Annotated in this window: 48 protein-coding genes (2 of these 48 cut by a window edge); 25 read left to right on the top strand and 23 right to left on the bottom strand. The window is 71.2% G+C overall.

Annotated elements, in window-relative coordinates:
* Positions 1–1,399, bottom strand: partial view of a hypothetical protein gene (locus GXP76_RS00485; RefSeq protein ID WP_242569354.1) — the 5' portion only. The gene continues 1,274 nt to the left of window position 1, outside the view; the window shows 1,399 of its 2,673 coding nt (coding positions 1–1,399); it begins with the start codon at positions 1,397–1,399; its stop codon lies off the left edge, out of view.
* A 532-nt stretch (positions 1,400–1,931) separates the two neighbouring features.
* Between GXP76_RS00485 and GXP76_RS00480 the strand changes: the two genes are divergently transcribed.
* Together GXP76_RS00480 and GXP76_RS00475 are read left to right on the top strand one after the other, a co-directional pair.
* Complete coding sequence (locus GXP76_RS00480) at positions 1,932–3,290, top strand: MFS transporter (protein WP_242569353.1); 1,359 nt, start codon at positions 1,932–1,934, stop codon at positions 3,288–3,290.
* A 117-nt stretch (positions 3,291–3,407) separates the two neighbouring features.
* A complete protein-coding gene (locus tag GXP76_RS00475) occupies positions 3,408–3,824 on the top strand; it encodes an SRPBCC domain-containing protein (protein ID WP_242569352.1) in 417 nt (138 codons plus the stop codon).
* A 45-nt stretch (positions 3,825–3,869) separates the two neighbouring features.
* On the opposite strand, the gene GXP76_RS00470 is transcribed toward GXP76_RS00475, so the two are convergent.
* On the bottom strand, positions 3,870–4,406 hold the full coding sequence (locus GXP76_RS00470; protein ID WP_242569351.1) for an EF-hand domain-containing protein: 537 nt from the start codon (positions 4,404–4,406) through the stop codon (positions 3,870–3,872).
* Between the two features lie 284 nt (positions 4,407–4,690).
* Between GXP76_RS00470 and htpX the strand changes: the two genes are divergently transcribed.
* The 3 genes from htpX (at position 4,691) to GXP76_RS00455 (ending at position 8,470) form a co-directional block, all read left to right on the top strand.
* Positions 4,691–5,596 carry a zinc metalloprotease HtpX gene (gene htpX / locus GXP76_RS00465; RefSeq protein ID WP_242569350.1) on the top strand — a complete coding sequence of 302 codons (906 nt, stop codon included), beginning with the start codon at positions 4,691–4,693 and terminating at the stop codon, positions 5,594–5,596.
* A gap of 46 nt (positions 5,597–5,642) precedes the next feature.
* Entirely contained in the window at positions 5,643–6,227 is a 585-nt protein-coding gene (locus GXP76_RS00460) for a hypothetical protein (RefSeq protein WP_242569349.1), read from the top strand.
* Positions 6,228–6,376: 149 nt separating this feature from the next.
* A complete protein-coding gene (locus tag GXP76_RS00455; protein ID WP_242569376.1) occupies positions 6,377–8,470 on the top strand; it encodes an NAD-binding lipoprotein in 2,094 nt (697 codons plus the stop codon).
* A 1-nt stretch (position 8,471) separates the two neighbouring features.
* Here GXP76_RS00455 and GXP76_RS00450 read toward each other — a convergent pair whose 3' ends face one another.
* From GXP76_RS00450 to manD, 4 genes are read right to left on the bottom strand one after another with little or no spacing between them, the layout of a single operon-like run.
* Positions 8,472–9,509: an L-idonate 5-dehydrogenase gene (locus GXP76_RS00450; protein ID WP_242569348.1), complete on the bottom strand. Its 1,038-nt coding sequence runs from the start codon at positions 9,507–9,509 to the stop codon at positions 8,472–8,474.
* Entirely contained in the window at positions 9,506–10,903 is a 1,398-nt protein-coding gene (locus tag GXP76_RS00445; protein WP_242569347.1) for an MFS transporter, read from the bottom strand. Before GXP76_RS00445 ends, GXP76_RS00450 begins: the two co-directional genes overlap by 4 nt.
* A 56-nt stretch (positions 10,904–10,959) precedes the next feature.
* Positions 10,960–12,444, bottom strand: a complete 1,485-nt coding sequence (locus GXP76_RS00440) for a mannitol dehydrogenase family protein (RefSeq protein ID WP_242569346.1) — start codon at positions 12,442–12,444, stop codon at positions 10,960–10,962.
* Positions 12,445–12,449: 5 nt separating this feature from the next.
* On the bottom strand, positions 12,450–13,658 hold the full coding sequence (manD, locus tag GXP76_RS00435; RefSeq protein WP_242569345.1) for a D-mannonate dehydratase ManD: 1,209 nt from the start codon (positions 13,656–13,658) through the stop codon (positions 12,450–12,452).
* A gap of 230 nt (positions 13,659–13,888) precedes the next feature.
* Between manD and GXP76_RS00430 the strand changes: the two genes are divergently transcribed.
* Positions 13,889–14,602 (top strand): GntR family transcriptional regulator, encoded by a 714-nt coding sequence (locus tag GXP76_RS00430; RefSeq protein WP_242569344.1) that lies wholly within the window; start codon positions 13,889–13,891, stop codon positions 14,600–14,602.
* Positions 14,603–14,677: 75 nt separating this feature from the next.
* On the opposite strand, the gene GXP76_RS00425 is transcribed toward GXP76_RS00430, so the two are convergent.
* Both GXP76_RS00425 and GXP76_RS00420 read right to left on the bottom strand, forming a co-directional pair.
* Positions 14,678–15,037 carry a hypothetical protein gene (locus GXP76_RS00425; RefSeq protein WP_242569343.1) on the bottom strand — a complete coding sequence of 120 codons (360 nt, stop codon included), beginning with the start codon at positions 15,035–15,037 and terminating at the stop codon, positions 14,678–14,680.
* A gap of 137 nt (positions 15,038–15,174) precedes the next feature.
* Positions 15,175–16,098 (bottom strand): NmrA family NAD(P)-binding protein, encoded by a 924-nt coding sequence (locus GXP76_RS00420; protein WP_242569342.1) that lies wholly within the window; start codon positions 16,096–16,098, stop codon positions 15,175–15,177.
* Between the two features lie 109 nt (positions 16,099–16,207).
* Between GXP76_RS00420 and GXP76_RS00415 the strand changes: the two genes are divergently transcribed.
* Positions 16,208–16,774, top strand: a complete 567-nt coding sequence (locus GXP76_RS00415) for a TetR/AcrR family transcriptional regulator (RefSeq protein WP_242569341.1) — start codon at positions 16,208–16,210, stop codon at positions 16,772–16,774.
* Between the two features lie 271 nt (positions 16,775–17,045).
* Here the strand turns inward: GXP76_RS00415 and GXP76_RS00410 are convergent, their stop codons facing one another.
* Both GXP76_RS00410 and GXP76_RS00405 read right to left on the bottom strand, forming a co-directional pair.
* Positions 17,046–20,036 (bottom strand): FAD-binding and (Fe-S)-binding domain-containing protein, encoded by a 2,991-nt coding sequence (locus GXP76_RS00410; protein ID WP_242569340.1) that lies wholly within the window; start codon positions 20,034–20,036, stop codon positions 17,046–17,048.
* Positions 20,037–20,064: 28 nt separating this feature from the next.
* Positions 20,065–21,231 (bottom strand): aminotransferase class V-fold PLP-dependent enzyme, encoded by a 1,167-nt coding sequence (locus GXP76_RS00405; protein WP_242569339.1) that lies wholly within the window; start codon positions 21,229–21,231, stop codon positions 20,065–20,067.
* 96 nt (positions 21,232–21,327) lie between these two features.
* Here GXP76_RS00405 and GXP76_RS00400 point away from each other — a divergent pair, with 96 nt between their 5' ends.
* Together GXP76_RS00400 and GXP76_RS00395 are read left to right on the top strand one after the other, a co-directional pair.
* A complete protein-coding gene (locus tag GXP76_RS00400) occupies positions 21,328–22,080 on the top strand; it encodes an IclR family transcriptional regulator (RefSeq protein ID WP_242569338.1) in 753 nt (250 codons plus the stop codon).
* A 375-nt stretch (positions 22,081–22,455) separates the two neighbouring features.
* Positions 22,456–23,760, top strand: coding sequence for an SLC13 family permease (locus tag GXP76_RS00395; RefSeq protein ID WP_242569337.1), 1,305 nt, complete (start codon positions 22,456–22,458; stop codon positions 23,758–23,760).
* Between the two features lie 94 nt (positions 23,761–23,854).
* Here the strand turns inward: GXP76_RS00395 and GXP76_RS00390 are convergent, their stop codons facing one another.
* Positions 23,855–24,043: a hypothetical protein gene (locus GXP76_RS00390; protein WP_242569336.1), complete on the bottom strand. Its 189-nt coding sequence runs from the start codon at positions 24,041–24,043 to the stop codon at positions 23,855–23,857.
* 256 nt (positions 24,044–24,299) lie between these two features.
* Here GXP76_RS00390 and GXP76_RS00385 point away from each other — a divergent pair, with 256 nt between their 5' ends.
* The 3 genes from GXP76_RS00385 to GXP76_RS00375 all read left to right on the top strand — a co-directional run bounded on the left by GXP76_RS00385 (position 24,300) and on the right by GXP76_RS00375 (position 25,890).
* Positions 24,300–24,947 carry a TetR/AcrR family transcriptional regulator gene (locus GXP76_RS00385; protein WP_242569335.1) on the top strand — a complete coding sequence of 216 codons (648 nt, stop codon included), beginning with the start codon at positions 24,300–24,302 and terminating at the stop codon, positions 24,945–24,947.
* An 89-nt stretch (positions 24,948–25,036) separates the two neighbouring features.
* On the top strand, positions 25,037–25,270 hold the full coding sequence (locus GXP76_RS00380) for a hypothetical protein (protein ID WP_242569334.1): 234 nt from the start codon (positions 25,037–25,039) through the stop codon (positions 25,268–25,270).
* Positions 25,271–25,452: 182 nt separating this feature from the next.
* The gene (locus GXP76_RS00375) at positions 25,453–25,890 is read left to right on the top strand and encodes a hypothetical protein (protein ID WP_242569333.1); all 438 of its coding nucleotides are present in this window, start codon (positions 25,453–25,455) and stop codon (positions 25,888–25,890) included.
* A gap of 58 nt (positions 25,891–25,948) precedes the next feature.
* Here the strand turns inward: GXP76_RS00375 and GXP76_RS00370 are convergent, their stop codons facing one another.
* Positions 25,949–26,353 carry a DUF5997 family protein gene (locus GXP76_RS00370; protein ID WP_242569332.1) on the bottom strand — a complete coding sequence of 135 codons (405 nt, stop codon included), beginning with the start codon at positions 26,351–26,353 and terminating at the stop codon, positions 25,949–25,951.
* 58 nt (positions 26,354–26,411) lie between these two features.
* On the opposite strand from GXP76_RS00370, the gene GXP76_RS00365 reads away from it, so the two are divergent.
* Complete coding sequence (locus GXP76_RS00365; protein ID WP_242569331.1) at positions 26,412–27,206, top strand: LysR family substrate-binding domain-containing protein; 795 nt, start codon at positions 26,412–26,414, stop codon at positions 27,204–27,206.
* Between the two features lie 378 nt (positions 27,207–27,584).
* Here GXP76_RS00365 and GXP76_RS00360 read toward each other — a convergent pair whose 3' ends face one another.
* The 5 genes from GXP76_RS00360 to GXP76_RS00340 form a co-directional block, all read right to left on the bottom strand.
* Entirely contained in the window at positions 27,585–28,061 is a 477-nt protein-coding gene (locus tag GXP76_RS00360; protein WP_242569330.1) for an SRPBCC domain-containing protein, read from the bottom strand.
* Between the two features lie 21 nt (positions 28,062–28,082).
* Positions 28,083–28,883, bottom strand: a complete 801-nt coding sequence (locus GXP76_RS00355; RefSeq protein WP_242569329.1) for a PrsW family intramembrane metalloprotease — start codon at positions 28,881–28,883, stop codon at positions 28,083–28,085.
* Positions 28,884–29,011: 128 nt separating this feature from the next.
* On the bottom strand, positions 29,012–29,797 hold the full coding sequence (locus GXP76_RS00350) for an SAM-dependent methyltransferase (RefSeq protein WP_242569328.1): 786 nt from the start codon (positions 29,795–29,797) through the stop codon (positions 29,012–29,014).
* Between the two features lie 95 nt (positions 29,798–29,892).
* Entirely contained in the window at positions 29,893–30,963 is a 1,071-nt protein-coding gene (locus tag GXP76_RS00345; RefSeq protein WP_242569327.1) for a hypothetical protein, read from the bottom strand.
* 89 nt (positions 30,964–31,052) lie between these two features.
* The gene (locus tag GXP76_RS00340; protein ID WP_242569326.1) at positions 31,053–31,880 is read right to left on the bottom strand and encodes an aldo/keto reductase; all 828 of its coding nucleotides are present in this window, start codon (positions 31,878–31,880) and stop codon (positions 31,053–31,055) included.
* Positions 31,881–32,108: 228 nt separating this feature from the next.
* Here GXP76_RS00340 and GXP76_RS00335 point away from each other — a divergent pair, with 228 nt between their 5' ends.
* Both GXP76_RS00335 and GXP76_RS00330 read left to right on the top strand, forming a co-directional pair.
* Complete coding sequence (locus tag GXP76_RS00335) at positions 32,109–33,365, top strand: glycosyltransferase family 4 protein (protein WP_242569325.1); 1,257 nt, start codon at positions 32,109–32,111, stop codon at positions 33,363–33,365.
* The gene (locus tag GXP76_RS00330) at positions 33,362–34,237 is read left to right on the top strand and encodes a hypothetical protein (RefSeq protein WP_374359520.1); all 876 of its coding nucleotides are present in this window, start codon (positions 33,362–33,364) and stop codon (positions 34,235–34,237) included. Before GXP76_RS00335 ends, GXP76_RS00330 begins: the two co-directional genes overlap by 4 nt.
* A gap of 445 nt (positions 34,238–34,682) precedes the next feature.
* Here GXP76_RS00330 and pgm read toward each other — a convergent pair whose 3' ends face one another.
* On the bottom strand, positions 34,683–36,329 hold the full coding sequence (pgm, locus tag GXP76_RS00325) for a phosphoglucomutase (alpha-D-glucose-1,6-bisphosphate-dependent) (protein WP_242569324.1): 1,647 nt from the start codon (positions 36,327–36,329) through the stop codon (positions 34,683–34,685).
* A gap of 34 nt (positions 36,330–36,363) precedes the next feature.
* The gene (locus GXP76_RS00320; protein WP_242569323.1) at positions 36,364–36,978 is read right to left on the bottom strand and encodes a TetR/AcrR family transcriptional regulator; all 615 of its coding nucleotides are present in this window, start codon (positions 36,976–36,978) and stop codon (positions 36,364–36,366) included.
* Positions 36,979–37,089: 111 nt separating this feature from the next.
* Between GXP76_RS00320 and GXP76_RS00315 the strand changes: the two genes are divergently transcribed.
* The 9 genes from GXP76_RS00315 to clpB all read left to right on the top strand — a co-directional run bounded on the left by GXP76_RS00315 (position 37,090) and on the right by clpB (position 49,032).
* On the top strand, positions 37,090–37,584 hold the full coding sequence (locus GXP76_RS00315) for an FBP domain-containing protein (protein ID WP_242569322.1): 495 nt from the start codon (positions 37,090–37,092) through the stop codon (positions 37,582–37,584).
* A gap of 108 nt (positions 37,585–37,692) precedes the next feature.
* Positions 37,693–39,033 carry a PP2C family protein-serine/threonine phosphatase gene (locus GXP76_RS00310; RefSeq protein ID WP_242569321.1) on the top strand — a complete coding sequence of 447 codons (1,341 nt, stop codon included), beginning with the start codon at positions 37,693–37,695 and terminating at the stop codon, positions 39,031–39,033.
* A gap of 205 nt (positions 39,034–39,238) precedes the next feature.
* The gene (locus GXP76_RS00305) at positions 39,239–39,988 is read left to right on the top strand and encodes an HAD family phosphatase (protein ID WP_242569320.1); all 750 of its coding nucleotides are present in this window, start codon (positions 39,239–39,241) and stop codon (positions 39,986–39,988) included.
* A complete protein-coding gene (locus GXP76_RS00300) occupies positions 39,985–42,339 on the top strand; it encodes a glycoside hydrolase family 65 protein (RefSeq protein WP_242569319.1) in 2,355 nt (784 codons plus the stop codon). The genes GXP76_RS00305 and GXP76_RS00300 overlap by 4 nt, the downstream gene beginning before the upstream one ends.
* A gap of 231 nt (positions 42,340–42,570) precedes the next feature.
* Positions 42,571–44,484, top strand: coding sequence for a molecular chaperone DnaK (gene dnaK, locus GXP76_RS00295; RefSeq protein WP_242569318.1), 1,914 nt, complete (start codon positions 42,571–42,573; stop codon positions 44,482–44,484).
* 10 nt (positions 44,485–44,494) lie between these two features.
* Positions 44,495–45,091 carry a nucleotide exchange factor GrpE gene (locus tag GXP76_RS00290; RefSeq protein WP_242569317.1) on the top strand — a complete coding sequence of 199 codons (597 nt, stop codon included), beginning with the start codon at positions 44,495–44,497 and terminating at the stop codon, positions 45,089–45,091.
* Between the two features lie 7 nt (positions 45,092–45,098).
* On the top strand, positions 45,099–46,076 hold the full coding sequence (locus GXP76_RS00285; RefSeq protein WP_242569316.1) for a DnaJ C-terminal domain-containing protein: 978 nt from the start codon (positions 45,099–45,101) through the stop codon (positions 46,074–46,076).
* Positions 46,073–46,402, top strand: a complete 330-nt coding sequence (locus GXP76_RS00280; RefSeq protein WP_242569315.1) for a chaperone modulator CbpM — start codon at positions 46,073–46,075, stop codon at positions 46,400–46,402. Before GXP76_RS00285 ends, GXP76_RS00280 begins: the two co-directional genes overlap by 4 nt.
* Complete coding sequence (gene clpB / locus GXP76_RS00275) at positions 46,393–49,032, top strand: ATP-dependent chaperone ClpB (protein ID WP_242569314.1); 2,640 nt, start codon at positions 46,393–46,395, stop codon at positions 49,030–49,032. The genes GXP76_RS00280 and clpB overlap by 10 nt, the downstream gene beginning before the upstream one ends.
* A 93-nt stretch (positions 49,033–49,125) precedes the next feature.
* Here the strand turns inward: clpB and GXP76_RS00270 are convergent, their stop codons facing one another.
* Complete coding sequence (locus GXP76_RS00270) at positions 49,126–49,815, bottom strand: SGNH/GDSL hydrolase family protein (RefSeq protein ID WP_242569313.1); 690 nt, start codon at positions 49,813–49,815, stop codon at positions 49,126–49,128.
* A 230-nt stretch (positions 49,816–50,045) separates the two neighbouring features.
* Between GXP76_RS00270 and GXP76_RS00265 the strand changes: the two genes are divergently transcribed.
* Complete coding sequence (locus tag GXP76_RS00265; protein WP_242569312.1) at positions 50,046–51,002, top strand: right-handed parallel beta-helix repeat-containing protein; 957 nt, start codon at positions 50,046–50,048, stop codon at positions 51,000–51,002.
* 78 nt (positions 51,003–51,080) lie between these two features.
* Here GXP76_RS00265 and GXP76_RS00260 read toward each other — a convergent pair whose 3' ends face one another.
* The 3 genes in view from GXP76_RS00260 to GXP76_RS00250 are tightly spaced (each overlapping or abutting the next) and all read right to left on the bottom strand, a layout consistent with a single transcriptional unit that may run on beyond the window.
* Positions 51,081–52,379 (bottom strand): hypothetical protein, encoded by a 1,299-nt coding sequence (locus tag GXP76_RS00260; protein WP_242569311.1) that lies wholly within the window; start codon positions 52,377–52,379, stop codon positions 51,081–51,083.
* The gene (locus GXP76_RS00255) at positions 52,376–53,509 is read right to left on the bottom strand and encodes a hypothetical protein (RefSeq protein WP_242569310.1); all 1,134 of its coding nucleotides are present in this window, start codon (positions 53,507–53,509) and stop codon (positions 52,376–52,378) included. Before GXP76_RS00255 ends, GXP76_RS00260 begins: the two co-directional genes overlap by 4 nt.
* A protein-coding gene (locus tag GXP76_RS00250) for a tetratricopeptide repeat protein (RefSeq protein ID WP_242569309.1) crosses the window boundary here: on the bottom strand, positions 53,509–57,405 show its 3' portion. The gene runs 6 nt beyond the window's last position; 3,897 of the gene's 3,903 nt are visible here — the last part of the coding sequence; the start codon falls outside the window, past its right edge; its stop codon occupies positions 53,509–53,511. The genes GXP76_RS00255 and GXP76_RS00250 overlap by 1 nt, the downstream gene beginning before the upstream one ends.

Raw genomic sequence — 57,405 nt, 5'->3', positions numbered from 1 at the left:
TCACGGCGGTTTCCCGAGCTCCGTTGGGTGTGCAGTTCTGCTTGATCCCCGCGGCGTCGGACGGGTTCGTCGGCAGCGGGTCGTAGGTGCAGCCGAGCAGGAGCGCGGTGGAGGCGATGTCGGTGAACTCGTTGCCCTGGATGAGGGTGTTGGCCGCCCCGTACATCACGCCCAGTCCGGCTCCGCCGAGTCCGGTGAACCGGTTGCCGGTGAGTGTGACGTTCTCGGAGGCGGTGAACGAGACGTTCGCCAGGGGCTGGGTCAGCGCTCCCCAGGGGCAGCTTCCCGGGGGATTGGAGAACCCGCACATGCCCTGGTTGTTGGCTCCGGTCATCCGCAGATTGCTCTGCACGTCGGCGAATCCGGCGCCGGTCGAGGGGGCGTTCCAGGTCGCGTACGAGAACTGCAGACCGCTGAAGGTGATGTCGTGGAGGGGCGCGGCGAGCGTACCGGCGCCCTGGACCAGGGTTTCGAGGCGCGGCAGTTCCACCTTGAGGGCGGACATCTGCTGGCCCGCGGAAGGCCGGTAGTACAGCGTGCCGCCGGGGCCGTCCAGGAACCACTGCCCGGAGCCGAGCAGCGCCTGCGCGTTCTCGATGCCCGCGGGCATCGTGCCGGGCGACATGGACGGCAGGCCACCGCTGGCCTGCGCGTAGGCCGCGCGGGCGGTCACATTGGTCCAGCACGGCTGGCTCATCCGCAGCGTTCCGGCCGCCGCCGAGAAGCTCGCCACGCGGCATCTCGACTCGGTCCACGGCCCGTTGCCACCGGGGTAGCGGAACTCGACCCCCGCCACCTGGCTCGCGCTCAGCGAGCCGAACCACGCCATCGCCGCCTGGTCGCCGGAGATCGTGTAGCCCGTCGACGTCCCGGTCCACGCGCCCCGGAATCCCAGGCTCGCCGGGGTCGCCTGCGCTATCGGGACCATACGGCCGTCGATGTAGAGCTGGCGGCTGTTACTGGTGACGGGTACCGGGGCGGACCACACCCCGCTCGACCCGCGCTGCGTCCATCCGGTGACCGGCGAGGCCCCCGAGATCACCGGGCGTGCCCCCGGCGCGGCCCTCCACACAACAGGGTGACCTTGCGTGCCCGAGTCCGCGGGGCCGAGGGACCAGGTGTCCGACAGGCGGTACACACCGTCGGTCAGCAGGACGGTGACGTCCGCGGAACCGTCCCCGGCGAGATGGGTGCGAACCGCCTGCTGGGCACCGGACAGCGAGCACGGGGCGGAGGAGGAACAGGACGAACCCGTCCCGGACGGCGACGCGTAGAGCGTCACGGAGGCCGCGGCGGTGGCGGATTGGACGACGGGTGTCGTCAGGATCAGACCGAGGGCCGCTGCGATCGGGCCGACGCGGCGCAGCAGCCTCCGGGTGATCGAACCTTGTGATGACACGGGCGGGTCCTTCCCATGTACGGAGACGGGGCGGTCATGAGTGACCGAGGGGTGGCGAGGAGGGCCGGGCGGCGCGGAGCTTCGTCAAGGGCGTTCCAGCGCCGGCGACTCCGGCCCGGGTGGTGAAGGACGAACGGGTACTGCGTCCGCTGGACGACTCGCGTGCGTCCGTGAAGGTGCCTCCGGCGAGCTGAGGGCCAGGACCGCACACTTACATCCTATGTTTGCTGAATGGTCGAGGCGCCCGTCCCTCGTGTCAAGGGTCTGCGCAAACGTGCTGTATCAACGGTTCTTCAGCAGAGGGTGCGGCTTTCACCGTATGCTGACAGGGTCATCTGAATGGGCCTCAGGCGGCGGATTCGTCGGGTGTCTGGCTCATGGGTCGAAACCGTGACGCGCACCTGGACAGCCTTCACCGCGGCGGTATGTTGTCCCGTTGACGGTCGGTGGAGACGGTGGCACACCCGGGCACGACCGAGAACACCACGCACGGACGTCCCGCGACCGCTCACCGCCGCTCCGGAAAAGAGACATGACCAGCACCGCGCCCACCGGCAGGACGGCCTCCATACCCGACCCCGCCCGGGTCCAGGTCCAGGCCCAGACCCGGATCCTGCGTGTCCTGGTCGCCTCCCAGATTTTCAGCGGAGCGGGCCTCGCCGCCGGCGTCACCGTCGGCGCCCTCCTGGCCCGGGACATGCTCGGCTCCACCGGCCTCGCCGGACTGCCCAGCGCCCTGTTCACCGCCGGCTCCGCGCTCGCCGCCATCGGTGTCGGCCGGATCTCCCAGGCCCGCGGACGCCGCCCCGGCCTCGCGAGCGGCTACCTCACCGGAGCCATCGGCTCGGCCGGCGTCATCACCGCCGCCGTCCTCGACAACCCCGTCCTGCTGTTCACCGCCCTGTTCGTCTACGGCGCCGGCAGCGCGACCAACCTCCAGGCCCGCTACGCCGGAGCCGACCTCGCCGCGCCCGGCCACCGCGCCCGCTCCGTCTCCACCGTCCTGGTCGCCACCACCCTCGGCGGCGTAGCCGGGCCCAACCTCGCCGTCCCCACCGGCAACCTCGCCGAAAGCCTCGGCATCCCCCATCTCGCCGGCCTCTTCCTGCTCTCCGGCCTCGCTTACGCCCTGGCCGCGCTCGTCCTCGCTCTCTGGCTGCGCCCCGACCCGCTGCTCCTGGCCCGCACTCTCGCCGAGACGGAAAAGGCCGAAGCCACCGTCGGCACGACCACCACCGGCACCACCGGCACCACCGGCACCACCGGCACCACCGGCACCACCGGCACCGCCGACACCGCCGACACCGCCGACACCGCCGACACCGCCGACACCGCCGAGCATCGCGGGGGAGTGGTCCTCGGCGCGCTCGTCATGGTCCTCACCCAGGTGGTCATGGTCGCGATCATGACGATGACGCCGGTCCACATGCACGACCACGGCCACGGCACCGCCGCCTCCGGCCTCGTCATCGCCATCCACGTCGGCGCCATGTACCTGCCCTCACCGCTCACCGGCCGGCTCGTCGACCGCTACGGCGGCATGAAGATCGCCGCGGCCTCCGGCGCCACCCTCCTGGCGGCCGGCGTCCTCGCGGCGGCGGCACCCGGCGACTCCGTCCCGCTCCTCGCCCTCGCCCTGGCCCTGCTCGGCCTCGGCTGGAACTTCGGCCTCGTGGCCGGCACCGCGATCATCACCGACACCGTCCCGCTGGCCACCCGCGCCAGGACCCAGGGGCTGGTCGACGTCTCCATCGCCATCGCCGGTGCCACGGGCGGTATCACCTCCGGCGTCATGGTCGCCGCCACCAGCTACCCAGCCCTCGCCCTCACCGGCGGCGTCCTCTCCCTCGCCCTCCTGCCCGCCGTCGCCGCCACCGCCTACCGACGATGAGCCCCCGGCCGAAAGAAATCTCGCGGGCGCTGTAGAGAAGGTGTCATCGGCTCCGACGTTCTCTGTGACAGGGAATCGCGGCCCCGCACCCGCAGGGCCGAACAGAAGGAGACGGACATGACCACCGCCGGTTTCGACTACACCATCACCCGCACCCTGGAGGCTCCGGTCGAGCAGGTCTGGGCCGCCTGGACCCGCGCCGACCAGTACGCGCAGTGGGCCGGCGCCGAGGATGTCGTCCTCGATGTCCGGCCCGGCGGCGCCTGGAGCTCAGTCATGGTCATCCCCGGCGGCACGCGCGTCCCGCTGTCCGGCCGCTACACCGAGGTCGTGGAGAACAAGCGACTGGTGGTCGGCATGAGCGTCCCGGGCCGCGAGGAGCTCGCCCTGATGACCGTCGACCTGGCCGCCGACGGCGACCGCACCCGCATCACCGTGTCCCAGACCCTCGGGAGCACCGAGGAGCGCGACCAGTCCGAGTTCGGCAGCAATATGCTCCTGGACGGCCTCACCGCCTTCCTGTCAGCGGTCTGAGCAGCCGTCCTCCGCAGGCGTTGACCCGGTGCCGCGCCGCACGGGTCAACGCACCGGGCCCGGGGTCAGGTGGTCGCCGGGGATGCCCGCCTTCTCGGGGCGGTAGTAGTCCCTGATCCCCTCCGCCCAGGTGGCGACCGGAATCCGGTCGCCGTCCACGGGACCGAAGGCGTCGAACAGCGCCTCGATACGCGGCCGTTCGAAGCCGATGGCGATCATCAGGGCCACGAAGGCGGGCCGGGTGACGAGGCCGTCGCCCTCGGGGGCGCCCAGCGCGGCGAGCGCTTCGGCGAACTCGTCGATCGTCGCCTCGAACCGCTCCGGGGTCAGGACGCAGGCGGTGAACTCCTGCAGGCTGATCAGCCCGTCGCCGTTCGCGTCCAGCTCGGTGACCAGCGTCCGCCAGTACCGGCGCGACGCTTCGACCATCGCGCTTCTCGCGGCGTCATCGGCCCACGGCGCCACCTCGACCACCCGGCTCCCCAGCAGCTCGAAGTCCTCGGCGTCCAGAACGCCGTTCCCGTTGCTGTCCAGCAGGGAGAACACGAGCTCGACACGGTCGGTCGCCTCGACGGTACGCATGGCGGTCACTCCTTCTTTCCGGCCTTCCTGCGGTCGCCCCGACGGGGGACCGGGCCAGATCCACTATCCGGCCGGCGCGCAGGCCGCGGCGCGGAAAGAGGGCCGGGTGCACACGAAGGAGGGCATTCCGGCGGCCGGCGCATGAACCATCGCGATCGGGAAATCGAAGGCACCGCCCGCCCAGGGGTGTCTTCCGCCCAGGACCGGGCCTCCTACATTCCATTTACGACGTTTTGCCGAGATAAGGAGGAAAATAACAGGAGTAGAGCTCATGGAGGCGAGTGATGACACGAACCCGCTACACACAGGACCGCGGCCTGACCACACGCATGGTGACCACCATGTTCCTGATCGGTCTGCTGTACGTGGTCCTGGTCGGTGTGCTGCTGGCCGTACTGGGAAAGTTCTGGCCGATCATCCTGATCCTCGTCGTGGGGATGTTCGTCGCGCAGTTCTGGTTCAGCGACAAGATCGCGGCCTTCGGCATGGGCGCGCGCGAGGTCACCCCCGAGCAGGCACCCGAACTGCACGGCGCCGTCGACCGCATCTGCGCACTGGCCGACATGCCCAAACCCAAGGTGGCCATCTCGAACAGCGACATACCCAACGCCTTCGCCACCGGCCGGAGCGAACGCAGCGCACTGGTCTGTGCCACCACCGGGCTGCTGCGCAGGCTGGAACCGGAGGAGTTGGAGGGCGTACTCGCCCACGAGATGTCGCACGTCGCGCACCGCGACGTCGCCGTGATGACCATCGCCTCCTTCCTGGGCGTGCTCGCGGGTCTGCTGACCCGCATCGCGCTCTACAGCGGGCTGTCGAGAAGCGCCAGGGACTCCGGACCGGCCGGTCTGGTGATCCTGCTGATTCCCCTGGTCAGCGCGGTGGTCTACGCGATCGGCTTCCTGCTGACCCGGCTGCTGTCCCGCTACCGCGAACTCTCCGCGGACCGGACCGCCGCGCTGCTCACCGGACGGCCCTCGGCGCTCGCGTCGGCGCTGACCAAGGTGGACGGCCAGATGGCGCGGATCCCCACGGAGGACCTGCGGAAGGCGGAGCCGTACAACGCCTTCTTCTTCGTTCCCGCCTTCGCCTCCAAGGGAAGCCTCGGCCGGCTGCTCGCCTCCCACCCCACCCTCGAACAGCGCCTGGACCAGCTGGCCCGGATGTCCGCCGAACTCGGCCGCCCGTGACCCCGGCACCGACCCCGTCCGACCGTCAACGTGAGGAGCTGGTCCCGTGGGCCTTCTCGACACCATCCTCGGCAGGAGCAAACCGGTCCGCCCCGACCTCGACCAGCTGTTCGCCCTCCCGTCCGCCGCGCTCACCCTCCAGGCCGGGGCCGGATACACCCCCACCGGCCTCGGCTCGGTCTGTTTCGCCGGCGTCGAGGGCGGTGGCTTCGCCCGCGTCAGACAGGACGTACAGGAACTGCTCGACGCGGACACCGGACACGACGGCCACCCCGTGGAGTTCAGCCAGGACTCGTACGGGTACACCTGGCTGCTCTCGCGACAGGCGCCCGACGACACGGCCACGCTGGTCAACGACCTGCACGCGGTCAACACACTGCTCCAGGACGGCGGCTTCGGCCCGCAGCTCCTCTGCTCACTGATGAGTTTCCGCGACGCCGAACAGCGCCCACTCGCCCTCGTCTACCTCTACAAGCGCGGCACCTTCTACCCCTTCGCGCCCCGGCCCGGCGACGCAGAGAAACGCGACAACCAGCGGGAACTCCAGGTCAGAGCCGTTCTGGAGGACGATCTGCGGATCGAGAAGGATCTCGCCCGCTGGTTTCCCGTCTGGGGCGCGCCCGGACTCTGACCGGCCCCGTTCCCGGCCCGGTTCCGGGCCGCCCGCCCGAAAGGGTGAATCGGTCCGCGAACACGGCGTGTTCCGCCACCCGACGCAGCACTGTGCGGGTACGGGCTGACCAGCGCCGTCGAAGGAGAGAGCGGGTGGGAGTGGCACGAATGACGGGGCGCCGGCCGGATTCGCCGCGGGACCGGGCGCGTTACCTGTTCGACCGTACGCTGGCCCGCAGCACCGGCACCCTGATGGGCTGGCTGGTGATCACCTGCCTGGCCGTCGTCGTCCCGGTGAGCGCGGTGCTGGTGTGGACGGACCCCGGCTCGCCGCCGTCGCTCTCGGGCCGGCTCACCGCGGCGTGGCGGACCAGCGCGGAGACGCTGCGCCTGGGCGCGCTCACCGGTACGCCGCTGCGCATGGTGCTCTCCGCGGTGCTCGGGCTGGTCGCCCTGCTGTGCGTCTCGACACTCATCGGAGTGATCACGACGAGTCTGGCCGAGCGGATGGCCGAGTTGAGCCGTGGACGGTCCACGGTCCTGGAGCGGGGCCATGTCGTGGTGCTCGGCTGGTCGGACCAGGTCTCGGCAGTGGTCGGTGAGCTGGTCGCCGCCCACGCCGGGCACCGGCCGCGGGCGATCGTCCTGCTCGCCGACCGGGACAAGACCGAGATGGAGCGTGCGCTGGCCGCTCGGATCGGCCCGGCCGGGCGCACCCGGCTCATCTGCCGCAGCGGTCCCGCGAGCGACCCCGCCGTACTCGCGCTGGTCAGCCCTCGCGAGGCGAGCACCGTGCTGGTGCTGCCGTCCGTGGAGCCGGCGGGTGACGCCGAGATCCTCCGGATCCTGCTGGCGCTGCGGGCGGTCGTCGGCGAGGGAACGGGCGGACCGCCCGTGCTGGCCGCGGTGCACGACGACCGTTACCGCGCGCCGGCCAGGCTGGCCGCAGGTCCGCGCGGCACGGTCCTGGAGACCGACACGGTCACAGCACGGCTGATCGCGCAGTGCGTCGGCCGCCCCGGTCTCTCCCTCGTACTGCGCGATCTGCTCGACTTCGCGGGAGACGAGTTCCACCTCGCCGACGCGACCGCGTTCCACGGCGGCCCCTTCGGCGCGACACTCCTGGGACACGCCGACTCGTGCGTGGTGGGACTGCTCAGCCCCCTGGGCCGTGCGTCGCTGAACCCGCCCGCCGACACCGTCGTCGCGTCGGGAAGCCGGCTGATCGTCCTCGCCCGCGACGACGGCACGACACGGCCGTCGGACTGCCGGCACCTCGTCGACCGGTCGGTGATCGCCGTCGGTCCGCCGCCGGCGGATGCCGCCGTACGTCTGCTGGTGCTCGGCTGGAACCGGCGGGCGCCCCTCGTCCTGGAGCACTTGCGGCGCACGGCCCCACCGGGTTCCGCGCTGGATGTGATCACGGACAGGGCCGTACCCGGTCCGAGGGAGCCCGAGCCCGACCACACCCCGCAGTCCGACCACACCCGGCAGCCCGACCGCACCCCGGAGCCCGACGCCGCCCGGCCCGTCGTACGGTTCAGGACCGCCGCCCTGTCACGGCCCGAGACGCTGCTCGGGCTCGACCTCACCCCGTACGACGGACTGGTCGTCCTCGGCCCCGATCCGGCGGACGGCCCCGACCACCCCGACGACTGGACACTGGTCGCCCTGCTGGCCCTGCGGCTGCTGGAGGAGCGGACCGGACGGGAGCTTCGTGTCGTCGGCGAACTCACCGACGACCGCAACCGGCCCCTGGCCGCCGTCAACCCCGGCTCGGACGTCGTCGTCAGCGGAGAGCTGACCGGACTGCTCATGGCACAGATCGCGCAGAACCGTCATCTGGCCGCCGTGTTCGACGAGTTGTTCTCCGCCGGGGGCAGCACGGTCTGCCTTCGTCCGGCCGGGACGTACGTCCGCCCGGGCAGCGACGCCACCTTCGCCACGGTCGTGGCCGCGGCGCGCGACCGCGGCGAGTGCGCCATCGGCTACCGCCGACACGACCTGCGGACGGTGCCGCCGGACCACGGGGTCCGGCTCAACCCCCACAAGGGCGAGCGGCGCGCGTGGAGCGCGGAGGACCAGGTGGTCGTGGTCGCGACGGACCCGGTCCACCCGACCGAAGCGGCCGGACAACCTGCCGAAGAGACCGAAGCCGCCGGACCGCCCGACCCGGGTGGGAAGCACCGGCCGCAGCGGCGACCGGGACGCACGGACACCGAACCCGACGACACGGCGGGCTCACCCCTGGCGCACCCGTGACTCACCCGCCCGCCGTCGCCCCGCCCAGCCGCAGCATCACCTTGCTGCTCCCGCTCGCCGCCGCGACGCCCAGGGCCTCGTCCGCCCGCTCCAGGTCGAAGCGGTGACTGATGACGGGGGACACGTCGAGCCCGTCCCGCATCGCGAGCAGCGCGTCGTCGATCTCCCCGACGAAGCGGTACGAGCCGACCCAGGTGATCTCCCTGGTCACGAGGTCTCCGAGCACCGCGGGTACGGCCGTGCCGGGGAGGTTCCCGACCTGGACGAGGGTGCCGCCGCGCGCCGTCGCCCGCAGGACCGGCCCCAGCGCGGCCGGGGCGCCCGAGGCGTCGAAGGACAGCTCGACGTCCTCGGGCAGCCCGGCTCCCGTGGAGACGTCGACCGTCCGGTCCGCGCCCATGGCGCGGGCGACGGCGAGCGACGACTCGGAGATGTCCGAGGCGATCACGGAGGCGGCCCCGCGATGCTTCGCCGCCGCCACGACCAGCGCTCCGATCGGGCCCGCGCCATTGACCAGAACGGTCTTCCCTCGCAGGTCCCCGGCGCGGTGCACGGCGTGCAGGGCCACGGCGAGAGGTTCGGCGAGGGCGCCGTGCTCGGTGGTGACCCCCTCGGGCAGCGGTCGTATCTGCGCCGCGCGGACCACCCGGTACTCACTGAACCCGCCGTCGGTGTGCGGGTCGAAGGCGGCCGACCCGAAGTACCGGACGCGCCGGTGGAGATTGGTGCGACCGGCGATCCGGTCGGGCAGCCGCTCGTCGCCGACCGGCTCCGCCGGATGGACCGTCACCGGCCGGCCCTCCGTCAGACCGGCGACACCCGGGCCGGTTCCGGCGATCCGCCCGGCCATCTCATGGCCGAGTACCAGCGGATGGGCGAGCGAGGCGGTCCCGGAGGCACCGTGCTTCCAGTACGCGACGTCGGAGCCGCAGATCCCGCCCCACTCCATGGCGACAAGGACTTCCCCGGGACCGGGGACCGGCCGCGGGCGCTCGTCGATCCGCAGATCGCGTGCCCCGTGGACGACGACCGCCCTCATGCCGCGTCCTCCAGCCGTACCAGATCCCGCCCGCGCGTCTCGGGTGCGAGCAGGGCGGACGTCAGGGTGATGAGCGAGTAGACGACGAGCATCGCGGCGATCGGCCACCAACTGCCGGTGACCGCGGTGAGTGACGCGGCGATGACCGGGCCGATGGCGGTGGCGAGGATGCCGCCGATCTCCTTGGACAGGGCGAGCTGGGTGAACCGGGTGCGGGAGCCGAACAGTTCGGCCATCGTCACGCTCTCCAGCGAGAACAGCCCGAGGACACCGATGTTGAGTGCCAGGACCATCCCCAGCATCAGGGCGGCGGTGTTGCCGGAGGTGATCATGAGCATCATCGGGAAGGCGAGGACCATGGTCAGCAGCGTGAGCGCGACGTACATCGGCCGGCGGCCGAAGCGGTCGCCGAGCAGACCCACCACGGGCACGGTGACGAAGCCCAGCAGCGAGCCGTAGAGGATCGCGTCGGTGGGGACCGCCCGGCCGGCGTCCAGGTTGGTGGCGATGTAGCCGACGAGGAACGTCTGGATGAGGCCCGAGTTGCCCGCCTGGCCGAACCGCAGCCCGAGGGAGAGGAAGAACGCCTTGCCCTTGCGCTGCCGGATCCCGGCCTCCAGCACGCCCTCGCGCTTCTCCTCCAAAGAGGCGTTGTCGAGGGCCGATTCGACCTCTTCACGTGACATGGCGACGCCGTCCACGACGTCCGCCCGCTCCTCGAAGACCGGGCTCTCCTTGAGGTTGCCGCGCAGCCAGACCGCGAAGATCATCAGGGCGAAGCTCAGCAGGAACGGCAACCGCCAGCCCCACGACAGCAGTTGTTCCTCGCTGAGCACGGCGAGCAGGATCGCCCACAGGCCCGAGGCCGCCAGCGTGCCGGAGTTGGTGCCGAGCGACACCAGCGACGAGATGAGCCCCCGGCGCTTGGCGGGGGCGTACTCGGCGAGCATGACGGTGGCCCCGGCGATCTCGGCGCCCGCTCCGAAGCCCTGGACGAGCCGCAGAACGACCAGCAGGATGGGCGCGAGGATGCCGATGGTCGCGTACGTGGGCAGTGCGCCGATCAGTGTGGTCGACGCACCCATCAGCAGGATGGTCAGGTACAGCACCTTCTTGCGGCCGATCCGGTCGCCCATGCGCCCGAAGTAGACGGCTCCGGCGAGCCTGGCCACGTATCCGACGCCGTAGGTCGCCATCGCGGCGATCAGGCCGATGGCGGGGCTGACGTCGGGGAAGAAGATCTTGTTGAAGACGATGGCGGCTGCCAGCGAGTAGAGCTGGAAGTCCATGAACTCCATCGCCGTGCCGAGCCAGCCGGATACGGCGGCTCTGGTGAGATCGCGTGTGGTGCGCTTCGCGGAGCCTGCGGGCTCGGCCCGCGTGGTGTCCGTCATGGTGAACTCCGTTGTTCAGGGCTGTGCTTGTACGGCGTGGCCTTGGGCGGATGGGGTCAGAAATCGATGTGGCCGGCGTGCAGTGCGGGGATCCGGGCGGCGATGTTGGAGACGAGGGCGTCGTCCTCGGCCAGGTCCACCGCTCCGACGGCGCGTAGCAGCCGTCGGACCGTGTCGGGGAGATTTGTCGTGCCGTGCCAGCAGCCGGCCAGGGTCGCCGAGGCGGGGTCCGTCGTACCGAACAGCTGGCCGCCGCCCTCGGCGGCGCGGGTGGCGTTCACCCACGCGGCCAGGGCGAGTTCGAGGACCGGGGCGGGCGACGGGGACGCGCGAAGGACCCGCAGGGCGTCGAACCACCGCTCGGGAATCTTCAACGACCCGTCGGATCCGATCTGCTGGAGCAGATGCCGGACAGCGGGGTTCCGGAACCGCTCGACGAGATCGTCCGCGTAGCCCAGGGGATCGGGGCCGCCGGCCGGCAGTGTCGGCCCGGCCTCCGCGCAGAAGGCCCGGACGAACCGCTCGCCCCAGCCGGTCGCCAGGGCGTCGGCGACCGTCACGCATCCCGCCGCCGCGCCGAGATACGCGAGGGCGGAGTGCGCCCCGTTGAGCAGCCGCAACTTCGTGAGCTGGTACGGGACGACATCGGGGACGAACAGCGCGCCGTCCAGCTCCCACGGCGGTCGCGGTCCGGCGAAGGAGTCCTCCAGGACCCACTGCCGGTAGGGCTCGCCGACGACGGGCACGGCGTCGCGCACGCCCAGTGCCGAGTCGGCGGTCCGCCGGTCCTGGTCCGTCGTCGCGGGCACGATGCGGTCGACGACCGTCGCGGGAAAGGCGACCGAGGCCGCCATCCAGTCGAGTACGGCGCGGCGGTCGGGCCAGGACGACGCTTCGACGAAGCCCCGGACGACCGTGGCGAGCGCGGAGCCGTTCCCGGCCATGTTGTCGCAGGACAGGAGGGTGACCGGGGCTCCGCCGGAGCGCATCCGCAGGGTGAGTCCGGCGGCGATCCGCCCGACGACCGTGGTGAGGTCACCGGTGTCCCGCGCCGCCAGATCCGCGGCGATCTCCGGTGCCAGGGTGTCGAGTTCGCCGCTGCCCGGCCGCCGGTGGTGGCCCTTCTCGGTGATGGTCGACGTCAGCACGGTGACCTCCGGGGAGGCGAGCAGGGCGTCGACGCGTCCGGCGTCCGGACGCATGCCGAGCGCGTCGGTGACCGATCCGATCACCCGGGCGGCGGGTCCCTCGGGGCGGAGTTCGGTCAGCGAGTAGAGACAGTCCTGCGCGCGCATCGCCGCCACCACGGGCAGCGACCGAGGGGCGACTGCGACGATCCCCCACGGTTCACCGGAGAGGGCCGAGGCACGCTCGGTGTAGAGGGCCTGATGCGCCCGGTGGAAGGCCCCGAGTCCGAAGTGGACGATTCTCGGGCGCAGTTCACGGGGATCGACGGCCGGGCGCCGTCCGGGCGCGATCCGGCCGAGCGTGGCACGTCCCAGCGGCGGCGGGTCCGTGCCCGCGGGCGGGGTCGGGGTCATGGCGTTCACCAGTCGTGCACCGACCCGTCGAGACGCCGCGCGACCGGCAGATAGCGTGCCTGGTACGGGAAACGCTCCGCCGCCTTCTCGTCGTACGTGACCCCGAGCCCGGGCTCCTGCGACGGGTGCAGCATCCCGTCCGCGAAGGTCACGCCGCTGTGGAAGACCTCGGCGGCCTCGTCGGGGTGCCCCATGTACTCCTGGATGCCGAAGTTCGGTACGGCGATGTCGACGTGCACCGCGGCGGCCATGGAGACGGGGGAGAGGTCCGTCGCCCCGTGGGAGCCGGTGCGCACCTGGTAGAGGGCGGCCAGGTCGAAGATTCGGCGCAGATGGGTGATGCCGCCGGCGTGCACGACGGTGGTGCGTACGTAGTCGATGAGCTGCTCGGTGATCAGGTGCTGTACGTCCCAGATCGAGTTCAGCACCTCTCCCACCGCGATCGGCGTGGTCGTGTGTCGGCGGATGAGCCGGAACGCCTCCTGGTTCTCGGCGGGCGTCGGATCCTCCATCCAGTACAACTGGCTGTCCTCGACGCTCTTGCCGAAGCGGGCCGCCTCGATGGGGGTGAGCCGGTGGTGCACGTCGTGGAGCAGATGGAAGCCGAAGCCGAAACGCTCCCGGACGGCCTCCAGCGCGGTCGGCGCGAATCGCAGGTACGCCTCGGTGTCCCAGGGCTGCTCGTCGGGCAGCGAGGTCGCGGCGGGTTCGTACACCTTGCCCTTGCGGACTCCGTAGCTGCCGCCGACACCGGGTACGGCGGCCTGCGCGCGCACCGCTCTGTAGCCGAGGTCGAGGAACCGGTCGACATCGTCGAGCAGGGACGGGATGTCCGTACCGCTGGCGTGCGAGTAGACCGTGACGCCGTCGCGTGAGCGTCCGCCGAGCAGCTGGTAGACGGGCAGACCGGCGGTCTTGCCCTTGATGTCCCACAGGGCGGTGTCGACGGCGGCGATCGCGGTCATGGTGACCGGGCCGCGCCGCCAGTACGCGCCCCGGTACAGGTACTGCCACATGTCCTCGATACGGGCGGGGTCCTTGCCGATGAGCAGGGGGACGAGGTGGTCCCGCAGATAGCTCGCGACGGCCAGTTCACGGCCGTTCAGCGTGGCGTCCCCGAGGCCGGTGACCCCGTCCGACGTGGTGATGCGCAGGGTGACGAAGGTCCGCCCGGGGGAGGCGACGAACACCTCCACGCGTTCGATCTTGCTCACAGGTCCACTCCGGTCCACCAGGTCCACTTCGGTTGCCTCGGTTCACTTCTTCGGACGATCCGTACGGTGCCTGACAGAGCGGAAGCGAACCCTCCACTGGTCGACACGACTGGTATACAAGCATCGGTCGCGAAGGGATGCAATACTTGTGCGGTGTCGACTCCGGTGAGGTCGGCGCAGCCGTCGAACGGGAGGCATCGATGGGCACGGCGCCCCGATACGATGAGCGCATGGCTCAATCGAACCGGCAGCGGACCAGTCGCCGTTCCGTCTACGCGACGCTGCGTCGCAAGGTTCTGACGCTTGAGTTTCCCCCGGGCGCCGCGCTGTCGGAGAACGAACTCGCCGCCTCCCTCGGGGTGAGCCGCACGCCGATCCGGGAGAGTCTGATCCTGCTGTCCGAGGAGGGCCTCGTGCAGGTCTTCCCGCAGGTGGGGTCCTTCGTCTCGCGCGTCGACCCGGCCAAGGTGGCGGACGCCCAATTCCTCCGAGAGGCCGTGGAGTTGGCCTCCCTCGAAGACCTGCCCGCCGAGCCGGACCCCGATCTGGTCGACGAGCTGCGCCGCAATCTGGAGGAGCAGCGCCGGCCGGGTCTCGGCCTGGAGGACTTCTTCGAGCTGGACGAGGCGTTCCATCAGGGACTTCTGCGGCTGAGCGGCCACGGCAACGCCTGGGCGACCGTCGTCTCGGCCAAGGGCCATCTCGACCGCGCGCGGCGGCTCGGCCTCTACGACACCGCGTCGTCGTCCGGCTTCGCCGACCAGCACGTCGACATCCTCGACGCGGTCCTCGCGGGCGACGTCTCCCTGGCCCGCTCCGCCATGCGCGCCCATCTGCGGGCGGTGTTCGACGACGTCGAGCGCATCAGGGAGCGCTCACCGGAGCTGTTCGCCTCGGACTCCGGAGCGGTCCCGGTGCGGCGCAACATCGTCGTCTGGGAGTGAGCGCCGTGGGGCCCGGAGCGCCCCACCGACGGTGTCCGTGCCGGTGGGGCGACCTGGTGCCGCGGGGATCGGGCGTCAGTTCAGCGGGGCGGGCGGCGGGGTGCCGTAGAACGTGACGGGGGGCCAGCCGCGCGCCTCGGCGAGTTCCGAGAGCGCTTCAGCGACCTCCAGGGCGGTGATCCTGTTGGCCGCGGGCGCCTCGTCGATCCGGAGGCTGAACGTCAGCGTCATGGAAGCGTCCACGGGACCGATGCTGGTCCTGCCGGTGAATTCGGTGCCGTTGTCGAACGCGACCGCCGCGGCGCCGGTTTCCGCCGCCTGAGCCGACGCGGCGTCGCTGCCCGCGGCCTGGGCCGTCGCGGACGAGGCGAGTACCGCCCCCGCCGCGGCCGTACCCGAGTACCCCAGCAGCGAGCGTCTGGAAATCTTGGACATCGTCCCCTCCTTGTCGTTCCGGCCTCCCCCCGGAGACCGAGGTCGAGAGTATGGGGCGATTCGCTCGATCGGGGCTGAACGGGATCTTCCGGAACGGGCCGGGCCGGCCGACGGGCCGGACGTGGTCCGGAAGCGGATCAGGCCGTGGTGCGCAGGTGCGCCCGCGCCCATTCCTCGAAGCGGGTGAGCGGGATACCGAGATCCCTCGCGAACTCGGGACGGGCCGGCTGCCCGACCACGTTCATCCACTCGTGCGTGGCGCCCATCGGCGGCATTCCGGCGGCGAGGGCCTCCTCCTCCGTCATGTCCGGCGCCGCCAGGTGTGTGCCCAGGGCGCGGGACAGGACCCCGGCGATCTCCGTCATCGACAGGTGGTCGCCCGCCAGCTCCAGTTCGACGCGGTCGAACCGCTCCGGCGCGTCGACGGCCGCGGCCGCCGCCCTGCCGATGTCGTCCACCGCCACCAGGGACAGCCGGGTCTCCGGCTTCAGGACGCTCACCAGGCCGCCCTCGACACCGCGAGGGAGCAGGAACTTCATGGACGGGAGGAAGTTCTCCATGAACGTGCCCGGCTTGAGCAGTGTCCAGCGGGGGAAGCCGGCCTCGCGGACCCGGTCCTGGATCGCGCTCTTGGCGCCCAGGGTGGGCTCCATCGAGGCCCAGCGGCCTTCGGCCCAGCCGGGCGCCCGTGTGTGCTGCCCGGCGCCGGTGACCGAGGTGTGCACGAACTGCCGTACTCCGGCCGCCTTCGCGCCCTCGACGAGGTTGACGCCCTGGGCCACCTCCCCCTCGAAGTCGAAGCCGTCCCCGGTCATGGCCGGCATCTGTACGGAGAAGACGGCGCGAGCGCCTTTGGCGGCCCGCACCACGGAGTCGCGGTCGTGCAGATCGCCGGTGACCAGTTCGGCGCCGAGCGCTTCGACGGCCCTGGCCCGTTCGGTGGCCCGGTCGCGCACCAGGGCGCGGACGGGGACCCCCGCCGAGATCAGGGCCCGGGCGGTGGCGCCGCCCTGCCTGCCGGTGGCGCCTGTGACCAGGACGGGTGCGGAATCTGTGGACATGCTGATCCTCCGGGGGACGCCGGGAAACGAAACGGCGGGGCCCGCCGTTTCCATTCCGGTACGATACGGCGGGGCCCGCCGTTTAACAAAGCCTGAGGTGACGCCAGTCATGCCCGACCATCAGCGCGCCGACGCCCGGCGCAACTACACGCGCATCCTCGCCGTGGCCGAGGAGGAGGTCGCCACCCACGGGGCGGACGCGTCCCTGGAACAGATCGCCCGCACCGCGGGGGTCGGCTCTGCCACCGTGCGCCGGCACTTTCCCACCCGCCGCGCCCTGCTGGAGGCGGTGTCACGGAAACGGATCGAGGCCCTGAGCGACCGCGCCCGCGATCTGACCGGGGCGGACGACAGCAGGGCCGCGCTGCTGGAGTGGCTGGGCGACGTCGTCGCCTACTGCGCGTCCGCCCGCGGGCTGGCGGCCACGCTCGCCTACGACGGGCCCCCGCCGGACCCCGTGCACGACAACGCCTGCTCGGCGGCGCTGGAGGAGGCGGGTGTCCCCCTGCTGCGACGCGCCGCGCGGGACGGCGCGGTGGCGGCGGACGTCACCGTCGCCGACCTGATCACACTCGCCGTCGGCATCGCGCTGGCCACCGAACACCACCCCGACCCGGCGGCCCGTGCGGACCGGCTCTTCCGGCTGACCGTGGCGGGACTCAGTCCGCAGAGGTGACCGGGCGCCGGCCGGGCGGCCGGCGCCATGTGCCGGTACGAGGCCGACCACCGGCTCGGGCCGGGCGCCGATCCCGTCGGCTTCGGGCCGGGCCCTCATCGCCGATCCCGATAGGGGCCGAGCGGCTGCGGGGCGGACCGCCGGTCGCCCCGGTCGACGAGGCGGCCTTCCACCAGGGCGGTGACCAGGGCTGTCCGACCCACTCACCCCACGCGTACGCGTCCCGACACCGGGCCGGCCGCCGGACGGGGCACCGGCCGGCCCGGCAGACTCAGCCGGACGTGACCGCCTCCCACAGCAGCTGGACCGGGTGCCACGCGTCGCGCGCCGTACCGTGGAAGATCTGCTGACGGCACGACACCCCGGTGGCGACCACGACCGTCTCCGGCGGCTCGGCCTCGATCGCCGGGAAGAGCCGGTCCCCGCCGACCGTCATCGACACGTCGTAGTGCTCCGACTCGAAGCCGAACGACCCCGCCATCCCGCAGCAACCGGCGTCGAGTTCGACCACCGAGACACCCGGGATACGGCTCAGCAGCGCGACCGTCGCGCCCGTGCCCACCTCCGCCTTCTGGTGGCAGTGGCCGTGGTAGACGAGCGTGCGCCCGGCGAGCCAGGAGTCCTCACGCGGTCGCAGCCGCCCGTCGTCGATCGCCTCGACGAGCAGCTCCTCGACCTGGCGCACCCTCCCGGCGATGTCCTTGACCGCGGGATCGTCCGGCAGCAGGGACAGATGCTCGTCGCGCAGTGTCATCAGACACGAGGGCTCGCAGCCCACGACCGGCGAACCGGCCTCGGTCGACGTGCTCAGCGTGTCCGCGAGACGGCGGGCCTTGTCCTTCGCGTCGTCCACCAGGCCCTTGGAGAGGCTGGACCGGCCGCAGCAGACGCCGCTCTCCAGCCGTACATCCCAACCCGCCTGCTCCAGAAGGCGGATGGCGGCCCGGCCGATGTCCGGCTCGGTGAACGTGGTGAAGGAGTCGGCGAGATAGGTGACGGTGCCCTGGGTGACCGCGTGGCCGGCGGCGGGCCTGCGGCGCCGGAACCAGCGCGACAGGTTGTGGCGTACGAAGACCGGCAGCGGCCGCGCAGGGGCGATGCCCACCGTACGGTCCATCAGCCGGCGCAGCAGCGCGCTGCGCCCCGGCAGGTTGGACAGCGGCGCGGTCGCGGAGCCCAGCCGGTTCAGCAGCCGGATCGAACCGAAGAGGCGGGAGCGCAGCGGCACTCCGTGGCGGTCGTGGTGGTGCGAGAGCGCCTCGCTCTTGAGGGTGGCCATGTCGACACCGAGCGGGCATTCGCTCTTGCACGCCTTGCACATCAGACACAGGTCGAGGACCTCGTGCAGGCGCTCGTCGCCCAGCGCGGCGCGCGGGTCGGGTTCGGACAGCGCCTTGACGAGGGCGGCGGCCCGGCCGCGGGTGGAATCCTCCTCCTTGCGAGTGGCCATGTACGAGGGGCACATGGTGCCGCTGCCGGACTTGCGGCACAGCCCGATGTTCATGCACCGGTCCGCCGCCGCGCGCATCGCGCCGGTGCCGTCGGCGGAGGCCGGGCCCGATCCCGCGCCCTTGCCGATGACCTCGAAGGAGAGCCGGGTCCGCAGGGGTCCGGCGGGCGGCAGCGCCGCGTCCCGAAGGTTCTCCGTCATCGGCTGCGCGTCCACGATCTTGCCGGGGTTGAGCACGTTGCCGGGGTCGAACAGCTTCTTGACCTGGCGCATCGCCTCGTACAGCCGGTCACCGAAGATCTCCCGGTTGAACTCGCTGCGTGCCAGCCCGTCGCCGTGTTCGCTGGAGTTCACCCCGCCGTACTCGGCGACCAGATCCTTGATCTCGACGGCGACGCCGCGCATCTTCACCACGTCCGCCGGGTCGGCCAGGTCGAGGAACGGCCGGATGTGCAGACAGCCGACCGAGCAGTGGCCGTAGAAGCCGGCCGTCATCCCGTGCCGGTCGAGGACTTCCTTGAACCTCCGTGTGTAGTCGCCGAGATGGACGGGGTCGACCGCGGTGTCCTCGACGAACGCCAGCGGGCGCCGGGTGCCCTCGCTGGCCGCCATCAGCAGACCGAGACCTGCCTTGCGGACCTTCAGCAGGGACGACTGCTGGGCCGGGGTGACCGCGCGCAGGGTGTGGTAGCCGTGCCCGTGCCGGGACCACAGCGTGGTGAGCCGCTTCAACCGTGCCAGCAGGTCGTCCTCGTCGTCACCGCTGAAGGAGACGAAGAGCAGCGCCTCGGGCTCTCCGTTCAGCAGGTCGCCGAGCGCCGCGTACTCGATCTTGCGGCGGGACAGGTCGAGGATCGTCCGGTCCATCAGCTCCACGGCCGCCGGATCGCAGGCCAGCGCGTCCTGTGTCGCGTCGATCGCTCCGGCCACGGAGGTGAAGTGGCCGACGGCGATGACCGTACGGCTCGGCCTGGGCACCAGATCGACCAGCGCGCTGGTGGCGACGGCCAGCGTCCCCTCCGAGCCGACGACGAACTTGGCCAGGTCGAAGAAGCTGTCCTCGCGCGCCAGCCGGTCGAGCCGGTAGCCGCAGGCCCGGCGCCAGTGGGCGGGGAAGCCCTCCGCGATGGCGGTCGCGTTGGCCCGTACGATCTCCGGCAGTTCGCGGTGGAGCGCGCCCTCCAGCGTGGGCCGGGTGGCCCGGCGCGCGCGTTCGGCCTCGTCGACGCGGTCCAGCCGGATCCGGCTCGCGTCGGAGAGCACCACGTCGAGTTCGCGCACGTGGTCGATGGTCATGCCGTGACGCACCGATCCGCTGCCGGCCGAGTTGTTGCCGATCATCCCGCCGATGGTGGCCCGGTTGCTGGTTGAGGTGTCCGGGCCGAACATCAGCCCCCACGGGCTCGCGGCACGGTTGAGCTGGTCCTGTACGACTCCGGGCTCGACCAGCGCCGTACCGCTGCCGGCGTCCAGCTCCACGATGCGGTTCATGTGCCGGGACAGATCCAGGACCAGGCCGGGGCCCACCGTCTGGCCGGCCAGACTCGTCCCGGCGCCGCGCGGTACCACGGACACCCCGTGGGCAGCGGCGGCGGCGACCGCTGCGGCGACGTCGTCGGCGTGCCGGGGGAAGACGACCCCGAGCGGGGTGATGGCGTACATGCTCGCGTCCCGGGCGAACAACTGCCGTGTGTAGTCGTCGAACTGAACCTCCCCGTCGAGATCCTTCGCCAGGTCCCGCTGGAGACCGCGGGCCAGCTCCTGGCTCCGCGCGCTGTCGTGGGTGGGGCGCCCGGCCCCGGTGACGGTCATGCTCGGCAACCTCCTCGGTGATCCGTGTTCACTCCGCGCCCAGGACGTCCAGCGCCGCTGTCAGTCCGCCGGGATCCACCCGTACGCCCGCCAGCCGAAGGCCCATCTGCACCCCGGCGAGGGTGCCCGCGAGCGTCAGGTCGTTGAAGTGCCCGAGGTGGCCGATCCGGAAGATCCGTCCCGCGAGCCTGCCGAGCCCGGCGCCCAGGGACATGTCGAACCGGTCGAGGATGATCCGCCGGACCTTGTCGGCGTCGACACCCTCGGGTACGAGGACCGCCGTCAGCGCGGACGAATGCTCCCGTTCGTCGACGCACAGCACCTCAAGTCCCCAGCCGCGCACGGCCGTTCGGGTGGCGGCGGCATGCCGGTCGTGCCGCGCGAACACCGCGGGCAGTCCCTCGTCCGCGAGCATCCGCAGTGCCTCGTCGAGCCCGTAGAGGAGATTGGTGGCGGGGGTGTACGGGAAGAAGCCACGGCTGTTGGCCTCGATGACCGGCCCCCAGTCCCAGTACGAGGTGCGCAGCCGCGAGGTGCGGGAGGCGGCGAGGGCCTTCGCGCTGACCGCGTTGAAGCTCAGGCCCGGTGGCAGCATCAGCCCCTTCTGGGAGCCGGCCACCGTGACGTCGACGCCCCATTCGTCGTGCCGGTAGTCGATCGAGCCGAGCGAGGAGATGGTGTCGACGAGGAGCAGCGCCGGGTGTCCCGTCGCGTCCATCGCCCGCCTGATCTCGGCGACCCGGCTGGTGACACCGGTCGATGTCTCGTTGTGCACGACACAGACGGCCTTGACCGTATGGGCGGTGTCGGCCGCCAGGTGTCCGGCGACGGCCTCCGGGTCGGCGCCGTGCCGCCAGTCGCCCGGCAGGAAGTCGACGTGGAGACCGAGTTCGGTGGCCATGCGCTGCCAGAGCGTGGCGAAGTGGCCGGTCTCCACGTGCAGGACCCGGTCACCGGCGCTGAGGGTGTTGACGAGTGCGGCCTCCCAGGCGCCGGTGCCGGAGCCGGGGAAGACCACGACGGGTCCGGTGGTGCCGAAGACCGGTCCGAGGCGGGTGAGCAAGTCCGTGGTGAACGCGGCGAATTCGGGGCCCCGATGGTCCATCGTCGGCGCCGACATGGCGCGGAGCACCTGGTCGGGGACGTTGGTCGGGCCCGGGATCTGCAAGAAGTGCCGCCCGGTGCGAGTGGTCACAAGGGTCAACCCCCTTGGAATCTGTGCCACAATGTGGCACGATGTGTCGTCTGATGGCACACGGACTATAGGAGCCGACCACTCGGGAGTCAACGGATGCAGAGCGTTCTCAACGCGCTTCGGGTGCTGGAAGAGGTCGCCGCACGTCAGCCGGTGGGTGTCGCCGACCTCGCCCGCGCCCTCGACCTGCCCAAGAGTTCCGCGCAGCGGGCACTGCGCACGCTGCACACCGCGGGCTGGATCCGCCCGGCCGCGGGTGAGGTCACCCGCTGGGTCCTGACCATCAAGGCCCTCCAGGTCGGCCGGCGCGCCACCGGTGAGCTGAGCCTGCGCGACGTGGCCGTGCCGCTCATGGAGGACCTGCGCAGACGCACCGACGAGACGGTCCATCTGACCGTCCCGGACGGTGACAATGTGGTGCTGATTGAGCGGCTGGAGACCTCGAAGGCGGTACGGATCATCCTGCCCCTGGGCATCCATCTGCCCATCCACGCCTCGGCGAACGGCAAGGCCGTGCTCGCCGCCAGCCCGCCGGAGGTGATTGAGCGTCAACTCGCCGGTGGGCTGGAGGAGTTCACCGACGCCACCGTCACCGACCGGGAGGTGCTGCGCGCCGAACTGGCGCGGATCCGGGAGCGCGGGTACGCCACCAACACCGGCGAATGGCGCTCCGACGTCTCCGCCGTCGCGGCCCCGGTCCTCGGCGAGTCGGGCACGCCGGTCGCGAGCATCAGCGTCAACATGCCGACCAGCCGGATGACCCCGGAGTCGACCGCCGTGCACGGCGCGCTCGTGAGCGAGACGGCGCGGCAGGTCAGCGCGGCGCTGGGCCACTCACGCGAGAGGTGAACGGGCCCGTCCGGCAGCGGACTTGGCCGACCCGAGACGGTCCGTGCGACGAGGGCCGGACCGTCCGTGCCGCGCCGTACAGCGAGAGGGTCCGGCCGCCTCGCCGCCGCATTGTCCGTCCGGAGGGATTCCGGCAGGACCCTTGACGCCGCCGGAAAACCCCTTCAATACTCCCCACTGCGGAAATCGATTTCCGTCTGGCGGAATGATTCACCCATTCCTGGGCTTCTCCGGGACCCGGTCCGGGACCTGGGCGGACCGTTCGCGCGCCGCCTCGCACTCCGGCATCTCCGGTGCCGCGCGCACCTCCCGTGCCGCGCCGACGCGCCCTGATGCAACGCGACATGCCCTTCGGCCGACGGCAAGGGAGCCCTCGTGTCAGATCAAGTCATCTCCATCATCGCCCTGGTACTGATCTTCGCCCTCGCGACCTTCTCCTCGGTCCACCTCGGCGTGCTCGCCATCGTGGCGGCGTTCATCGTCGGCTCCACGGTGGTGGACGAGTCCACGGACGACATCTTCTCCGGCTTCCCCGGCGACCTCTTCGTCGTGCTGGTCGGCGTGACCCTGCTGTTCGGGATCGCGAAGAGCAACGGCACGGTCGACTGGCTCGTCAACGCGGCCGTGAAGGCGGTACGCGGCCGGATCGCCCTCATCCCCTGGGTCATGTTCCTGGTCACCGCGGTCCTCACGGCGGTCGGCGCGGTCACGCCGGCGGCGGTCGGGATCGTGGCGCCGATCGGGCTCGGCTTCGCCGCGTCGCACGGCATAAGCCCCGTGCTCATGGGGCTGTTCATCGCCAACGGGGCCAGTGCCGGGGGCTTCTCGCCGATCGGCGTGTTCGGCGGCATCACCAACAACGTGGTCGAACGCAACGACCTCCCCGGCAACCCCGCGCTGCTGTTCACGGCGTCGTTCCTCTTCAATGTCGGCCTATGCGTCATCATCTTCCTGATCTTCGGCGGCCGGCAGTTGCTCGGGCGAATCGCGACGACGGACGGGGACGGCGCCGGCGACGGTGTGGCTGAGCGGGGCGGCGGCACGGAAGCGAGCGGCGGGACCCCCTCGCCGGAGCCCCCGGGCCTCGACCTTCCGCGCGCGCTGACCCTACTCGGGATCCTCGGCCTGGTCGCCGGAGCGCTCTTCTTCGACCTGGACGTGGGCCTGATGGCGCTCACCGTCGCGGTCGTCCTGTCCCTGGTCGCCCCGCAGTCGGCCAAGGGCGCCGTGGACCGCTGCGCGTGGTCCACCGTGCTGCTGGTCTGCGGCATCGTCACCTACGTCAGCCAGATGGAGCGCATGGGCACCATCGACTACCTCGGCGAACGGGTGGCGGACATCCAGGCCCCGCTCCTCGGCGCCCTGCTGATCTGCCTCATCGGCGCCGTGGTGTCGGCCTTCGCCTCGACCACCGGCATGCTCGGGGCCCTGATCCCCCTGGCCGTGCCGTTCCTGCTCACCGGCCAGGTGGGAGCCGTGGGTCTCATCACCGCGCTGGCCATATCCGCGTCGGTGGTGGACGCGTCGCCCTTCTCCACCAGCGGCGCGCTGATCACCGCGAACACCCCGACCGATCAGCGGGACTTGGTCTTCCGCCGGCTCATGACCTGGGGTCTCGGGATCGCCGTGGTGGGCCCCCTGGTCACCTGGTGCCTGTTCGTCGTCCCCGGCTCGCTCTGAGACCGGCCGGGGGAGAGGGCCGGTGGCCGGTCCCCACGGACGTCCACCGGCCCCTCGCGGATCACCACGAGAGGCCGGCTACATACGAGAAGTCTTAGAACTGGTTGCCGAAGACGATGATGGTGTTGAAGCTGTCCTCGATCCAGGTGTTGACGATCTCGCTGTTCACGATGTTGGTGCCGTCGTGCTCCTCGCCCCGCTCGCCGGCTGAGGCGGCACTCGCGCTGCCCAGAAGGGTGAGAGCGGCGAGCGCGGTGGCGGCGACTGTCGTACGGAGACGCATGGGTCTTCCCTTTCTGCAGGGGTACTTCGGACTCTGCGTCTATACACATCGGGTGCCCCTCGATAACGGGACGGCGGGAGAGACCACTCCGTTAGCCGGGCGATGAACTGCCGAATACGCCGTTCGCGTCCGCGTCGAGGTTAAGTCAGTCGCTTGCATGAGAAGACGGGGCGCGGTTCACTGATCACGTACGCCGGAGCCGGCCATCAGGAGGCGCGATGGATCCCCCTCCCGCGCGAAGTGCCGGCTCGTGCCCGTGACGGGGAAGACCGGCCGCGGCGAACGGGCCGACGCGACGCGCGAGTTGATCCTCGTCACAGCGGAGCGGCTGTTCGCCGAGCACGGAGTGTTCGCGGTTTCCAACCGCCAGGTCAGTGAAGCGGCAGGCCAGGGAAACAACGCGGCGGTCGGCTACCACTTCGGTACGAAGACGGACCTCGTACGGGCCATCGTCCGCAAGCACGCGCTGCCGGTCGAGCAGCTCCGGCTGCGGATGGTGATCGAGGCCGGGGACTCCTCCGACGTACGGGACTGGGTGGCCTGTCTGGTGCGCCCGATCACCGATCACCTCGCGGAGCTCGGGAGCCCCACGTGGTACGCGCGGTTCGCCGCGCAGGCCATGACCGACCCGGGCCTGCGCGCGGTCGTGGTCACCGATACGCTCGACTCGACCTCGCTGCACCGGATCATCCAGGGACTCGACGAGTGCCTGCCCTACTTGTCCTCCGAAGTACAGGCGGAGCGCGGTGACATGGCCCGTCAGCTGATGGTCCACATGTGCGCCGAGCGGGAACGGGCGCTCGCGCTCGGCGCCGCCACTCCCCGGTCGAGCTGGCGCGACGCCGGGACCGGCCTGATCGACGCCATCGTCGGGCTGTGGCTGGCACCCGTCACCCGTCCCTGATCACGACTTCCACCTGACCCGCACCCCCGCCTGATCACCACGCACCCCTGGGCCTGGACGTCACCGTCGTGGGGCCCCAGCACGCCCTCATGGCGAACCAACTGGGCCACCGCGCAGCCGAGTTGCTGACCGAGCTGCACATCGGGCGCGGAGTCCGCCTGGTCCGCGACTCCCGTTGCCGGGCGGCCGAGGGCGTGTACGCCGTGGGTAGTGGCGCGGTGGCACCACCAACAGCTCGGCGCTCCAATGCAGTTGGAGAACCGCACCACCCCCGCCACGCCGCCTCCGTCTGTCCGGCGCTCACCATCCACATCCAGGAGTGACTCTCCGTGAGAGTCCGGAAGCGTGTCGTGACAGCGGGTCCGTGCCGTCGCGCCGTCCCGGTCCGTGACCGTTCACCCGAACGGACCAGTCCGGGTGGTCGTGGGGGCGCGGGCGGCGGATTGTCGGCCCCATGCCGGTGTGGTCCGGAGAGCGGGCCACGCACTCGGCCGAGGAGGCTCTGATGGCACAGACCGCGTCCCCTTCGGGGGCACATCACACACGGTCCGGAAAGGGACACAGTACGTGGGCGACCGGCGGCGCGATGTTCGCCGGAGTGCTGCTGTTCGTGGACGGCGTCCTGGCCGTTCTGAACGGTGTCGTCAGCATCGCGCGCGACAACGTGTACACGCTCAACGGCAGCTACACGTACCAGTTCACCCTGACCTCGTGGGGCTGGATCCATCTGGTGGTGGGCGTGCTCCTGGTCCTCACCGGGCTGGGCATCATGAGCGGCGCGTCGTGGGCGCGGGTGCTCGGAGTGGGCATGGCGGCCGTGAGCATCGTCGCGAACTTCATGTGGCTGCCCTACCAGCCCGTGTGGGCGGTGATCGCCATCGCGATCGGTGTCTTCGTGATCTGGTCCCTGCTGACGGACCGCACCAGGCCGGTCGCCCGGTAGGCCCCCGTGCCGGGCGGCCGGGTCCGCCCGCCCGGCCGTGCCGCCGTCCCGCCGCCGGTCAGGCGCGCGGGCGGCGGGCCTGGTCGGCGCGCTCGGCGTTCTTCTCCTTGATGCGTGCCGCTTCCTTGCGGACCTCGGCCTGCGTGGCGCGCTCACGCCGCAGCCACGCGGGAAGCTCCGCCTTGAGCGCCTCGATCTGCTCCGTCGTGAGGGCCTCGGTCACACCGCCGCGGGCGAGACCCGCGATGGAGACACCCAGCTTGGCCGCGACCACCGGCCGGGGATGCGGGCCCTCGCGCCGCAGCTCCACCAGCCACTCGGGCGGATCGCTCTGCAGCGCGTTCAACTCGCCGCGCGAGACGACGCCTTCCTGGAATTCGGCGGGGGTGGCCTCGAGGTACACACCCAGTTTCTTCGCCGCCGTGGCGGGCTTCATGGTCTGGGTGGTCTGGTGCGACGTCATGGTGCCAAGAGTATCGAGCCGATACGGGGCTCCCGACCACGGCCGGTAGCCTTGCGGCGTGACAGGCTCGGAGGTACCCCTCGCGTCCCCCATGTTCCGCCTCGCGTACGTCCCGGGAGTGATCCCCGGCAAGTGGGTGCGGATCTGGAACGAGCGGCTGCCCGACATCCCGCTGACCCTCACCCCGGTGGCGGCGGGGGAAGCGGCCGACACGCTGCGCGCGGGCGGCGCGGACGCGGGATTCCTGCGCCTGCCGGTCGACCGGACCGATCTCAGCGCGATCCCGCTCTACACCGAGACGACCGTGGTCGTCGTCCCGAAGGACCACCTGGTGGCCGCGGCCGACGAGGTGTCCGTCGCGGATCTCGCCGACGACATCGTGCTGCACCCGCTCGACGACACCCTCGACTGGGAGGGGCGGCTGCCCGGACGGCCCGCGAACGAGCGCCCCGCCACGACGGCGGACGCCGTCGAACTGGTCGCGGCGGGCATCGGCCTCCTCGTCGTCCCGCAGTCGCTCGCCCGGCTGCACCACCGCAAGGACCTCACCTACCGGCCGGTCTCCGGCGCCCCCGAGTCGCGTGTCGCCCTGTCGTGGCCGGAGGAGCGGACCACCGACCTGGTCGAGGAGTTCATCGGGATCGTCCGGGGGCGCACCGTCAACAGCTCACGGGGCCGCCGCCCGGCCCCGGCGCAGGAGCAGCAGGCGTCGAAGGCGAAGTCAGGGCGTTCCGACGCGGGCGGCGCGCGGCGCAAGCCCGCGGCCGGCAAGCCGACGGGGAAGAACTCCCGCGGTGGCGGTACGGGCGGGGCGAAGAGCGGCAGGCGCGGCAAACCCGGCCGCCGCTCGTAGCGTGTGGCCGCCACCGTGAGCCGTTCGCGTACCGCCGCGGTTCAACCGGGCCGGCCGCTAGGGCCTGTCTTTCGGATCTTGCCGGGCTCGCGGTCCCTGGCACGCACGCTCGCCGCGATGTCGTCGGTCGGCATGGCTCCGCCATGCCTCCCTCCTCCGCCTTGCGATCGCACGCACCAGACCCCGCTCCCTGATCCGGCCTGATCCAAAAGACAGGCCCTAGGTCCTGTCTTCAAAGTCCCGCCTGGCCCGCGACGCCTGGCACGGCACCTCGCCGCGTTGTCGGACGCGGCCGAGTACGGCCCGGTACGAGGCCGGTCCTCCGCCTTGCGATGCACCGCACCAGACGCCCAGGCCCCGCCCTACGGGCGGACGGCGCTACTCTGAAGACAGGCCCTGGCCCCCTTCGACGAGCCGGGCGAGATTGTCCAGTGCCATGCGCTGACCGGTCTCGTTGTCCGCGGTCGGCACGGTGTCCGGGACCCCCTCGTGCAGCAGGACCACCTCCGTACCGCCGTCCACGTCGTTGAGCGTGGTCGTGATCATCATGCTGCCGCGCATCGCGGGATCGGGAGTCTCGAACTCAAGGACCTCCACGACCCGTTCGTCCGGTACGAGGCGTTCGAAGTGCCCGTGGTACGTGTCGGTGTTCGGCGCCGACTTCCCGGTGCCCGTCGGCGCGTCGTAGGTGAGCGAGACACGGAACCGCCCGCCCTCCCGGCCGTCGAACTCATGCACCTGACTGCTCATACCGGCGGGCACGCGCCATTTTGCGACCGCGTCGCCGTCCAGCAGGGCTCGGTAGACAACCGCTCGCGGGGCCCGTACACGCCGGGAGACCTGGGTGGAGTACATGGGTGCCAACCTAGCGCGCCCTCACGGGCGTCGTACGCTTCCGGACGGGCTGTCCCAGGTCAGGGTGTTGCTCCGGTGGAGTTCGACGAGGAGCCAGCCGAGCGAGACCGCGGCCAGGAGGAAGTACGCGGCGCGCCCGGTGACACCGTCCCACAGCGCGTGCAGGGCGACCGCGAACACAAAGGTGATCACGAGTCGTACGGTGGCGGCGAGCGACCACCGCGCCGCCACGGCCGCCCACAGCGCTCCGCAGATGAGCCCGGTCCACGCCATGTGGGCGGCGGGTGAGGTCAGCCCGCGCAGGAACAGGGTCTCCTCGACGTCCCCGATGTTCCCCTGGGACGCCAGCAGCGCCGTGAAGGCGTACCCCATCGTCTCCAGCGCGGCGAACCCCATCCCCGCCGCGACCCCGATGAGCAGCCCGTCCGCGACGTGCACGGTGCCGCGCCGCCACTGCCACACCAGGATCAGTACCGGCACGATGAGCTTGCACGACTCCTCGATCAGGCCGATGCCGATCAGGGTCGAGGTGCCCAGGCCGCGGAGTGTGTCGAACTCCAGCCGTCCGGCGGTCACGATCCCGACCACGCCGCCGAACAGCGCCGCGATCGCCAGCACGAACGGCCCGATCCGCCACTCGCCCGTACGCCCGGCGACGAAGGTCAGGAAGGCGAGGGGGACGACGACCGCGCCCAACAGGATCATGGACGGTACGTAGTTGACATTGCCGGTGTCGATGAGGGTGCCCTGTACGAGGAAGTAGAGCCCGAGCCCAAGGACCAGGACGGGCAGCCATGCCCACTTGCGCATGGTCGTCGGCATCCCACAGCACCTCGTTCCCGCTGGACGGCAGTGGAGCCACCGCAGCGTAAGCCGCACCGGGCCGCGCGAGAGTGCAGCGACCCGGACGCGTCGCCGCCGCGCACGAGCCGCCGGTTACGCGAATCGCGTTACGGGACGCGGGCCACGCCCGCGTAGATGCCGCTCATCTCCTCGGCGGGAGCGTCCGTGTCCTTGAACCACGAGGGCGCCGTCACCAGTCCGGGGTCGACCAGTTCGAGACCGTCGAAGAAGCGGCCGACCCCGGCGTGGGTACGGAATCCCAGCCTGATGCCGCCCTTCGCGTACTCGGCGACGACCTTGTCCGACAGCTCAGGGACGATGTCGGACGCGGCGTGCGACAGCACCAGATAGCTGCCCGACGGCAGGACGTCGACCAGGCTGGAGACGATGTCGTACGGGCCCTGGTCGTCCGGGACGAAGTGCATGAGCGCGATCAGCGACAGCGCGATCGGCCGGTCGAAGTCCAGGGTGGCGCGGGCGTGTCGCAGTATGTCCTGCGGCTTGCGCACATCGGCCTGGATGTAGTCGGTCGAGCCCTGGGGCGTGCTCACGAGCAGGGCCTCGGCGTGACGCAGGACGATGGGGTCGTTGTCGGCGTAGACGACGCGCGCGGCCGGCGTGGACGCCTGGACGATCTGGTGCAGGTTGGGCTCGGTGGGGATGCCGGTGCCGATGTCGAGGAACTGTGTGACTCCGGCGCCGGACAGCCAGGCGGCGGCGCGGTGCATGAACGCCCGGTTCTGGCGGGCGCCGTCCTTGGACTCGGGCGGCAGTCTCTCGCCCACCAGACGGTCGACCTCGTAGTGGTCCTTGCCGCCGAGCAGCCAGTCGTAGACCCGCGCCGGGTGCGGCTTGCCGGTGTCCACCTGAGGTTTGGGCGTCCCTGCCGTCATGCGGCAAGTCTCCCACAGCGGCGGTGAGTTGATCACTGCACGGTGACCGGTCAACGATGATGAGGCCACCGTGACCGGTCCACGCGAATCGCCGCTCACGCCATCGACAGACCCAGCCCGTAGTACGTCACGCGGTACTCGCCCACGTCCCCGGCCTCGGTGCCGATCAGCAGGTCCTCGGGAGACTCCACGCCCATCGCCCGGGCGGTCGCCACGATCGTCCCGGCCAGCGCCTCGCCGGAGGGCTCGCCGGGACCGCCCGCGTCGATGCGCAGCCGCGGGTGGCGGGCGTCGGGCCAGGGACGGCCGGTCGTCGGGTACTCGGCCGCCGTGCCCCAGCCCAGCGACGCCGGATCGATCTCCTCGTCCGCGAAGGAGGCGATCATCAGCCGGTCCCCGCAGTCGATGTCGAACAGGATCGGTGCGCCCTTCCCCTTGATGCGGCCGTAGATCGGCATCCACATCGGGGTCCGGAGCGCGGTCGTCTCCGCCGGCAGCGTGGTCAGGAAGGCGGCGAGCGCCCTGGTCACCGACTCCCAGCTGTGGGCCCGCCAGCCGCCGGGGAAGGTCAGACCCCCGTTCGACGGGTCGGACCGGAAGCCGAAGAAGCCGGTTATCCCGTGCTCCTCGCCGTTCCCCTGGCGTACGAACCAGCTCTCCGCCGGATCGGTCGGCTGAAGGACCAGTTCGGGCCCCGTCCGCCCCGCGCGCAGTTCGAGCGTGTCCGACTCACCGCGCCAGCGCAGGTACGGCGAGCCCCAGCTCCCCACGGTGCCGAGGAACGGCGCGAGCCTGCCGTGCACACCCATGATCGACGGTTCGCCCAGCGCGCCGGTCAGCTCGTCCTTCGCGATCCGGAACGCCTCCGCCTGGGAGGCGGCGTCCGGCTCGGCGTGCCGTACGGGGACGGCCAGTTCGACGTACGCCTCCCCGCTCACGTGACGCTCCTCGTACTTCCCGACCGGGCGCAGCCGCGCGTCACCGGTGGAGCGGCCGGTGGCCACGACGGGACTGTCGCTCCAGCCCCAGCCGAGCCGGACGACCAGCGCCCGGGTGGCGTCCCGCGTCCAGCCGCCGGTGTCCGACGCGCGGAGGCGGACAGCCAGAGCCGCGAGGGTCTCGTCCGTGGCGCTCTGTGGTGGTGCGCTGCCCCGTTGTTCGGTCATGCGACAGATTTTGCCGTATGCGCGGACCGATCTCCGACCACGGTTGCGGAGTTGGAACATCGGTCATGGACCGGGCAGGGGGCCGGGCGTCAGCCGTTCATGAGGTCGGGGTCGGGGCCGGTGCGCTCGTTCCGGTTCAGGGCCGAGATGTCGGCCATGTCGGCCTCGCCCAGCTCGAAGTCGAACAGGGCGAAGTTCTCCTCGACCCGCTTGCGGGTCACCGACTTCGGGAAGACGATGTCGCCGCGCTGGATGTGCCAGCGGAGCGCGACCTGCGCGGGTGTGCGGCCGGCCTCGTTCGCGATACGGGCGATGATCGGGTCCTCCAGCACCCTGCCCTTGGCGATGGGGGACCAGGCCTCGGTCGCGATGCCCTGTTCGGCGTTGAACGCCCTGACCTCGTCCTGGGTCAGATACGGGTGCGCCTCGATCTGGTTGACGGCGGGAACCACCACGGAGCCGGCCATGAGGCGGCGGAGGTGGTTCGGCTGGAAGTTGGAGACACCGATGGCGCGCACCCGGCCGGAGCGGTAGATCTCCTCCAGCGCCTTCCAGGTCTCCACGAAGTCCCCGACGCCGGGCAGCGGCCAGTGGATCAGGAAGAGATCGAGATGTTCCAGCCCGAGGTCCTCAAGGCTCTGGTCGAACGCGGCGTGCGCGGCGTCGGGGGCGTGGAAGGGGTTGTTCAGCTTGCTGGTGACGAAGATGTCGCCCCGGTCGAGCCCGGAGTCGCGTACCGCCTGGCCGACCTCCTTCTCGTTGCCGTACATCTGCGCGGTGTCGATGTGCCGGTAGCCGACCTCCAGCGCCGCCAGCGTCGCCTCCCGGGTGTCGGCCGAGGGGATCTGGAAGGTGCCGAAGCCGAGCTGGGGGATCTCCACCCCGTTGTTCAGCGTGATGTCGGGTACCGCGGTCATGGTCGCTCCTTCTCGTGCTGCCTCGACAGCAGTGCGGGGTCGGTCCACAGGGCCGCCTTCCCGATCATATTGCCGGTAAAACAGCGTAATGCGGCAAATGCTCCGGCGGTCTCGCGCATGGTCCGCATCCGACGGCGCGTCAGCCGGCCCGGTCACGGCGAGGCGCCTTTCTTCTTACCAAGGGGTTACGCGAGCAACCTTCATCGGGCGCAACCCGTCATGCACGGCATGAAGATCTCATTTCTTATACACAACGCGTATGGGATAGGAGGGACGATCACGACCACGTTCAACTTGGCTCGCGCGCTGGCTGATCGGCACGACGTGGAGATCATCTCGGCTCTCCGGCACCGGGAGCGGCCGAACCTCACACCCGACCCGCGCGTGCGGCTGCGTCCGCTGGTGGATCTGCGGCACGAGAAGAACGACCCGCGGCATCTGACACCGGCGAAGATCTTCCCCTCGTCCGAGTACCGCTACCGCCAGTACAGCGCGCTCACCGACGAGCGCATCGGCGAAGCGCTGGCATCGCTCGACGCCGACGTCGTCGTGGGCACCCGCCCCGGGCTCAACGTGCACCTCGCCCTCCAGGCCCCCGAGCGGACGGTACGCGTCGGACAGGAACACCTCACGCTCAACAACCACCCGCCGCGCCTGCGCAACGCGCTGCGCCGGGTCTACCCGCGCCTGGACGCGATCACCCCCGTGACGGAGGCCGACGCCGCCGCCTACCGGCGCAAGATGCGGCTGCCGGGCGTACACGTGCGGGCGCTGCCCAACAGTGTCCCCGCCCCGACCCTCCCGCCGGCCGACGGCCGCGAGCGCGTCGTGATGGCCGCCGGACGGCTGGTGCCCGTGAAGCGGTTCGACCTGCTGATCGAAGCCTTCGCCGCGGTCGCCGCCGAGCACCCCGACTGGCAACTGCGCATCTACGGCAAGGGCGAGGAGCGGGAGAGGCTGCGCGGGCTCATCGACCGGCTCGGCCTGCACAACAACGTATTTCTGATGGGCGCCGTGACACCGATGGAAGCCGAGTGGGTCAAGGGCTCGATCGGAGCGGCCACCTCCAACTTCGAGCCGTTCGGCATGACCATCGTCGAGGCGATGCGCTGCGGGCTGCCCGTCGTGAGCACCGACTGCGAGTACGGCCCCGGCGAGATCATCACCCCCGGTGAGGACGGCCGGCTGGTCCCGGTCGGCGACCGGGACGCGCTGGCCGGCGCCCTGCTGGACCTCGTACGCGACGACGAACTGCGCCGCCGGATGGGGCGCACCGCGCTGGAGAACTCCCGCCGTTACGCCCCCGGCCCCGTCGTGGCCCAGGCCGAGCGGCTGTTCGAGGAACTGCTGGCGGCCCGGCGCGACGGCCGGCAACCGGCGCGCGGCACGGACCACGCGCTGGTGAGCGGGGGCTACGCGGCGAAGGACACCGCGCTCGTCGCGGCCAGCAGCGTCGTGCGGACCGTACGGAAGGCCCGGCGATGAACGGCGGTACGAACGGCGGTACGAAAGACGGACCGAACGGGCCGGTGGACAAGCCGCGCGCGGACGCGACCGTCGACGCCGAGGGGCGGTTCGTCGTGAGCGTGACGATGCCGCTGCCCGACACCGCGCGGCCCCGGCTGCTGCTCCGACCGCGCCCGCCGAAGGGGCGGTCGGAGCAGGAGACCGGCCGCGTCGTCGCGCTGGAGCCCGCGGGCCAGGACCGGTGGCGGGCCGTCCTGGACGTGGCACCCGCACTTGAGGAGGGCCGCTGGGACATGTACGTCCTGGGCGCGCCGGGGGAGGAGCGCCTACCGCTGCTGCCCGGCCTGCGCGATCTGCGCGCGCTGGTGTCCGGCGCCGGCGACGGCCGGGCGTCGCCGCTGGCCGTCCGGATCCCGTACGTCACCAAGGACGGCCGTCTCGCCGTACGGGCCTGGCTGCGTGCCACGCACGCGGAGGCCGGGCGCATCGACTTCTCGGGCGACTCGATGACCGTGACGGCGCGGCTGTTCGGCGCCCGGCTGGGGGAGGGCGCGGCGGCGTCGCTGCACCGGCGGGGCCGTGACGGCGCCGAGCGGCGGATCACGCTCCGGCCCGAGGGGGACCAGGACTTCGCGTTCACCGTCGACTACCGGGACCTGTCGGCGGACGGCGGACAGGGCGGGGCCGGAGCGGCACCGGCGATCTGGGACGTCTACGTCCGCCCGGCCGCCGACGCGCCGCGAATCCGGGTGGCCCGCCTGCTGGACGACGTCGCGGACCGCAAGACGGTCTTCGTCTACCCGGCCGCCACGCTCGGCGGGGTGACGGTGCGTCCGTACTACACGGTCGACAACGACCTCGCGGTGGAGGTCGCCCCGGCCGGTCGGTGACTGAACACCACTGCATGACAACGATGTTGATGGTTCGTCAGGGAGCGGGCGCGGGGGGAGTACGTTCCACGGCCCTGGGCCGCACCCGACAGGCAGCTCCGTCCGCCCGCAGGCCAGGGCGGTCGACATCGCCGGCGCGCGGACGCCGGGCGTCCGGGAAGTCCACTGACGCGCCCGAGCCCGTGTCGACGATGTCGACCGTCGAGAGCGGTACCAGCAGCCCGGCGGGGCCGGCGCCCGTCATGGAGTGACTGGTCTGGTGCCGTGCACCGCGAGGCGGAGGGCCGGGCTCGGACTGGGCCTACGGTGCCGTCCGACGACAACGCGGTGCGCTGCCGTGCCAGGCGTCGCCGACCGGCCGGGATTGTCGGACACGGCCCAGGGGTGAGAGGCGTCGCGGGCCGGGCCGATACTTCGTGGGCCCGCCCCCGCGGGCGGCCTCGCGTCAGGCCGTCGCGCGCAGGGCCGTGGACACCAGCGTCTTCGCCTCCTCCTGCACCTCAGCGAGGTGCTCGGGGCCGCGGAAGCTCTCCGCGTACACCTTGTACACGTCCTCGGTGCCCGACGGACGCGCCGCGAACCAGGCGCTGTCGGTGCACACCTTCAGGCCGCCGATCGCCGCCCCGTTGCCCGGCGCCTCGGTGAGGACGGCGGTGATGGGCTCGCCCGCCAGGGTGTCGGCGGTGACCTGGTCGGCCGACAGCTTCGCGAGGACCGCCTTCTCCTGCCGCGTCGCGGGGGCGTCCACGCGGGCATAGGCCGGGGCGCCGAAGCGGTCGGCGAGCGCCGCGTAGTGCTGAGAGGGGGTGGAGCCCGTGACCGCGGTGATCTCGGAGGCCAGCAGGGCGAGCAGGATGCCGTCCTTGTCGGTCGTCCACACGCTCCCGTCACGGCGCAGGAACGACGCGCCGGCGCTCTCCTCGCCGCCGAAGCCCAGACTCCCGTCGTACAGACCGTCGACAAACCACTTGAATCCCACGGGCACTTCGACGAGCGTCCGGCCGAGGTCGGCGGCGACCCGGTCGATCATCGAGGAGGAGACCAGGGTCTTGCCGATGCCCGTACCGGCCGGCCAGCTGTCACGGTGCGCGTAGAGGTACTGGATGGCGACGGCCAGATAGTGGTTGGGATTCATCAGACCGCCGTCCGGCGTGACGATGCCGTGCCGGTCGGAGTCGGCGTCGTTGCCGGTGGCGATGGTGTACTTGTCGCGCTGCGCGATCAGCGAGGCCATCGCGTGCGGCGACGAGCAGTCCATCCGGATCTTGCCGTCCCAGTCCAGCGTCATGAACCGCCAGGTCGGGTCGGCGAGCGGGTTCACCACCGTGAGGTCGAGCCGGTGCCGCTCCGCGATACGGCCCCAGTACGCAACGGACGCGCCCCCCAGCGGATCCGCGCCGATCCGGATCCCGGCCGCGCGGACCGCGTCCAGGTCCAGGACCGACGGCAGGTCGTCGACGTACCGGCCCAGGAAGTCGTGCCGCCCCGTGGTGTCGGCGGCCAGCGCCCGCGCGTACGGGATCCGGCGGACCTCCTTGAGGCCCGCCTCGATCAGGGCGTTGGCGCGGTCCTGGATCCAGGAGGTGGCGTCCGAGCCGGCCGGGCCGCCGTTGGGCGGGTTGTACTTGAACCCGCCGTCGGCCGGCGGGTTGTGCGACGGCGTGACGACGATGCCGTCGGCGAGGCCCCCGGTGCGGCCCCGGTTGTACGTCAGGATCGCGTGCGACACGGCGGGGGTGGGCGTGTAGCCGTCGTCGGAGTCGATCAGGACGGTCGCGCCGTTGGCTGCCAGTACCTCCAGCGCCGTGACCCGGGCCGGCTCGGACAGGGCGTGGGTGTCGGCGCCCAGGAACAGCGGCCCGTCCGTCCCCTGCCGGGTCCGGTAGTCGCAGATGGCCTGGGTGGTGGCCGCGATGTGGTCCTCGTTGAACGCCGCCACCAGGGCGGAGCCGCGGTGCCCCGACGTACCGAATGTGACCCGCTGCGCGGGCTCGGCAGGATCCGGATGCAGCGCGTAATAGGCCGTCACCAGCCGTGCCACGTCCACCAGATCTTCGGGCTGCGCCGGCTGCCCGGCCCTGTCGTGCACCATCGGCGAACTCCAAATCGTGTCGGTCGACCGGGCCCTACGTAACCCTATGAGGTGAGGCCGCGCCAGTGGGCGCCGTGGCCGCCGCACGCGGCCAGTGCTCCAGCAGGACATGGAGCGCTTCGACGGTCCGCTCCCAGGACGCCTGGACGTCACGGTCGGCCGCGAATCCGCCGTTGACCTCCAGCGTGCTGAAGCCGTGGAAGGTGCTGCGCAGCAGCCGTACGGCGTCGGTCAGGTCCGGCTCCGAGAGGCCGTACGCCCGGAGCATCCCGTACGTCAGCTCGATGGTGCGGAGATACGCCGGGGGAGGGGGCGAGGGCACCGGCTCGATCCGCAGCTGGGTGGCCGTGTAGAGGCCGGGGCGTTCCAGCGCGAACGCCCGGTAGGCGTCGGCGAACGCGACGAGGCACTCCTTGCCCGCCCGGCCCGCCACCGCCGTGCCGACTCGCTCCGCGAACTCGTCCACGGCCACCAGCGCGATCCTGAGCCGCAGCTCCGCCGCGTTCTTGAGGTGGGCGTAGAGGCTCGCGTCCTTCACGCCGAAGCGCCGGGCGAGCGCGGCCACGGTGACGTTCTCGAAGCCCACCTCGTCCGCCAGATCGGCCGCCGCCTCGGTCAGCCGCTCGACCGTCAGTCCCGCGCGCGCCATGGGCGCCACCTCCCGCTGTTCCGCTGTGCTCGCCCCGTCGGCTCCGCCCCAGCATACCTAGGAGAAATAATTGTTTGCCTAATATGATTAGGAACTGTTAGCTTCGGGGCCATGAAAGCCGTGACCGAGCAGGACATCCGCAGATCGTTCGTCAATTGCTCCAAGGGCGAGGCGGCGCGGCTTCCGCTGCCGCGCGACCTCGACCAGCGGCCCTGGGGCGATCTGGACTTCCTGGGCTGGCTCGACCTCTCGGCGCCCGACCGCGGCTATCTCGTCGCCGAAAGAGAAGGCGCGCTCGTGGGTGTGACGCTGCGCTATCCGGCACGCCGCCGCGCTTATCTGCATCGCAGCATGTGCTCTCTCTGTCTGACCACGCACCCGGGCGGCGGAGTGTCGCTGATGACCGCGCGCAAGCGGGGAAAGGCGGGCCGGGAAGGGAATTCGGTCGGGCTGTACATGTGCACCGATCTCGCGTGTTCCCTCTATCTGCGCGGAAAGAAAGCCGCCGCGCCCGGCGGTCGTATGGAGGAGAGCCTGACCGTGGAGCAGCAGATCGAGCGCACTCGGGCGAATCTCCACGCCTTCCTCGACCAGCTCGGTTCCTGAAGGGGGCGCCGCGCGCCGGAGGGATACGCTCGGGCGCGTCCGGACGCCGAAACGCGCACCCCGCAGGGGTGGGGACCGCGGCGTCGTACGCAGAGGAAGAAGCCCGACGTGACCGCTTCGACGACCGGTGACGACTCCTTCGACGTGGACCGCGCCCTTCAGGACGCCCTGGACCGGCTGACCCTTGTGGCCAACGCGTCCGAGGCGCTCTCCAGCACGCTCGACCTCGAACAGGGGCTCCGGCGACTGTGCAGGGTGCTGGTCCCCGCCCTCGCCGACTGGTGCGCGATCGACCTGGTCGAGAACGAGGTGCGATTGCGCCGCGCGGTGGTGGAGCACCGGGAGCCGGACGTGCTGCCCTCCGGGTTCCTGGAGGCGCTGCTGCCGCCGGCCGAGGAAACCTCCGAGGCCCCGCTGGCGCGGGCCCTGCGGGGCGCCGGACCGCTGCGTCTGGAGGAGTTCCCCGACCCGGACGAGGGCGCCGACGCACTGCACCGCGTCGAACTGCGGACCTTCGAGCAACTGGGCGCGCACCGCGCCGTCCTGGTCCCCCTGCGCGCCCGCCACCAGGTGCTGGGCGTACTGACCCTGGTGCGCACCGACCCGGACAGGCTCGACGACGACGACCGGCTGCCGCTCATCGAGGACCTGGCCCACCGCGTCGCCATGGCCGTGGACAGCGCACGCCTGCACGGCCAGATCGCCCACACGGCCGAACGGCTCCAGCGTTCTCTGCTGCCCGACCTCCCCCACGGGGGCCCGCTGGAGGTCGCGGCACGGTACGACCCCGCGCGGGCGAGCGCCGAGGTCGGCGGCGACTGGTACGACGCGTTCCTGCTCCCCGACGGTGCCCTCAGCCTGATCATCGGCGACGTCACCGGACACGACCTCAAGGCCGCGGTGGCCATGAGCCAGATGCGCAACATGCTGCGCGGCATCGCCTGCGACCGCAAGGAACCGCCGGGCAAGATCCTCGCCCGGCTGGACGCCGCGAACGAGATCCTCTACCCGGGGCAGACCCTCACCTGCCTCTACGGCCTGCTCGCCAAACCCGAACCGGACAGCCCCTGGGTCTTCGAGTACGCCGTCGCCGGGCACCCCGCCCCGCTGCTGATCACCCGCGACGGCGACACCCGCTTCCTGGAGGACGGCCGGAGCATCCTGCTGGGCGTCGTGCCCGACACGATCCGCCCCGACGCGACAGAATCCCTGCCGCCGGGATCGACGGTCCTGCTGTACACGGACGGGCTGATCGAGCGCCGCAGCGAGACGTTCGACGACGGCATGACGCGGCTGCGAAGACACGCCGCCGCACTGGCCCGCGAATCGCTGGAGACCTTCTGCGACGAACTCGTCGTGGCACTGGGGGACGCAGGCACGGACGACATCGCGATGATCGCCGTACGTATCCCGCCCGGCATCGAGCCGTACACCGCGACCGCCGAATGAGCGAAGGGCCGTCGGCCCGCCGGGGGAATTCCCCGCGATTTTCCTGATGTGCCCTCCCGGACTTTCCTCCGGGAATCCCGCGGGATCATCCGGTCCTTTACCCGCGTGACCAAGGCCGCGCGGCGAATGTTCACAAGGACCGGTCCGGCCGGCCGCCCTACGATTACCGGGAACGCAGCTCCCTTCCACGCAGAAGGTGCCCCGCATGACGAAACTCGGCCTCCCGGACAGAATCCAGGCCTGTCTCTTCGACCTCGACGGTGTCATCACCAAGACGGCCGTCGTCCACGCGGCCGCCTGGAAGGAGACATTCGACGAGTTCCTGCGGGAGCGCGGTGACGGGGAATTCCGCCCGTTCGACGCCGTCGCGGACTACAACCGGTACGTCGACGGCCTTCCCCGCGCCGACGGCGTGCGCACCTTCCTCGCCTCGCGCGGTATCGAACTGCCCGAAGGCACACCGGACGACCCGCCCGACCGTGCCACCGTCCAGGGGCTGGGCAACCGCAAGAACGAGCGGCTGCTGAAGCGGATCAAGGCCGGCGGCGTCGACGCGTACGGCGGTTCGCTGCGCTACATCAAGGCCGTCCGGGCGGGCGGGCTGCGTACCGCCGTGGTCTCCTCCAGCACCAACTGCCGTGACATCCTCCGGGCGATCGACGCCGAGGACCTCTTCGACACCCGTGTCGACGGAGTCGTCGCGGCGCAGCGCGGACTGCCCGGCAAACCCGACCCCGCTCCCTTCCTCGCGGCGGCCGGTGACCTCGGGGTCGAGGCGTCGGCCGCCGCCGTGTTCGAGGACGCGCTGGCGGGCATGGAGGCGGGCCGGTCCGGACACTTCGGGTACGTCGTGGGCGTCGACCGGGTGGGCCAGGCCGACGCCCTGCGGTCCCACGGCGCCGACACGGTCGTCACCGATCTGGCCGACCTGGCCGACCGGGAGCCGCCGGCATGATCACCGACTCGATGTACGCGGTGGAGCCCTGGTCGCTGCGGGAGACGGAGCTCAACCTCGACGTGCTCCCGCAGAGCGAGTCGGTCTTCGCCCTCTCCAACGGCCACATCGGCTGGCGCGGCAACCTGGACGAGGGCGAACCCCACGGTCTGCCGGGCTCCTACCTCAACGGTGTCCACGAACTGCACCCCCTGCCCTACGCCGAGGCCGGCTACGGCTACCCGGAGTCCGGCCAGACCGTCATCAACGTCACCAACGGCAAGATCATCCGTCTGCTCGTCGACGACGAGCCCTTCGACCTGCGCTACGGGCAACTGCGCTCCCACGAGCGGGTCCTCGACCTGCGTACCGGTCTGCTGCACCGCACCTGCGAGTGGACCTCACCGGCGGGAAGCACCGTACGGGTGCGCTCCACCCGGCTCGTGTCCTTCACCCAGCGCTCGGTCGCCGCCGTCTCCTACCAGGTCGAGGCGGTCGACACCGAGGTGCGCATCGTCATCCAGTCGGAGCTGGTGGCCAACGAACAACTGCCCGGCGCGGCGGCCGACCCCCGCGCCGCCGTCGCGCTGGAGTCGCCGCTCGAAGCGGAGGAGACGTTCGCCTCCGGAAGCCGGCTGCGGCTGGTGCACCGCACACGCCGCAGCGGCCTGCGCGTCGGCGCGGCGGCCGACCACGTCGTGACCGGACCCGAGCCGACCACGACGGAATGCGAGTCCGACGACGACATCGCCCGGCTGACCGTCACCTCCGTCCTGGCCCCGGGGAAGAGCCTGCGCCTGGACAAACTCGTCGCGTACGGCTGGTCCAGCACCCGGTCGCTGCCCGCCGTCGCCGACCAGGTGGACGCGGCGCTCGCCGGAGCCGCGAGCGTCGGCTGGCAGGGACTCGCCGACGAACAGCGCGCCTACCTCGGCGACTTCTGGCAGTGCGGCGACGTACAGGTGGACGGTGACGAGAAGATCCAGCAGGCCGTACGGTTCGCCCTCTTCCATGTGCTCCAGGCCGGCGCCCGCGCCGAGCAACGGGGCATCCCCGCCAAGGGGTTGACGGGTTCCGGCTACGACGGGCACGCCTTCTGGGACACGGAGGCGTTCGTCCTGCCGCTGCTCACCTACACCTCGCCCGACGCGGTGGCACAGGCGCTGCGCTGGCGCCAGAGCACCCTGCCGGCCGCGCGAGAGCGCGCGGAGCAACTCGGGCTGCGGGGAGCCGCGTTCCCCTGGCGGACCATCGAGGGTTCGGAGTGCTCGGCTTACTGGCCCGCCGGCGCCGCCGCCTTCCATGTGAACGCCGGGATCGCCGACGCGGCCCTGGGGTACCTGTCCGCCACGCACGACGAGGAGTTCGAGCGCGACTGCGCCGTCGAACTGCTGGTGGAGACGGCGCGCCTGTGGAGATCGCTCGGACACCACGACCACCACGGCGCCTTCCACATCGACGGCGTCACCGGCCCCGACGAGTACAGCGCCGTCGTGGACGACAACACGTACACGAATCTGATGGCCCGGACGAATCTGACGGCGGCGGCGGACATCGTGGAGCGCAACGCCGACGTCGCGGCCCGGCTCGGCGTGGACGACGAGGAGAGCGCGACATGGCGCGACGCGGCCGACGCCATGAGCATCCCCTACAACAGTGAGCTGCGGGTCCATGAGCAGGACGCCGGATTCACCCGGCACCAGGTGTGGGACTTCGAGAACACCCGCCCCGACCAGTACCCGCTCCTGCTCCACTTCCCGTACTTCGACATCTACCGCAAGCAGGTCGTCAAACAGGCCGACCTGGTCCTCGCGATGGTCAAGTGCAGCTCGTACTTCGACGCCGATCACAAGGCGCGCAACTTCGCCTACTACGAACCCCTCACCGTCCGCGACTCCTCCCTGTCGGCCTGCTGCCAGGCGGTCATGGCCGTGGAGACGGGACACCTGCGACTGGCCTACGACTATCTGACCGAGGCCGCCCTGATGGACCTGGAGGATCTGGAGCACAACACCCGCGACGGACTCCACATCGCCTCGCTCGCCGGTGCCTGGATGGTGCTGGTGGTCGGCTTCGGCGGGATGCGGCACGGCTGGAACAGGCTCGACTTCGCTCCGAGGCTCCCCGAGGAGATCAGCCGGCTCGCGTTCACGGTGCAGTTCCAGGACCGCCACCTCCGTGTCGAGATCACCCCGACCACCGCCACGTACACCCTCCCCACCGGTGACCCGCTGCGGATCCACCACTACGGCGACCCCCTCACCGTCCACGGCGGAGTCGCCGAGGCCCGCGCCATCCCCGCCGTCGTGGCTCCGCCCACGCCGGAGTACCCGCCGGGGCGCCGGCCCAACGCGCCCCGGCACCGCCGCTGACCTCACACGACGCGCACCTTTCGCATGCCATGGCAAATGATGTGAAACTGGACGGCAGTGATGGCATGCGCCGGCCACCGGGCGCACAGCCGGCGGGGCGAGGAGGACGAGGCCCCGACGTGTGACGGCCTCGTCGACGCGGTGTGGTCCACCGGGCCCGGCCCCGCCGTCGCGGCGGACCCCACGCCGGCGGCCGAGCGCCTGGGAGCGGCAGTTGTGAGGAGTTCTTCCATGGCCAGGGCAGTAGGAATCGATCTCGGTACCACCAACTCGGTGATCGCCGCGTGGGAGGGCGGCGAGGCGAACGTGCTCCCGAACGCGGAGGGCACCCGCACCACACCCTCCGTCGTCGGATACACCGACACGGGGGAGCGCCTGATCGGGCAACTCGCCCGACGCCAGGCGATCCTCAACCCGAAGGGCACCATCTACTCGGCCAAGCGCTTCATCGGCCGCCACTACGACGAGATATCCGACGAGGCCAAGGCCGTCGCGTACGACGTGGTCGAGGGTGACGGCGGCGTCGCCCGTATCGACGTACGGGGCAAGCTGTACGCCCCCGAGGAGATCAGCGCGCTCGTGCTGCGCAAACTCGCCGACGACGCCGGGAAGTCCATGGGCGAACGGGTCACCGAAGCCGTCATCACCGTGCCCGCCTACTTCAACGACGCGCAGCGCACCGCCACCAAGGACGCCGGCCGGATCGCCGGCCTCGAAGTGCTGCGCATCATCAACGAGCCGACGGCCGCCGCGCTCGCGTACGGGATGGACAAGAAGCAGCACGAGACCGTGCTCGTCTTCGACCTCGGCGGCGGCACCTTCGACGTGAGCGTCCTGGACGTCGGGGACGGAGTGGTCGAGGTGCGTTCCACCGCCGGTGACAGCCACCTCGGCGGCGACGACTTCGACCGCCGTCTCGTGGATCACCTCGCGGACACCTTCCAGCGGGAGAACGGCATCGACCTGCGCCAGGACCCGCAGGCCCTGCAACGGCTCTTCGAAGCCGCCGAGAAGGCCAAGACCGAACTCAGCTCGGTCAGTCAGACACAGGTCAGTCTCCCCTTCGTCACCGCCGACGCCTCCGGCCCCAAGCATCTGACCGAGACGGTCATGCGGTCCACGTTCGAGCAGATCACCGCCGATCTCGTGGAGCGGTGTCTCGACCCCGTCCAGCAGGCGCTCGCCGACGCCAAGGTGAGCGACCAGGACATCGACGAGGTCATCCTGGTCGGCGGCTCCACCCGGATGCCCGCCGTACAGGCCCTGGTCCGCCGGCTCACCGGCGGCAAGGACCCCAATATGAGCGTCAACCCCGACGAGGTCGTGGCGCTCGGCGCCGCGATCCAGGCAGGTGTCCTCAAGGGCGAGGTCAAGGACGTCCTGCTGCTCGACGTCACACCGCTCTCCCTCGGCGTCGAGACGCGCGGCGGAGTCATGACGAAGATCATCGAACGGAACACCACGATCCCCGTCCGCCGCTCCGAGACGTTCTCCACCGCCGAGGACGAACAGCCCGCGGTGGACGTCGTGGTGGTGCAGGGCGAACGTGAACGCGCCGCCGACAACCGGGTGCTGGGCCGCTTCCAGCTCACCGACATCCGCCCCGCGCCCCGGGGCGAGCCACAGATCGACGTCACCTTCGACATCGACGCCAACGGCATACTCGACGTCACCGCGAAGGACAGGGCCACCGGCAAGGAACAGTCCATCACCATCAGCGAGGGCTCCAACCTCGACCCCTCCGAGGTCGAGCGGATGGTCGGCGAGGCCGAGGCCAACCGGGGCGAGGACCAGGCGCTGCGCGAGGCCGTCGACGCGCGCAACGAACTCGACACCGCCGCCTACCAGGTGGAGCGGAGCCTCACCGAACTCGGCGACTCCGCGCCCGAACACGAGAAGGCCCGTGCGCGGATGCTGGTCACCGACGCCCGTCAGGCCGTCAAGGACGAGGCCGACCCGGCCAGGGCCAGGTCGCTGACCTCCGAACTCCAGCAGGTGTACGCGGCGCTGGCGGCCCGTCAGGCCGGACCGGCGCCGGGCACGGGTGACGGAGGAGGCGACGGACAGAAGTCCGGGACCGAGGACGACGCCCGATCCCGCGACGCCGACGACGACGTCATCGACGCCGAATTCGACAAGAGCTGAAGCCGCCGCCATGACCAACTCCCCGGAACCGGTGGGCGAACCGCCGCCCGAAGGCGAGCCGCCGAACGAACCCGGCGCGACCGGCCCGACCGGCTCGTCCACCGAAACCACCGAGACCAGCGAGCCCGCCGCGGCCGAGCCCACCGAAACGCCGGAGCCGTCCGAGCAGTCCGAACCGCCCGGGTCCACGGAACTGCGGGACCGCTGGCGGCGCGCCCTCGCCGACCTGGACAACCTCCGCAAACGCCATGCGAAGGAGCTGTCACGCGAACGCGAGGCGGAACGCGCCCGCGTCTGCACCGACTGGCTGCCCGTGCTGGACAACCTCGAACTCGCCCTGACACACGCCGGGTCGGACACCGGCTCCGTCGTCCAGGGGGTCCGGGCAGTACGCGACCAGGCCGTCGACGTCCTCCACCGCCTCGGCTACCCGAGGGACGACGAAACCGGAGTCCCCTTCGACCCGCTCAGACACGAAGTCGTCACCGTCGTGGACGAACCCGGCACCGAGCCGGGCACGGTCGTCCAGTGCCTGCGCCCCGGCTACGGCACCCCCGGCCACCAGCTGCGCCCGATGGCCGCCGTCGTCAGCAAGCGGCAGGAGTGACGAGCCCATGGCAGTCGACCTCTACGAGGCCCTCGGCGTGCCGCGCACCGCGAGCACCGAGGAGATCCAGCAGGCGTACCGCGCCCGTGCCCGGAAGTACCACCCGGACATCAACAAGGACCCCGGCGCCGAGGAACGCTTCAAGGAACTCAACGAGGCGTACAGCGTGCTGTCCGACCCGAAGACCCGCGCGCGCTACGACCGGTTCGGCGCCGACTTCCGGCAGATACCGGAAGGCTACGAGGAGTACGGCGCCTACGGCGGGCGCGTGGCGGCCGGAGCGGGCGCGGGCGGCGGAGGCAGGCCCGGCGGCGGGGGACGGGCACGTTACGTCCGGGGGTACGGCGACGGCGGCGGTCCCTTCGGCGGCGCCGAGGGGCCTGGCGGAATCGACTTCGAAGACCTCTTCGGCGGGATGTTCGGCGCGCGGGGAGCGCGAGGCGGGATGCCCGGCGCCGACCAGGAGGCCGAACTGCGCCTCACCGTCGAGGAGGCGTACCGCGGCGGCCACCGCGGCGTCACCCTCGGCGGGCCCGGGGGGCAGCGGACGTACGACGTCAACATCCCGCGCGGCGTCACCGACGGGCAGCGGATCCGCCTCGCCGGACAGGGCGGCCGGGGCAGCGGCGACGGACCCGCGGGCGACCTCTATCTGAGGGTGCGCCTCGCGCCCCACGACACCTTCCGCGTCCAGGGCCGCGACCTCTCCGTCCAACTCCCGCTCACCCCCTGGGAAGCCGCGCTCGGAGCGACCCTGCCCGTCCCCACACCGCAGGGCACCGCCAAGGTCACCGTCCCGGCCGGTTCCTCCAGCGGACGCCGGCTCCGGCTGCGCGGCCAGGGCCTGCCCAACCCGCGCGGACCGGACGGCGACCTCTACGCCGAACTGCGGATCACCGTGCCGCCGCACCCCACCGACCGTGAGCGCGACCTCTTCGAACAGCTCGCCGGAGCCTCCGACTTCGACCCGAGGAGGACATCGTGACCACCCGACGGCGCACCGTCTACGCGCTGGTGCCGCTCCCCGGGCTCTCGCTGGAGACCGTCGCCCGCCGATCGGGGCTGCACCCCGACACCGTGCGCAAGTTCGTCGCCCTCGGACTGCTCGACGCCCGCCGGGAGGCGTCCGGGCGGCTCCGGTTCGCCGAGAGCGCCCCGCTCGACCTCGCCCGTCTGGAACGGCTCAGGGTCGGCCTCTGCCTCAACTACGCCTCGCTCGGCGTGGTGGTCGACCTCCTCGACCGCATCAGCCGCCTCGAAACAGCGCTGCGCCGCAGCGGTACCGGGAGTGATCAGCAGCCATGGACATGAACCGGCTCACCCAGAAGTCCCAGGAAGCCCTCCAGGACGCCCAGACCGTGGCCCTGCGGCTCGGGCAGAACGAGACCGACGGCGACCATCTGCTGCTCGCCCTCCTGGACCAGCGGGACGGACTCGTACCCCGGCTGCTGGACCAGGCGGGCGCCGACACCGCAGCGCTGCGCACCGACGTGGAGGCCGAACTCGCCCGCAGGCCCCGGAGCACCGGCCCCGGAACGACGCCCGGACAGGTCTTCGTCACCCAGCGCCTCAGCCGGCTGCTGGACACCGCCGAACAGGAGGCGCACCGGCTCAAGGACGAGTACGTCTCCGTCGAACACCTCGTGCTCGCCCTCGCCGGCGAGGGCTCCGCCACCCCCGCCGGCCGCCTCCTCAAGGAGCACGGCGTCACCACGGACGCCTTCCTGGCCGCGCTCACCCGGGTCCGCGGCAACCAGCGCGTGACCTCCGCGACTCCCGAAGGGGCGTACGAGGCACTGGAGAAGTACGGCCGTGACCTGGTCGCCGAGGCCCGTGAGGGCACACTCGACCCGGTCATCGGCCGCGACGCCGAGATCCGCCGCGTCACCCAGATCCTCAGCCGCAAACGGAAGAACAACCCCGTCCTCATCGGTGACCCCGGAGTCGGCAAGACGGCCGTCGTGGAAGGACTCGCCCAGCGCATCGTGCGCGGCGACGTCCCCGAAGGGCTCCGCGACAAGACCGTCTTCTCCCTCGACATGGGGTCCCTGGTCGCGGGCGCCAAATACCGCGGGGAGTTCGAGGAACGCCTCAAGGCCGTACTGAACGAGGTCAAGGCAGCCGCCGGGCGCATCCTGCTCTTCGTGGACGAACTGCACACCGTGGTCGGCGCCGGAGGCGGCCCCGAAGGAGCGATGGACGCGGGCAACATGCTCAAGCCCATGCTCGCCCGGGGCGAACTCCATATGATCGGCGCCACCACCCTGGACGAGTACCGTCGGCACATTGAGTCCGACGGCGCCCTCGAACGGCGCTTCCAGCAGGTGCTCGTGGACGAACCGAGCGTCGAGGACACCGTCTCCATCCTCCGCGGCCTGCGCGAGCGGCTGGAGGTCTTCCACGGCGTACGGATCCAGGACACCGCGCTGGTCGCGGCGGCCACCCTCAGCCACCGCTACATCTCCGACCGCTTCCTCCCGGACAAGGCCATCGACCTCGTGGACGAGGCCTGTGCCCGGCTGCGTACCGAGATCGACTCCATGCCCGCCGCACTGGACGAGATCACCCGCCGGGTGACCCGACTGGAGATCGAGGAGGCCGCGCTCTCCAAGGAGCCGGACGCCGCGAGCCAGGTCCGGCTCGGTGAACTGCGCCGCGAGCTCGCCGATCTGCGCGGCGAGGCCGATGCCGCGCACGCGCAGTGGGAAGCCGAGCGCCAGGCCATCCGCCGGGTCCAGGACCTGCGCCAGGAGCTCGAACAGGTACGGCGCGAGGCGGCGGAGGCCGAACGGAACTACGACCTCGACCGGGCCGCCGAACTGCGCTACGGCAGGACAGCCGACCTGGAGCGCCGGCTCGCGGCCGAGGAGGAACAACTCGCCGTCAAGCAGGGCGAGACCAGCCTGCTCCGGGAGGTGGTCACCGAGGACGAGATCGCCGAGATCGTGGCCGCCTGGACCGGCATCCCCGTCACACGGCTCCAGGAGGGCGAGCGCGAGAAACTGCTGCGCCTGGACGAGATACTCCAGGAGCGCGTCATCGGCCAGGACGAGGCCGTCCGGCTGGTCGCCGACGCCATCATCCGGGCCCGCTCCGGCATCCGTGACCCGCGCAGGCCCATCGGGTCGTTCATCTTCCTGGGACCGACCGGAGTGGGGAAGACCGAACTCGCCAAGACGCTCGCCGCGGCCCTCTTCGACTCCGAGGAGAACATGGTCCGCCTGGACATGAGCGAGTACCAGGAGCGGCACACGGTCAGCAGGCTCGTCGGCGCGCCTCCCGGCTACGTCGGATACGAGGAGGGCGGCCAGCTCACCGAGGCGGTGCGCCGCAAGCCGTACTCCGTCGTCCTGTTCGACGAGATCGAGAAGGCCCACGCCGACGTCTTCAACACCCTGCTTCAGATCCTGGACGACGGCCGCATCACCGACGCCCAGGGCAGGACGGTCGACTTCCGCAACACGGTGATCATCATGACGTCCAACATCGGTTCCTCCTATCTGCTGGACGGCGCCACCGCCGACGGTGAGATCAGGCCCGAGGCGCGCGAACTCGTGACGGCCGAGCTGCGCGGCCACTTCCGCCCCGAATTCCTCAACCGGGTGGACGACATCGTGCTCTTCAAGCCGCTGGGCCTCGACCGGATCGAGCGCATCGTGGAGCTCCAGTTCAACGAACTGCGCGAGCGCCTGGGGATACGCCGGATCGGCGTCGACCTCACCCCGCACGCCCGCGAACTCATCGCCCACCAGGGCTTCGACCCGGTCTACGGCGCCAGGCCGCTGCGCCGCTACATCTCCCACGAGGTCGAGACCCTCATCGGCCGGGCCCTGCTGCGCGGGGACGTCGAGGACGGCGAGACGATCCTGGTCGACGCCCAGAACGGCGAACTGGTCGTGACGTTCGCGGGGAGCCGGAAGCGCGAGACCGCCGGCGTCTGACGGCCGATGCCATGGGTACGGCCCGATCAGGTGCGCGTCGTCCCGCGCCACGACCTCCACGAGGAGGTCGTACGCGCCCGGCGGTGGCCACCCTCATACCGGGGTGGCCGCCGGTACGTCGATCGTCGCCGCGAGTCCCTTGACCACCTCGGACGCCATCACCGCCTGACCGGACGTCGAGAAGTGGATCCGGTCGGCGCTCAGCAGGTCCGGACGGGCGTTGAGCGGGTGGTCCCACATGTCGACGAGGACCACGTCGTGCTCCGCGGCCAGGGCCTCGGTGACGGCGTTGAGCGTCCGCACCCGTTGGGGGAAGTCGGGGAACGCCGGCACGTCGAAGGCCCTGCCGAGGGTGAACGTCGTCAGCCGCGCCCCGGTCCCCGCCGCCCGCTCGAAGACGCGCCGCGCCGTGCGCTCGATGACCGCGAAGTCGGGCCGCCGCCGGAACAAGTCGTTGGCACCGCAGGAGATATGGAGCAGGTCCGGGGCGAACGCGACGATCTCGTCCATCTGTTGGTCCAGCGTGTCGGACGTGGTGGCTCCGATCGTGCCGGTGTTCAGATACGCCAGCTCCGGACAGACGCGGCGCAGGGCGTCGGCGACCCGGCCGCACCAGGGCAGGCTCGCGTAGCCGGGGCTCGGGTCGCCGGTCCCGGCGGCCAGACTGTCGCCGGCCACCGCGAACCGCCGCCAGGGGGCCCCGGTGAGAAGCCCCGCGGCGCGCGCCGGTGAGAGGCAGAGGGGATCGGTCTCTTCGGTGAGGGGGTTCGCCGCTGTCGTCATGGCATAAAAGTACGATCGATCGTGCGTGCATTGCAAGGAGTCGGGATTTCCGAAATGTCGGCGTGTCGCGAGCCGGAAGGCTGCCGGGGTGCCGGAAGTCCCGCTATTGGTACGGACCTTGACGCGGTTCGCTGGTATCCCTACGGTGACGAGTCGGCTCCAGTGTTCACAAGCTCGTCCCCTGTTCGCATATGAGACCCCACGTTTCTCTCCGCAGGAAGGCGCTTGCGATGCGTACCCGAAGGCTGCTCCCCACCCTCCTCGCCGTCGCCACGACGGCCGGCGTGCTGTCCGTGGCCGCCGCACCCGCCCACGCGGCGGTCATCGACGTGAAGACCGCCGCCGAACTCAAGGCGGCGCTCACCGCCGCCCGTCCCGGCGACACGATCCAGCTCGCGGACGGCAACTACACCGGAAACTTCAAGGCGCTGGTCGCCGGGACCGCCAACTCCCGGATCACGCTCACCGGTTCGGAGAAGGCCGTACTCAACGCGGGCGGCGGGTACGTACTGCACCTCAACGGCGCCTCGTACTGGACCGTGAAGGGCATCACCCTCACCGGCGCGCAGAAGGGGATCATGGCGGACGGTGCCGCCGGCGTCGTCATCGACTCCGTCGTCGTGCACGACCTGGACATGGAAGGCGTCCACTTCCGCAACTCCAGCCGCGACGGCGTCATCAAGAACTCCCGTATCCACGACACCGGCAACGACGGCCGGGGCATGGGCGAAGGCGTGTACGTCGGCTCGGCCGGCGGCACCTCCGACAAGAGCGACAACACACAGATCATCGGCAACACGATCGGTCCCGACGTCGGCGGCGAGGCCATCGACATCAAGGAGGGCACCACCGGAGCGAAGATCATCGGGAACATCTTCGACGGCCGCGGGCTGACCGGTGCCAACTTCGACGACTCCTGGGTCGACGTGAAGGGCAACAACACGCTCGTCGAGAACAACACCGGGAAGAACACCACCAACAACGGCTTCGAGACCCACACCCAGCAGCCGGGCTGGGGCTGCGGCACCGTCTTCCGGGGCAACAGGTCGGATCTCACCGGCGCCACCGGCGACAAGCAGCTCGCCATCAACGTCACCGCCGACACCGCCGGCTGCCGCACCACGGTGCACTCGAACAACACGGTCACCGGCGGGCGCGGCCTGACGAACATCGCCATCACTCCCTGACGACCGGGTCCGTCCTCGGCCGCCGCACGAGCGGTGCTCGCGGTCCTTCCGGCGACCGAGGACGGACCGGCCACGGCCTCACCCTTCCGGCGACCTGCCGGGCGGCACATCGCACAGATCGTCCAGGACGAACGCCTTCGCCCGCTTCTGGAGCAGTCGCTCCGCCTCCAGCTGGGCGAGCAGACCGTCGAGCACCGCCTCGTCCCGCGGATTCTCCAGAAACTCCAGCACCGCCCGCTGGAAGGCACCCCGCAGCGTCGACGGCATGGCATCGGAGGCGTCGAGGCAGATCCGCTCCGCGTCGTTGAGTATCCGCAGGATCTCCCTCGACGCCGGGGTCGCGCCCTTCGCTCCCGCCGCACCGGACGGGAAGAACGGCTGCTCCTCCGGTTCCGCCGCCCTGACCCATTCGTTCCGGGCACTCTGCGAGGTGAGTTCGATCACCAACTCCCACGCCGCGTCGCTCGGTTTGAACACCGCCGCCATGTCACCCGACACCTCGAACGCGTTCTGGTCCGCGGGCAGCCCCTTGACGAAGTCGGAGGTCGGGGCAGGCATCACGTCGAGACCGTAATGGCGGCGGGCGAAGGAACCCTGATGCTCGCGTGTGCAGTAGCCGGGCTTGTTCAGCAGCCCGAACCGGTCCTTGCCGAGACTCTCGAACGGTCTGGTGATCGCCTCCTTGGCGTTGTCCACATCGGTGGTGAGCAGGGCGGCCCAGTCCTGCCACGCCCGTTTCACCCGCTTGTCGGTCCACGCCAGGGCGCCGGTGGCCCACCGCTCGTACGCGTCGGGGCCCTCCCGCTGCAGCAGCAGGTCCTCGATCCAGTCCGTGCCAGGCCACCCCGACGTCGCACCCGACGCCATGCCCAGGCACCACACGGCGTCCTCGTCCGCCGCCCTCTCCTCGCCCGCCCTGCTCCAGACGATGGACTTGAGATCCACCCGCACCGGCACCCAGTAGGCGCGCTCCTGCATGTCCCCGTGCTTGTCCGCGACACTGATACGCGGGGCCCACGGCTCTATGGCCCGGCCCACCACGTCCGAGGGGAGCGGCTGGGCGTCCCCCTCGAACGCGTACTCGGCCAACTCGCCGGGGCCGTTGAGGATCGCCACGTCGGGCGGCGACTCCGTCCGTAACTGCGCGACCAGCGTCTCCCGCAGCGAGCGCGTGCCCTCGTACACATAGTGCTTGCCGTTCTTCCTGCCCATCTCCTGGAGCATCTTCTTGAAAGGAGCCTCCTCGCCGCCGGTCCACGGACCGAGCACCACCAGCGTCGGCTTCTCCTCGGCCGCGCAGCCCGCGGACACGACGGCCACCCCGGCGAGCAGGGCACCCGCCAGCGCCGAGCGGACGATTCCGTAGCGTGCCCTCACGGCGCCCTCCAGAGGATCTGCAAGTGCTTGCGGCCGTAGTGGAACAGCGTGAATCCGGACGCCACCGCGCCCACCGCCCCGACGGCCAGGGCGAGTTCGGCGGCCAGCGTCCACGCCCCCGGGTGCGTGCCGCGCAGATCGACGGCCAATTCCTCCTCCAGTACCTCGATCCGGTTACCGGCCGCCGGCGTCGCGCTCACCGCGGCCAGTTCGACTCCCGCCGCCGCCACCTTCCGCTGAGCGTGCTGCTGACCGGCCGCCCCGAGCACCAGTACGCCCAGTGCCAGCAGGACCGGCAGCGCGTACAGCGTCAGCAACGGGCTGCGCACCCGTAGCTGCGCCAGGACGAAGTCGAGCGTCCCGACGACGGCGGACACGAAGACCAGCACGGCCAGCAGCGCGGCCCACGCCGTCACGGTGGAGAGCCCGGTCCAGCCCGACAGTTCCGACGCGTCCGCTCTCAACTCCCCTTCGAGAGCCCGGATGCGGTAGAGGACGGTGGTGTCATCGGATGACTTGGGCGGGGCGCCCAGCAGGCTCGCGGCGTAGTCCAGTCCCGCCGTACGCAGCACCTCGCTGTCGTGGTGGCTGCCGGCCCAGCCGATCCAGTCGTCGTAGGCCACCACCAGCCCCGACACCACACGGACCTCCTGTTCCTGTTCGGCGCGCAGCGCCTTCGTCTGGGCCGCGTTGTTGAGGCTCTGCGCCGCTTCGGTCAGCAGTGACGGGTACCTCTCCCCGAGCCCGACGAGATCGGTCTGGAGCAGCGGCTCTCCGTCGTCCCCGCGGAGGCGCAGCGACGCCTCCTTGTGCGCCAGATCCAACGACGTTCTGGCATGGGCCAGTTCGACCATCGCGGGGGCGTAGCGCTCACGCAACTGTTCCGTACGGCCGTCGAGGTCCAGATACGCCGTCCCGGCCAGCGCCAGGACCGTCAGGGCGAGCGCCGGGAGCAGCAGCATGCGGCTGAACAGGAACGGAGCCGTATGACGTCGCCGACCCGTGGGCGTACGGCCCGAGGACCTGCGCCACAACGGCAGCCACACCGACCGCCATACGGCGGACCCGGCCGACCTCCCGGCCGTCAGGGCGGACCGCAGCCACGAACGCACGGCGGACCGGCGGCCCATCAACGCTCCCCGGTGAAGGCGTTCCAGCGGTCGTCGCCCATGCCCCCGGTGTCCGGCACCTGCGACCGGTCCGCCCGGCCGCCCAGCAGGCCCCGCAGCCGGCCCGGCCGCCAGCCCCGCAGCCGGCCCTGACGCCGCTCACCCCGGTTGTGGCTGAACGCGAACGGGCGGGTGCGGTACGCGTTGTCGAGCAGGGCCCTCTCCAAATGGGTGTGCTCGCGCAGCGCGGTGCGCGGCACCTGCTCCGAGAGCCGCTCGTAACCGGCGCCCAACTGCTCCCGCAGATCGTGTTCGGTGAGGGGGATGGGGATGTCCTTGTCCAGCGACTCACGGAGCGCGCGCAGCGGGTCCGGCTCCGGGGCTGTCACGACCAGCCGGAGCAGCAGCTCCAACAGGTCGGTGCGCAGCCGCTCCTGGGCGTGACGGTCCGTCAGCCCCTCGTATCGGGCGAGCCGGTGGAGCGCAACGCACGCCTGCTTCGCGGCGTCCACGCTCGGCGGACCACCTTCGGCCGGCAGATCGGCGTGGATCCGCACCATGCCGGTGCGGGCGGCGGTGCGGTGCCGCGAGTCGGGGGGAACGGCTTCGAGCCGGGCGAGGGCCGGACCGCTGTCGCCGTCGGCCAGATGGATACGGGCCAGCCCGAAGGCCGCACTGCCGAGCGCGTGGTTGCGCTTCCACACCGCGCCGTAGAAGACCATCGCCTCCTCCGGCCGGTCGAGGATCTCGTAGCAGTAGCCGAGCGCGAGCTTGGGCGCGTACTCGCCGGGAATCGCCGCGTAGACCCCGTCGAAGGACCGGAGCGCCGACTCGACGTCGTCGGCGGCGAGCTGGAGCAACCCCCGGTGCCAGCGCAGCCGCCAGTCGTACTCGGCCAGTGGGCCGACGGCGGCCTCGGCCCGCCTCAGCTCGGCGGTGGCGGACGCCAGCCCCGTGCCCGCGCCGGCCGGCTGGTAGCGGGCGACCTCCAGATGGAGACGGCAGCGCAGGAGGGCCAGTTCGGGGGAGAGCTGCCAGTCGGCGCTGAGCTGGAGCAGACCTGCCGGATCGTCGTACGACGTGCGCTGAAGCTCCTTCCAGTTGGGGTCCTGTCTGCTCGGTCTCGGTACGGGCAGGCCGACGGCCACCTCGGCGGGGCGCGGCGGCCGTATCGTCAGCGGCCGTTTGTGGTTGCCCCCGTGCCGCCACTGTTCGAGCGGCGGTGCCTTGCCGAGTTCGCCGTCGAGCGCGGTGGGTGCGACCGAGAACAGCGGCGACGGCTCGAACGTCTCCTCGCCGAGGCGCAGCGAGCGCAGCTCGCGCAGCACACCGTGGAGTTGGACGGCCATCTCCCGCGCGTCGGCGAACCGGTCCCCGGGGCGCGCCGCCTGCGCCCTGTTCAGGACACGCTGGAGTGAGGTCGTACCGAGGTCGACGGGATGGGTGGGGACCCGGTCGAAGAGTTCCTGGAGGACGGCTCCGACCGCGAACAGGTCGGCCGCCACCGTCACTTCGGTGGATGTGCCGAGTTCGGGCGCCCGATAGGTGACGGGGCCCGCGTGCCCGATTCTCCGTACGCCCGCGACGTCGATGAGTTTGATGCCGTTGCCGCAGTGGATGACATTGGTGAGGGAGAGATCGCCGTAGACGAAGCCCTCCTCTTCGTGCAGATAGCTGAGCGCGTCCAGGATCCGCAGGCCGTAGGCGGCGATGAACTCATGGACGCGATAGCCGTCGAACGGTGCCTCGTCGCGCGCGATCTGCTCGGCGACCCACTGGAGAGGCGCGCCGTCGGCGAACTCCATCACGATGAACCGGGCGTTGTTCGCCGGGTGTCCGGGCCGGTCGGGGCGGCCGGGATGCCGGGCGTAGTTGAACACCTTGATGATGGACGGGTGGTTGAGACTGACCAGCCGCAGCAGTTCGAGGCGGGAGATCCGCCGGTCGGTCGCGTCGCCGGGGTCCCGTGCGCCCTTCAGGGCCACCGGGCGGTTCTCCAGCATCTGGTCACGGGCGAGATACACCTGCCCGAAACTCCCCTCCCCGAGCAGCCCGACGACCTTGTACTGCTGGTGCAGCTCCTGGCCGCGTACGAGGCCGGACTCGGAGTCCTTCGGCGCCTCCGCCTCGGGCTCGACGAACGTGTCGGGGTCCTCGACGGCGATGTGCGGCAGATCGGTGAGGCCGTCACCGGGCGGAGTCACCACGTACTCGCCCGGTGCGTAGGGGCGGTCGAGGAGACGTACGGCGGATCCCGTGCGCTGGATGGCGTCCTCGACGTCGATGTCGAGCAGGAACAGGTCGTGGGCGAGGGCGGCGCTCCGGCGCGGGATCTCGCCGTCCGTCCGCAACTCGGCCAGCCGCGCGGCCAGTCGGCGGTGGACCGGCCGCGGCGCGTCGGTGATGCGCGGGACACCGGGGTGCGCGCTGAGCCTGCGGAACCTCCGCTCCAGCTCGGCGAGCACGTCGAGCCGCGCGGCGGCGGCCGTCGTGCGGCGCTCGGCCCAGCCGTCGTCGAGCAGGGTGTCCACAACGCGTTCGAGCGACGGGGAGCCGGGGTCGCGGAAGACGAGCAGCAGCCGGGTCTGTCCGCTCGCCCGTAACGCCCTGAGCAGGGGTATCGCGGCCTCGCCGGTCGGGGCCGTCCGGTCGACGGAGAGGAACGCGGCGGCGATCGGCGGGCTGTCCCCGGCGATCCGGGCCAGGGCGCGGTCGTGGTCCTCGGGTCCGCCGGGTCTCTCTGATCCGGCCTGGCCGGCCGGGTCCGCGAGCCCGATGCGTTCGGCGGTGAGCGCGATGAGCTGACCGGCCGTCAGATCTGCTGTGTCCACGGCGATGTCGATCGAACCGGCGGGCGGTTCGGAGCCGCCGCCCGTACCCGTCGGGCGCGGATTGCGTTCGCGGTCGGCGAGGTTGAGGGTGGCGTGGATCGCCGCCATGTCGTCGTGCCGGTCGTCGCGGGCGAAGATCACCTCCACCGGCTCCGTGGTCGCGCGCCTGCCGCCCGCCGGGTCGGCCCCGGACACCGGATCCGAGACCGGGGCGGGGGTCGTGCCCGTCGTGCCCGTCGCCGGAACCGAGTCGATGAGCCAGTGGGTCACCTTGCGGCGCAGTCCGAGAGCGCGGGCCGAACCGCTTCCGGGCGGATCGCGCGGGATGGTGGGCGACAGGGCGGGAGCCCCCGTCACCCGCAACTTGGCCGACCGATCCGCCTGTGGGTGCCGCAGGACCGACAGATAGCGCAGGATGGTGTCGGTCGGGATCATGTACGCGTGGCTGACCGCGACCGGGTACTGCTCGGTCCCGAACTGGTGGACCAGGATGCCGAGTACGTCACCCGATCCGGTGACCACACCGCTGCCGCTGTACCCGTGGCGCACCGCGTACGACCCTCCGTCCGGATCGAGTTGGACCCACTCGGGGTAGCGCGCGGGGCCACCCAGCCCCATGAGGCGGGCGTCGATGCGCTCACCACCGGGCAGCCGGTCCGTGTAGCCGACCGCGTGCACCGATGTGCCGCGCGAGGGGACACGGCGGTGCAGTACGGCGGTCTCCACCGGTGGCACGGCGGCCAGCCGCAGCAGGGCGATGTCGCCGCTGAACCGCGAGGTCGGCGGGGCGAGATGCTCGGCCAGCACCTCGGCGCGCAGCCGCACGGGCGGGTGCGCCGGAGCGGCGGGGAACTCCGCGTAGAGGGTGTCGACCGGCCGCGGCGGACCACCGCGTCGGCCCGATCCCCCTGAACCGTCCGTCCCGCGCCGGGGTTTGGCCAGCACCACATGGGCACAGGTGAGCACCAGCCCACCCGGCAGCAGCACCCCGGCGCCGAGCGGTGAGGCGGTGCCGCTCTCGTCCTGGGCCAGCCGGACGCGCCAAGCGCCCTCCCACGAGCTGGAGTTGGAAGTGGCTTCGGGCTC

It is taken from the genome of Streptomyces sp. NP-1717 (genome assembly GCF_022695985.1).
Lineage (GTDB): Bacteria > Actinomycetota > Actinomycetes > Streptomycetales > Streptomycetaceae > Streptomyces.
Note: the sequence above shows the minus strand (reverse complement) of the source record. Positions and strands in the feature narration are given on the sequence as shown.

Excerpts from the sequence above, each read along its gene's own strand:
- GXP76_RS00305 (WP_242569320.1), top strand. The coding sequence starts at position 39,239 with ATGACGAAACTCGGCCTCCCGGACAGAATCCAGGCCTGTCTCTTCGAC.
- GXP76_RS00400 (WP_242569338.1), top strand. The coding sequence starts at position 21,328 with ATGCAGAGCGTTCTCAACGCGCTTCGGGTGCTGGAAGAGGTCGCCGCA.
- GXP76_RS00420 (WP_242569342.1), bottom strand. The coding sequence starts at position 16,098 with ATGTCCACAGATTCCGCACCCGTCCTGGTCACAGGCGCCACCGGCAGG.
- GXP76_RS00370 (WP_242569332.1), bottom strand. The coding sequence starts at position 26,353 with ATGACGTCGCACCAGACCACCCAGACCATGAAGCCCGCCACGGCGGCG.
- GXP76_RS00480 (WP_242569353.1), top strand. The coding sequence starts at position 1,932 with ATGACCAGCACCGCGCCCACCGGCAGGACGGCCTCCATACCCGACCCC.
- GXP76_RS00415 (WP_242569341.1), top strand. The coding sequence starts at position 16,208 with ATGCCCGACCATCAGCGCGCCGACGCCCGGCGCAACTACACGCGCATC.
- pgm (WP_242569324.1), bottom strand. The coding sequence starts at position 36,329 with ATGGTGCACGACAGGGCCGGGCAGCCGGCGCAGCCCGAAGATCTGGTG.
- GXP76_RS00455 (WP_242569376.1), top strand. The coding sequence starts at position 6,377 with ATGACGGGGCGCCGGCCGGATTCGCCGCGGGACCGGGCGCGTTACCTG.
- GXP76_RS00350 (WP_242569328.1), bottom strand. The coding sequence starts at position 29,797 with ATGACGGCAGGGACGCCCAAACCTCAGGTGGACACCGGCAAGCCGCAC.
- GXP76_RS00450 (WP_242569348.1), bottom strand. The coding sequence starts at position 9,509 with ATGAGGGCGGTCGTCGTCCACGGGGCACGCGATCTGCGGATCGACGAG.
- GXP76_RS00440 (WP_242569346.1), bottom strand. The coding sequence starts at position 12,444 with ATGACCCCGACCCCGCCCGCGGGCACGGACCCGCCGCCGCTGGGACGT.
- GXP76_RS00345 (WP_242569327.1), bottom strand. The coding sequence starts at position 30,963 with ATGACCGAACAACGGGGCAGCGCACCACCACAGAGCGCCACGGACGAG.
- GXP76_RS00425 (WP_242569343.1), bottom strand. The coding sequence starts at position 15,037 with ATGTCCAAGATTTCCAGACGCTCGCTGCTGGGGTACTCGGGTACGGCC.
- GXP76_RS00390 (WP_242569336.1), bottom strand. The coding sequence starts at position 24,043 with ATGCGTCTCCGTACGACAGTCGCCGCCACCGCGCTCGCCGCTCTCACC.
- GXP76_RS00335 (WP_242569325.1), top strand. The coding sequence starts at position 32,109 with ATGAAGATCTCATTTCTTATACACAACGCGTATGGGATAGGAGGGACG.
- GXP76_RS00265 (WP_242569312.1), top strand. The coding sequence starts at position 50,046 with ATGCGTACCCGAAGGCTGCTCCCCACCCTCCTCGCCGTCGCCACGACG.
- GXP76_RS00375 (WP_242569333.1), top strand. The coding sequence starts at position 25,453 with ATGGCACAGACCGCGTCCCCTTCGGGGGCACATCACACACGGTCCGGA.
- GXP76_RS00360 (WP_242569330.1), bottom strand. The coding sequence starts at position 28,061 with ATGTACTCCACCCAGGTCTCCCGGCGTGTACGGGCCCCGCGAGCGGTT.
- htpX (WP_242569350.1), top strand. The coding sequence starts at position 4,691 with ATGACACGAACCCGCTACACACAGGACCGCGGCCTGACCACACGCATG.
- GXP76_RS00475 (WP_242569352.1), top strand. The coding sequence starts at position 3,408 with ATGACCACCGCCGGTTTCGACTACACCATCACCCGCACCCTGGAGGCT.
- GXP76_RS00270 (WP_242569313.1), bottom strand. The coding sequence starts at position 49,815 with ATGACGACAGCGGCGAACCCCCTCACCGAAGAGACCGATCCCCTCTGC.
- GXP76_RS00355 (WP_242569329.1), bottom strand. The coding sequence starts at position 28,883 with ATGCCGACGACCATGCGCAAGTGGGCATGGCTGCCCGTCCTGGTCCTT.
- GXP76_RS00285 (WP_242569316.1), top strand. The coding sequence starts at position 45,099 with ATGGCAGTCGACCTCTACGAGGCCCTCGGCGTGCCGCGCACCGCGAGC.
- GXP76_RS00330 (WP_374359520.1), top strand. The coding sequence starts at position 33,362 with ATGAACGGCGGTACGAACGGCGGTACGAAAGACGGACCGAACGGGCCG.
- GXP76_RS00315 (WP_242569322.1), top strand. The coding sequence starts at position 37,090 with ATGAAAGCCGTGACCGAGCAGGACATCCGCAGATCGTTCGTCAATTGC.
- GXP76_RS00410 (WP_242569340.1), bottom strand. The coding sequence starts at position 20,036 with ATGACCGTCACCGGGGCCGGGCGCCCCACCCACGACAGCGCGCGGAGC.
- GXP76_RS00340 (WP_242569326.1), bottom strand. The coding sequence starts at position 31,880 with ATGACCGCGGTACCCGACATCACGCTGAACAACGGGGTGGAGATCCCC.
- GXP76_RS00320 (WP_242569323.1), bottom strand. The coding sequence starts at position 36,978 with ATGGCGCGCGCGGGACTGACGGTCGAGCGGCTGACCGAGGCGGCGGCC.
- clpB (WP_242569314.1), top strand. The coding sequence starts at position 46,393 with ATGGACATGAACCGGCTCACCCAGAAGTCCCAGGAAGCCCTCCAGGAC.
- GXP76_RS00470 (WP_242569351.1), bottom strand. The coding sequence starts at position 4,406 with ATGCGTACCGTCGAGGCGACCGACCGTGTCGAGCTCGTGTTCTCCCTG.
- GXP76_RS00300 (WP_242569319.1), top strand. The coding sequence starts at position 39,985 with ATGATCACCGACTCGATGTACGCGGTGGAGCCCTGGTCGCTGCGGGAG.
- GXP76_RS00290 (WP_242569317.1), top strand. The coding sequence starts at position 44,495 with ATGACCAACTCCCCGGAACCGGTGGGCGAACCGCCGCCCGAAGGCGAG.
- GXP76_RS00430 (WP_242569344.1), top strand. The coding sequence starts at position 13,889 with ATGGCTCAATCGAACCGGCAGCGGACCAGTCGCCGTTCCGTCTACGCG.
- GXP76_RS00380 (WP_242569334.1), top strand. The coding sequence starts at position 25,037 with ATGGCGAACCAACTGGGCCACCGCGCAGCCGAGTTGCTGACCGAGCTG.
- GXP76_RS00255 (WP_242569310.1), bottom strand. The coding sequence starts at position 53,509 with ATGGGCCGCCGGTCCGCCGTGCGTTCGTGGCTGCGGTCCGCCCTGACG.
- dnaK (WP_242569318.1), top strand. The coding sequence starts at position 42,571 with ATGGCCAGGGCAGTAGGAATCGATCTCGGTACCACCAACTCGGTGATC.
- GXP76_RS00445 (WP_242569347.1), bottom strand. The coding sequence starts at position 10,903 with ATGACGGACACCACGCGGGCCGAGCCCGCAGGCTCCGCGAAGCGCACC.